At 60.1% G+C, this 57,671-nt stretch carries 54 protein-coding genes (2 of these 54 only partly in view); 19 read left to right on the top strand and 35 right to left on the bottom strand.

The features are described 5' to 3' along the window. The 3 genes in view from QM596_RS20405 to QM596_RS20395 are tightly spaced (at most 2 nt apart) and all read right to left on the bottom strand, a layout consistent with a single transcriptional unit that may run on beyond the window. On the bottom strand, positions 1-800 hold the 5' portion of the coding sequence (locus QM596_RS20405; RefSeq protein WP_283309814.1) for a GIY-YIG nuclease family protein. The gene continues 103 nt to the left of window position 1, outside the view; the window shows 800 of its 903 coding nt (coding positions 1-800); it begins with the start codon at positions 798-800; the stop codon falls past the left edge of the window. Between the two features lie 2 nt (positions 801-802). Further along, positions 803-2,128 (bottom strand): restriction endonuclease subunit S, encoded by a 1,326-nt coding sequence (locus QM596_RS20400; protein ID WP_283309813.1) that lies wholly within the window; start codon positions 2,126-2,128, stop codon positions 803-805. Next, complete coding sequence (locus tag QM596_RS20395) at positions 2,125-4,104, bottom strand: type I restriction-modification system subunit M (RefSeq protein ID WP_283309812.1); 1,980 nt, start codon at positions 4,102-4,104, stop codon at positions 2,125-2,127. The genes QM596_RS20400 and QM596_RS20395 overlap by 4 nt, the downstream gene beginning before the upstream one ends. A 150-nt stretch (positions 4,105-4,254) precedes the next feature. On the opposite strand from QM596_RS20395, the gene QM596_RS20390 reads away from it, so the two are divergent. Further along, positions 4,255-4,734 carry a hypothetical protein gene (locus QM596_RS20390; RefSeq protein WP_283309811.1) on the top strand — a complete coding sequence of 160 codons (480 nt, stop codon included), beginning with the start codon at positions 4,255-4,257 and terminating at the stop codon, positions 4,732-4,734. Between the two features lie 8 nt (positions 4,735-4,742). On the opposite strand, the gene QM596_RS20385 is transcribed toward QM596_RS20390, so the two are convergent. Then, on the bottom strand, positions 4,743-5,141 hold the full coding sequence (locus QM596_RS20385) for a hypothetical protein (RefSeq protein WP_283309810.1): 399 nt from the start codon (positions 5,139-5,141) through the stop codon (positions 4,743-4,745). 376 nt (positions 5,142-5,517) lie between these two features. Here QM596_RS20385 and QM596_RS20380 point away from each other — a divergent pair, with 376 nt between their 5' ends. Then, positions 5,518-6,555, top strand: a complete 1,038-nt coding sequence (locus QM596_RS20380) for an LppP/LprE family lipoprotein (protein ID WP_283309808.1) — start codon at positions 5,518-5,520, stop codon at positions 6,553-6,555. Positions 6,556-6,598: 43 nt separating this feature from the next. Here the strand turns inward: QM596_RS20380 and QM596_RS20375 are convergent, their stop codons facing one another. From QM596_RS20375 to QM596_RS20365, 3 genes are all read right to left on the bottom strand, one after another. Then, positions 6,599-6,784, bottom strand: a complete 186-nt coding sequence (locus QM596_RS20375) for a hypothetical protein (RefSeq protein WP_283309807.1) — start codon at positions 6,782-6,784, stop codon at positions 6,599-6,601. Between the two features lie 659 nt (positions 6,785-7,443). Next, complete coding sequence (locus tag QM596_RS20370; protein WP_283309806.1) at positions 7,444-8,469, bottom strand: sigma-70 family RNA polymerase sigma factor; 1,026 nt, start codon at positions 8,467-8,469, stop codon at positions 7,444-7,446. Next, positions 8,463-9,038: a hypothetical protein gene (locus QM596_RS20365; RefSeq protein WP_283309805.1), complete on the bottom strand. Its 576-nt coding sequence runs from the start codon at positions 9,036-9,038 to the stop codon at positions 8,463-8,465. The genes QM596_RS20370 and QM596_RS20365 overlap by 7 nt, the downstream gene beginning before the upstream one ends. 630 nt (positions 9,039-9,668) lie before the next feature. On the opposite strand from QM596_RS20365, the gene QM596_RS20360 reads away from it, so the two are divergent. Together QM596_RS20360 and QM596_RS20355 are read left to right on the top strand one after the other, a co-directional pair. Continuing rightward, positions 9,669-12,626: a VldE C-terminal domain-containing protein gene (locus QM596_RS20360; RefSeq protein ID WP_283309933.1), complete on the top strand. Its 2,958-nt coding sequence runs from the start codon at positions 9,669-9,671 to the stop codon at positions 12,624-12,626. 39 nt (positions 12,627-12,665) lie between these two features. After that, positions 12,666-13,280 (top strand): hypothetical protein, encoded by a 615-nt coding sequence (locus QM596_RS20355; protein ID WP_283309804.1) that lies wholly within the window; start codon positions 12,666-12,668, stop codon positions 13,278-13,280. Between the two features lie 571 nt (positions 13,281-13,851). Here the strand turns inward: QM596_RS20355 and QM596_RS20350 are convergent. The 6 genes from QM596_RS20350 to QM596_RS20325 form a co-directional block, all read right to left on the bottom strand. Continuing rightward, positions 13,852-14,169 (bottom strand): DUF6924 domain-containing protein, encoded by a 318-nt coding sequence (locus tag QM596_RS20350; protein WP_502943423.1) that lies wholly within the window; start codon positions 14,167-14,169, stop codon positions 13,852-13,854. A gap of 242 nt (positions 14,170-14,411) precedes the next feature. Then, positions 14,412-15,665, bottom strand: a complete 1,254-nt coding sequence (locus QM596_RS20345; protein WP_283309802.1) for a hypothetical protein — start codon at positions 15,663-15,665, stop codon at positions 14,412-14,414. Between the two features lie 674 nt (positions 15,666-16,339). After that, complete coding sequence (locus QM596_RS20340) at positions 16,340-17,560, bottom strand: hypothetical protein (RefSeq protein ID WP_283309801.1); 1,221 nt, start codon at positions 17,558-17,560, stop codon at positions 16,340-16,342. Beyond that, the gene (locus QM596_RS20335) at positions 17,553-18,617 is read right to left on the bottom strand and encodes a site-specific integrase (RefSeq protein ID WP_283309800.1); all 1,065 of its coding nucleotides are present in this window, start codon (positions 18,615-18,617) and stop codon (positions 17,553-17,555) included. The genes QM596_RS20340 and QM596_RS20335 overlap by 8 nt, the downstream gene beginning before the upstream one ends. Beyond that, the gene (locus QM596_RS20330) at positions 18,608-19,351 is read right to left on the bottom strand and encodes a hypothetical protein (protein ID WP_283309799.1); all 744 of its coding nucleotides are present in this window, start codon (positions 19,349-19,351) and stop codon (positions 18,608-18,610) included. The genes QM596_RS20335 and QM596_RS20330 overlap by 10 nt, the downstream gene beginning before the upstream one ends. Continuing rightward, positions 19,348-20,259, bottom strand: a complete 912-nt coding sequence (locus QM596_RS20325; protein WP_283309798.1) for a site-specific integrase — start codon at positions 20,257-20,259, stop codon at positions 19,348-19,350. Before QM596_RS20325 ends, QM596_RS20330 begins: the two co-directional genes overlap by 4 nt. A gap of 480 nt (positions 20,260-20,739) precedes the next feature. Here QM596_RS20325 and QM596_RS20320 point away from each other — a divergent pair, with 480 nt between their 5' ends. From QM596_RS20320 to QM596_RS20310, 3 genes are all read left to right on the top strand, one after another. Next, positions 20,740-21,114, top strand: a complete 375-nt coding sequence (locus QM596_RS20320) for a hypothetical protein (protein ID WP_283309797.1) — start codon at positions 20,740-20,742, stop codon at positions 21,112-21,114. A 112-nt stretch (positions 21,115-21,226) separates the two neighbouring features. Then, positions 21,227-22,423: a tyrosine-type recombinase/integrase gene (locus QM596_RS20315; protein ID WP_283309796.1), complete on the top strand. Its 1,197-nt coding sequence runs from the start codon at positions 21,227-21,229 to the stop codon at positions 22,421-22,423. 336 nt (positions 22,424-22,759) lie between these two features. After that, the gene (locus tag QM596_RS20310; RefSeq protein WP_283309795.1) at positions 22,760-23,221 is read left to right on the top strand and encodes a hypothetical protein; all 462 of its coding nucleotides are present in this window, start codon (positions 22,760-22,762) and stop codon (positions 23,219-23,221) included. Between the two features lie 257 nt (positions 23,222-23,478). Here QM596_RS20310 and QM596_RS20305 read toward each other — a convergent pair whose 3' ends face one another. From QM596_RS20305 to QM596_RS20295, 3 genes are all read right to left on the bottom strand, one after another. Beyond that, entirely contained in the window at positions 23,479-23,769 is a 291-nt protein-coding gene (locus QM596_RS20305) for a hypothetical protein (protein WP_283309794.1), read from the bottom strand. 1 nt (position 23,770) lies between these two features. After that, positions 23,771-24,583 (bottom strand): ParA family protein, encoded by an 813-nt coding sequence (locus QM596_RS20300; protein ID WP_283309793.1) that lies wholly within the window; start codon positions 24,581-24,583, stop codon positions 23,771-23,773. A gap of 554 nt (positions 24,584-25,137) precedes the next feature. Then, positions 25,138-25,995 (bottom strand): hypothetical protein, encoded by an 858-nt coding sequence (locus QM596_RS20295; RefSeq protein WP_283309792.1) that lies wholly within the window; start codon positions 25,993-25,995, stop codon positions 25,138-25,140. 835 nt (positions 25,996-26,830) lie between these two features. Here QM596_RS20295 and QM596_RS20290 point away from each other — a divergent pair. Then, positions 26,831-28,003, top strand: a complete 1,173-nt coding sequence (locus tag QM596_RS20290; RefSeq protein WP_283309791.1) for a tyrosine-type recombinase/integrase — start codon at positions 26,831-26,833, stop codon at positions 28,001-28,003. Positions 28,004-28,042: 39 nt separating this feature from the next. Here the strand turns inward: QM596_RS20290 and glnA are convergent, their stop codons facing one another. Next, positions 28,043-29,479 (bottom strand): type I glutamate--ammonia ligase, encoded by a 1,437-nt coding sequence (gene glnA, locus QM596_RS20285; protein ID WP_283309790.1) that lies wholly within the window; start codon positions 29,477-29,479, stop codon positions 28,043-28,045. Between the two features lie 213 nt (positions 29,480-29,692). Here glnA and QM596_RS20280 point away from each other — a divergent pair, with 213 nt between their 5' ends. Continuing rightward, a complete protein-coding gene (locus QM596_RS20280; protein WP_019748923.1) occupies positions 29,693-30,166 on the top strand; it encodes an RDD family protein in 474 nt (157 codons plus the stop codon). A 72-nt stretch (positions 30,167-30,238) separates the two neighbouring features. Here the strand turns inward: QM596_RS20280 and QM596_RS20275 are convergent, their stop codons facing one another. The 5 genes from QM596_RS20275 to sucB all read right to left on the bottom strand — a co-directional run bounded on the left by QM596_RS20275 (position 30,239) and on the right by sucB (position 35,695). Then, positions 30,239-30,994 carry a DUF4191 domain-containing protein gene (locus QM596_RS20275; RefSeq protein WP_003941625.1) on the bottom strand — a complete coding sequence of 252 codons (756 nt, stop codon included), beginning with the start codon at positions 30,992-30,994 and terminating at the stop codon, positions 30,239-30,241. A gap of 76 nt (positions 30,995-31,070) precedes the next feature. Next, positions 31,071-32,081, bottom strand: a complete 1,011-nt coding sequence (lipA, locus tag QM596_RS20270; RefSeq protein ID WP_283309789.1) for a lipoyl synthase — start codon at positions 32,079-32,081, stop codon at positions 31,071-31,073. 51 nt (positions 32,082-32,132) lie between these two features. Next, complete coding sequence (gene lipB, locus QM596_RS20265; protein ID WP_020969894.1) at positions 32,133-32,894, bottom strand: lipoyl(octanoyl) transferase LipB; 762 nt, start codon at positions 32,892-32,894, stop codon at positions 32,133-32,135. Between the two features lie 29 nt (positions 32,895-32,923). After that, entirely contained in the window at positions 32,924-33,811 is an 888-nt protein-coding gene (locus tag QM596_RS20260) for a TIGR01777 family oxidoreductase (RefSeq protein WP_283309787.1), read from the bottom strand. A gap of 120 nt (positions 33,812-33,931) precedes the next feature. Then, positions 33,932-35,695, bottom strand: a complete 1,764-nt coding sequence (gene sucB, locus QM596_RS20255; protein ID WP_283309785.1) for a 2-oxoglutarate dehydrogenase, E2 component, dihydrolipoamide succinyltransferase — start codon at positions 35,693-35,695, stop codon at positions 33,932-33,934. Positions 35,696-36,059: 364 nt separating this feature from the next. On the opposite strand from sucB, the gene QM596_RS20250 reads away from it, so the two are divergent. Beyond that, positions 36,060-36,410, top strand: coding sequence for a hypothetical protein (locus QM596_RS20250; RefSeq protein ID WP_003941713.1), 351 nt, complete (start codon positions 36,060-36,062; stop codon positions 36,408-36,410). A 55-nt stretch (positions 36,411-36,465) separates the two neighbouring features. Here QM596_RS20250 and QM596_RS20245 read toward each other — a convergent pair whose 3' ends face one another. Then, a complete protein-coding gene (locus tag QM596_RS20245; protein WP_141488820.1) occupies positions 36,466-37,983 on the bottom strand; it encodes a leucyl aminopeptidase in 1,518 nt (505 codons plus the stop codon). 159 nt (positions 37,984-38,142) lie between these two features. Here QM596_RS20245 and gcvT point away from each other — a divergent pair, with 159 nt between their 5' ends. Together gcvT and QM596_RS20235 are read left to right on the top strand one after the other, a co-directional pair. After that, complete coding sequence (gene gcvT / locus QM596_RS20240; protein ID WP_047887993.1) at positions 38,143-39,243, top strand: glycine cleavage system aminomethyltransferase GcvT; 1,101 nt, start codon at positions 38,143-38,145, stop codon at positions 39,241-39,243. Between the two features lie 32 nt (positions 39,244-39,275). Continuing rightward, a complete protein-coding gene (locus QM596_RS20235; RefSeq protein WP_003941766.1) occupies positions 39,276-40,379 on the top strand; it encodes a branched-chain amino acid aminotransferase in 1,104 nt (367 codons plus the stop codon). Here the strand turns inward: QM596_RS20235 and QM596_RS20230 are convergent. From QM596_RS20230 to QM596_RS20205, 6 genes are all read right to left on the bottom strand, one after another. Next, positions 40,373-41,194, bottom strand: coding sequence for a dienelactone hydrolase family protein (locus QM596_RS20230; protein WP_283309778.1), 822 nt, complete (start codon positions 41,192-41,194; stop codon positions 40,373-40,375). The genes QM596_RS20235 and QM596_RS20230 overlap by 7 nt on opposite strands. Before the next feature lie 126 nt (positions 41,195-41,320). After that, positions 41,321-42,295 (bottom strand): GlxA family transcriptional regulator, encoded by a 975-nt coding sequence (locus tag QM596_RS20225; protein WP_283309776.1) that lies wholly within the window; start codon positions 42,293-42,295, stop codon positions 41,321-41,323. 9 nt (positions 42,296-42,304) lie between these two features. Beyond that, positions 42,305-43,072 carry an adenosylcobinamide-GDP ribazoletransferase gene (locus QM596_RS20220; protein ID WP_283309774.1) on the bottom strand — a complete coding sequence of 256 codons (768 nt, stop codon included), beginning with the start codon at positions 43,070-43,072 and terminating at the stop codon, positions 42,305-42,307. Positions 43,073-43,074: 2 nt separating this feature from the next. Then, complete coding sequence (gene cobT, locus QM596_RS20215) at positions 43,075-44,220, bottom strand: nicotinate-nucleotide--dimethylbenzimidazole phosphoribosyltransferase (protein ID WP_283309932.1); 1,146 nt, start codon at positions 44,218-44,220, stop codon at positions 43,075-43,077. A gap of 23 nt (positions 44,221-44,243) precedes the next feature. Further along, positions 44,244-44,831 carry a bifunctional adenosylcobinamide kinase/adenosylcobinamide-phosphate guanylyltransferase gene (cobU, locus tag QM596_RS20210; protein ID WP_020908109.1) on the bottom strand — a complete coding sequence of 196 codons (588 nt, stop codon included), beginning with the start codon at positions 44,829-44,831 and terminating at the stop codon, positions 44,244-44,246. 2 nt (positions 44,832-44,833) lie between these two features. After that, entirely contained in the window at positions 44,834-45,490 is a 657-nt protein-coding gene (locus QM596_RS20205; protein ID WP_007730051.1) for a DUF3043 domain-containing protein, read from the bottom strand. A gap of 134 nt (positions 45,491-45,624) precedes the next feature. On the opposite strand from QM596_RS20205, the gene QM596_RS20200 reads away from it, so the two are divergent. From QM596_RS20200 to QM596_RS20190, 3 genes are all read left to right on the top strand, one after another. Beyond that, positions 45,625-46,692 carry a glycerate kinase family protein gene (locus QM596_RS20200; protein WP_092763410.1) on the top strand — a complete coding sequence of 356 codons (1,068 nt, stop codon included), beginning with the start codon at positions 45,625-45,627 and terminating at the stop codon, positions 46,690-46,692. A 149-nt stretch (positions 46,693-46,841) separates the two neighbouring features. Further along, positions 46,842-47,192, top strand: a complete 351-nt coding sequence (locus QM596_RS20195; protein WP_007730053.1) for a HesB/IscA family protein — start codon at positions 46,842-46,844, stop codon at positions 47,190-47,192. Between the two features lie 196 nt (positions 47,193-47,388). After that, entirely contained in the window at positions 47,389-48,366 is a 978-nt protein-coding gene (locus QM596_RS20190; RefSeq protein WP_283309770.1) for a carbohydrate kinase family protein, read from the top strand. A gap of 63 nt (positions 48,367-48,429) precedes the next feature. Here QM596_RS20190 and asnB read toward each other — a convergent pair whose 3' ends face one another. Then, on the bottom strand, positions 48,430-50,355 hold the full coding sequence (gene asnB, locus QM596_RS20185) for an asparagine synthase (glutamine-hydrolyzing) (RefSeq protein ID WP_019748911.1): 1,926 nt from the start codon (positions 50,353-50,355) through the stop codon (positions 48,430-48,432). Between the two features lie 319 nt (positions 50,356-50,674). On the opposite strand from asnB, the gene ctaC reads away from it, so the two are divergent. Continuing rightward, positions 50,675-51,739, top strand: coding sequence for an aa3-type cytochrome oxidase subunit II (gene ctaC / locus QM596_RS20180; RefSeq protein WP_019748910.1), 1,065 nt, complete (start codon positions 50,675-50,677; stop codon positions 51,737-51,739). 39 nt (positions 51,740-51,778) lie between these two features. Continuing rightward, on the top strand, positions 51,779-52,195 hold the full coding sequence (locus QM596_RS20175) for a cytochrome c oxidase subunit 4 (protein ID WP_003941723.1): 417 nt from the start codon (positions 51,779-51,781) through the stop codon (positions 52,193-52,195). Between the two features lie 107 nt (positions 52,196-52,302). Here the strand turns inward: QM596_RS20175 and QM596_RS20170 are convergent, their stop codons facing one another. Continuing rightward, a complete protein-coding gene (locus QM596_RS20170) occupies positions 52,303-52,692 on the bottom strand; it encodes a DUF3224 domain-containing protein (RefSeq protein ID WP_020908106.1) in 390 nt (129 codons plus the stop codon). Positions 52,693-52,758: 66 nt separating this feature from the next. Here QM596_RS20170 and QM596_RS20165 point away from each other — a divergent pair, with 66 nt between their 5' ends. Further along, positions 52,759-53,055 carry an antibiotic biosynthesis monooxygenase family protein gene (locus tag QM596_RS20165; RefSeq protein ID WP_020908105.1) on the top strand — a complete coding sequence of 99 codons (297 nt, stop codon included), beginning with the start codon at positions 52,759-52,761 and terminating at the stop codon, positions 53,053-53,055. 149 nt (positions 53,056-53,204) lie between these two features. Here QM596_RS20165 and qcrB read toward each other — a convergent pair whose 3' ends face one another. From qcrB to ctaE, 4 genes are all read right to left on the bottom strand, one after another. After that, positions 53,205-54,809 carry a cytochrome bc1 complex cytochrome b subunit gene (gene qcrB, locus QM596_RS20160; RefSeq protein ID WP_044480654.1) on the bottom strand — a complete coding sequence of 535 codons (1,605 nt, stop codon included), beginning with the start codon at positions 54,807-54,809 and terminating at the stop codon, positions 53,205-53,207. Positions 54,810-54,868: 59 nt separating this feature from the next. Further along, positions 54,869-56,011 (bottom strand): cytochrome bc1 complex Rieske iron-sulfur subunit, encoded by a 1,143-nt coding sequence (gene qcrA, locus QM596_RS20155; RefSeq protein ID WP_020908103.1) that lies wholly within the window; start codon positions 56,009-56,011, stop codon positions 54,869-54,871. Then, complete coding sequence (gene qcrC, locus QM596_RS20150) at positions 56,008-56,859, bottom strand: cytochrome bc1 complex diheme cytochrome c subunit (protein ID WP_020908102.1); 852 nt, start codon at positions 56,857-56,859, stop codon at positions 56,008-56,010. The genes qcrA and qcrC overlap by 4 nt, the downstream gene beginning before the upstream one ends. 64 nt (positions 56,860-56,923) lie before the next feature. Further along, the gene (ctaE, locus tag QM596_RS20145) at positions 56,924-57,535 is read right to left on the bottom strand and encodes an aa3-type cytochrome oxidase subunit III (protein WP_020908101.1); all 612 of its coding nucleotides are present in this window, start codon (positions 57,533-57,535) and stop codon (positions 56,924-56,926) included. Between the two features lie 127 nt (positions 57,536-57,662). On the opposite strand from ctaE, the gene QM596_RS20140 reads away from it, so the two are divergent. Beyond that, positions 57,663-57,671, top strand: the beginning of a protein-coding gene (locus QM596_RS20140; RefSeq protein WP_037120408.1) for a hypothetical protein. It continues 480 nt past the right edge of the window; only the first 9 of its 489 coding nucleotides appear in the window; its start codon is at positions 57,663-57,665; its stop codon lies off the right edge, out of view.

The following is a 57,671-nucleotide window of genomic DNA, read 5'->3' as shown; positions in this document are numbered from 1 at the left end:
CCACCGATGAGGACAGTTCCCGCCATGGAAGGACTGTTGAACAGGTAGTCCTTGACGAAGACCAATCCTTCGCTGCCGATGGTGACTACGCCCTCCGCTTGGAGCGCATCACGGCGGCGGCTAATCGACGGGTACGCAGAATCACGCACCTCTGGCCGGCCTCTTGATCCTGCCACCACGAGCAGGCCTTCTGGGGTCTGATACCCCGTGGCGCTGCAACCGCCCTCCTTGAAATACAGCAGTTCGGATGCAGGCTCGCCGATAGTGTTTCCGCCGTCGCCTGCATTCGATGTCTTGAGGACTGGTTCCAGGATCGGAGCGCCGAGGGTCGCCAAGAGGACCGCGATGGTGTCGAGGAATTCACGACAATCGGCTTCGAGCGGGGCCGGTGTGAACGGGTTTGAAGCGGCGTTGCCGTTTTGGAGCTCGAAGCGTCCATACTGTTTCGCACGGTTGATCGACAACCACTCCAGATACGCCACATGGGTCGAAGTCCACTCGTTCGTCAGAGAGACCGCGACCAGGGCTTTGGTCCAGAATTCTTTCTGGCCAGTGTGTTGCTTCAGTCTGTCGCCGACGCTGCCCGATTGGCCGATATAGCACTGGGGGAAGTCCACCGATTCAGAACCGAACAGATAGTAGACACCTACTTGATTGGACTCGGCCATGTCCAGGAAGTCCCTCAGCAGAGAGCGTGGAACCTCGAATACGCGCACCGTTCGCGTTGTCAGGCTCGCGACCCGTATCCCCGAAGGGTCGCCTTTAGGTAGATAGATCTGAATCGTTTGGGCGTTGGCCATTGTCAGGCAACTCCTCGAACATCAATCTTGCCGGTCACCGCGGCGGTGATGAGAGCGGATCGGTATTCATTCAGCGTCTCAATCATCTCCTCGGCCTTGGCAATCAGCGAATCGATCTTCACGCTTATTTGATCCAGGTATAAGGTGATTTGAATTTGCTCATCGATGGATGGAATTCCAAAAACAAACCCACCCAGATCTTCAACTGACATGTTCGGTTGCGCCGAACCTGAACTGAGTATTGACCTTTGGCTTTCTTCGGCGCCGGAGTTAAGGAGCCAAAAGACAAATCGACTGTGAATTGCGGATGGATTTCGATTGCGGAGTGCGACGAGGGAGGACGCGAGAGAGCCTTTCGACAATGAGTCGACCATGGCGTTCTTGCCTAGGGAACCGCGCAGGCAGTATAGAATGTCACCGGTCTTGAGTTTTGCTCCGCCCATCGTCGCATACTTCTCGTCGCTGACATAATTCATGGAGGAGAAATTCACTTTTCCGTCCTGTAGATGTCCAGCATTTATGAAAGGGACGCCTTCATCTAATATTTCGCTTGGCGATGGATAATTCGAACCTCGATCGCCGTTCAGAAAATGGAAATTCCAAGCGAGTTTTTGACGTTTCCAAGAAGGCGGTATGTAACTAAGAGTATTTTCCTCAGGATTCTTCGTCGCAATATGGGGGTTCAAACCCCTAGTCACTGCATTTGTAACCGTTGAAGTTCGGTCCTCGCGCAACATTTCAATGAGTTGCAACTGTTTACGTATCAGGCCATCAATTTTGGAGATCTCGCACTTGAGGAAATCGACAATCGCTCTTTGTTCTGAGTGGCCGGGTATTGGAATACGAATTGATCCGATAGTATCTGTGTTCAAGTTGAGCTGTGTGCCAAATTTTCCGAGTCCTTGATAGCATTGTCCTGCTTCAAAAACGTGAAATAGGAATTCTGCATCAATGTCTAGATTTGGAAAATAAACAAATCCATCGTGGATGCAAGCAGGAATTTCGGTTATGCACGGCTTGCCGACAGTTCCGGCAATGCTGATAAACAAGCTTCCGGGGCTCAATTTTACGCTTAGTGAACTGCCGACTTCTGATAATTTCTGTTGAGTCTCTCGAAGGCGCCCGGAAGATGCAGAAACATCTGCAATACGCACCCAGGACCACTCACCATCGTCATCGAAGTACTTGGGATCGTCGATTGGTCGTGGCGATGCTCCTCGCTTCACCGGGTTTCCCCACTTCAGTTGGCGGATCTTCCAATGGCTCGGTGCATCCCCGATCCACTCGACGCCGGACTTGAAATATTTCGGATAAGAGGGCCAGTTCATGCGCCAACCTCCGCCAGCATTGATTGAATTTCGGTAACGAGGACTCGCAGATCTTTCTGGATTTCGTCCAAAGCGCGAGGTGGCTTGTACTGGTGAAAGTGTCGAGTGATCGGAATTTCATAACCTATCTTTGACTTCGTGGGATCTATCCACGCATTGGGGACATGGGGGAGAACTTCCCTCTCGAAGTATTCTTGAATATCGGCCGTCAATGGCACGTTCTCGCTGTCCCGCAAAGCGGGGTCTGGTTCCGGTTCACCCTTTGCGTTGGTGCAAATTTTGGCTTCGGGATCATGCTCACCTATTGTCGACCAAATTGTTTTAACCAAAGAGGCCCCGGGCTTACCGAGTCCGCTAGACTTCAGTGACTTTTGTAATTCTGGCAGGAACTCTGCGCGGTCATCCCAAACCTGCCCGACTAGCTTTTTGAGCGCACTGCAAATAGCGATCTGTTCGCTTTCCTTCAATTTGCTCACTGATTTCGCGGTGAGAATCTGTTCGATCTTTTGATCTGTGACTTCGAATCGAAGTTGCAGGGGGCGCTCGACGGTGATGGTTGTGTATCCGAATTCGCTGTTCCTGAGGATCTTCGATACAGATGGGGCTCCACCCGTGCCGGGATCGTTGACAAAATCGACGTACATTTGCGCGATCGTCTTATTGTCTTTCTCGCGGAGCTCTTTGCGTTTGGAACCCAACGACTTTCGCATCTTGCCAAACATGTCCGCGCCGTTGATCAGTTGAACCTTGCCTTCTCGTTCAGCAGGCTTGGCGTTGTCCAAGATCCAAATGTAGGTCGAGATTCCGGTGTTGTAAAACATGTCAGTGGGTAGGGCGATGATCGCATCGAGATAGTCCTTCTCAATGACCCACTTCCGAATGTTGGATTCGCCTGAACCTGCGCCGCCGCTGAACAGGGGCGAACCGTTGAGAACGATCGCGAGGCGACTTCCGCGGTCGTTTGGCCCATGTACGGGTCGCATCTTCGAGATCAAGTGCATCAAGAAGAGCAGCGAGCCGTCCGAAACTCGGGGCAATCCGGGACCGAATCGCCCGGCGTGACCGCGCTCCTCGTGTTCGGCGGTGACGGGAGCTTGCTGAGTGTTCCAGGAAACGCCGAAGGGCGGGTTAGAGAGCAAGAAGTCGAAGTGTTTGCCTGAGAAGCCGTCGTCGGTGAGTGTGTCGCCGAGATAGATGTTGTCGACGCCCTGGCCTTTGACGATCATGTCCGACTTGCACATCGCGTAGGAACGCGCGTTGACCTCTTGCCCATATAGCACAGGGTTTGCGTTCGGATTCATCTTGGTGAGATGGTCGTAGGCGACGGACAGCATGCCGCCTGTACCTGCTGCGGGGTCATAGATCTCGCGGATGATGCCCGGCTTGGTGAGCTCGTCGTCCTTGTCCGCAAATAGGATGTCGACCATCAGAGCGATGACTTCGCGTGGAGTGAAGTGGTCACCGGCCTGTGCGTTGTTCGATTCGGCGAACTTCCGGATGAGCTCTTCGAAGATGTAACCCATATCGTGGCCGGACACGACATCAGGATGAAGGTCGACGTTGGCGAATTCCTTCACGATGTCGTAAAGGCGATTCTTCTTTTCCAATTCCAAGATAAGCGTCGGCAAGGCAAAACCTTCGAACACGTCGCGAATGTTAGGGGAGAAGTGCTCGATGTAGTCGATCAGGTTGGCTGCGACTTCCTCGGCGTTACCTGCGAGGCTGGCAAAGGTGTACTTCGACGTGTTGAAGAAGGGCAGGTTGAACTTGTTCTTCAACACGATTCCTGGATCGACGCCAAGTCCTTGGATCTTCTCGTACTCGGCGAGGACCTGGTCCTTGGTAGGAGCGAGGATGGCATCGAGGCGCCGCAAGATTGTGAATGGCAGGATCACGTCGCCGTACTGATTCGGCTGGTAGGGGCCGCGCAGTAGGTTCGCGATGTTCCAGATCAGTGTTGCATTGGTCTTAGCCATGTGCGGTGGGACTCCTCGGTTCGGTGTTCGGGATTAAGTTACCGCAGGTAGCTGACTCAGTTGTGGCGCCACAGTGCTATCGCGAGCCAGTATCCGATCGTCGCTTGTTCACCCAGTCAGGATGACGGGCGAGAGCGGTAGCTTTGCCCCATGGAGAACTGCAACGATGCTCTCGACGCACTGGCCTGGTGGACTGCATGGCTTCCCTTGGACGTCGTACGTGCCGAGGTCAGCCCACGCCGGCCAGGGGTATATGTCGCCCGGTACGCCGATACAGGCCACATCTTCTATGTTGGCGAGGCCCACCAACGAGGCGTGAGGGAGCGGTTGGATGAATACAGACTGGGCAACGATCTGAACGGACTCGGTGCCGTTCTCGCGGATTTGGCTCTTGCGGACGCGGAGTTCGTGCGGGAACGCCTGGCTGACATCGAATCTGGAAACCCTCGAACAGCGGTCCAGTGGATGAAGCTCGCGATGGAACGGCGGAACATCCAGTTTTCGGTTTCCGAGACTGAGGATGGCCCATCGGCGCAATTGCTGGAGAGCCGAGTCCTCGATGCAATACCGAATGAGCATCTTCTGAATAAAGCCGCTGTACGTGCGCGGCGGACCCCAGCCGTGACCTAGGCGCTGGTTCAATTCAGTTTGTTTGGATCAACATTGGGGCAGATCTCGTCTCGGACGAAGTTATAGAACGTGACCACGGCTTCGTCATTTAAGCTGGTGCGTTCCTGAGCATCTGAGATCAATCCGTCCCAACTCTCGATCCGGCGAGTGACATCGCCGCAGTTGGAGGTCACCTGGTAGGTGACGGTGTCGAGAAGAACAGGTTTAGCTCCAACCACACCCATCCGCCCGAAATTGATCTTCACGGAGATCTCGCCGGGCCGTGTGTAGAGCTCATCCGTCGATCCGGTGGCCCAGATTCCAGGCTCCGGGGGATTCGTAGTCGAGGGATAGACGCACTGAACTTCTTCTTCCCCGGTACAACCGATAAGGCCACCCGCCAGGACCAATGCTCCGATTCCGATCACAGACCTCCTGGTGTAGTGCCGAAATCTTGACCTGCCAGCGTCCGACATAATTCCTCCGGCGAGTCAGCGAAACTGGATCCGATCAGGAGGGTGAATTCGAACGCGAAATATCCATGCGATCTGTGGCATATCGAAGTACAACTGCCATACTTCTCGATAGTTGCATTAATCCGATCGTGGATTGTGTACCGAATCAGGGGGCGTAGTGAGAACAAAACTGGCGATTTCTGTTTGCGTGTCAATCACATTGTTGGTGGCTGGGTGTGGGGCCGATTCAGTCGAAGGCGCTGCACAAGCGGGGGACAGTGCAGAGGCTTCGTCACCGACCACGACGACTTCGTCTGCGCCTGATGTCTGTTCAGGGAAACAGGACTGTGTGTCCTTGGCTGTCGTGGGTGTCGACGGCGACGGCAAAGATGATTCGATCGGCCGTGCAGGTGGTCAGATTGTGGTGCTGACAGCATCCGGCATCGAAGCTGCGGTAGCCGGCACGGACTCCCAGCTACTGACCGATCCGAAGGCGCAGGATGCGGCAGGGTTTGTCGGAGCGTGGGACGTTGACGGTGTGCCCGGTGCGGAGGTTGTCGTCGCCACGAAGGAGGTCGGCGGCTCTGCTTCATACAAGGTCTGGTCGTGGGAGGACGCGAAATTGGCCGTCATGTCACCGCCCGTCTCGTTGTACGAAGGCAATCCCATCGAGTGGAAACTGCATCGAGGTGAAGGGGCCGAGACCGCGGTTCGTTGTACAGGCGACCCGTCCAGGCCGATCGAGGTCTGGAATTTCACTGCGCCGTACGGCGGAAGTTCCTCGCAACCGGCGATGAAGGTGACTTCGTACAGCTACGACGCTGCGAACGGTGGTCAGTTCGGTGACGGTTCCATGTTCGGTGACGAGCAGAGTTTCTCCGCGGAACCGCAAAGTCTCGGACAGATGACCGGATGGCCGTGGCTGTGTGGGGCAAACGCTGTCGATCCCGCAACGGTTGCGACAGTCAAGTGCGGAACGACCCCGAAGGTTGCTGCGATATCGGCCGGCCTCGACCAGGTGCCAGCCGCAACGCAGATTCCTGGCATTGAGTGGACTTTCCTGGGGGAGACGAACTTCGATCCGTGTGCCGAGCTGAGCTATGCGATCGCCGAAACCAATGGCGGGACCGGTAGTTCGCCGCAGCATGTGATGTTCTTCCACCGCGGGGAGTATCAAGGGACAGCTACGGCGTGTTCATTCGGCTTCACCTCGGTGATTGATTCCACCAGCGACAGCGTGACGGTTCAGTACAAGTGGCCGCGAGGGATGGACTCGAATGCGAATCCGTCAGGTCTGGCCACCGCGACTTTCGTATGGGACGGCGACGGGGTCGTGATGCAGAATGACCTTCCCGCAGAGTTGCTCAAGGTCAGTGGCTGCAAGTAGCGGTTTGACGAGGATGTCACATCCTGGTGTGAGCCGCGGCCGGCTAACCACGCAGCTGAGCTCGGAAGGCTGAAAGCTCTTGCTCGACTTCGCTCTCGCCGTTGAGAACGCGACGGCAGGCGGTTTCGGTATCTGCGTCGAAACTGCCACCGGAGAGAAGTGCGGCCGCCTTGGCGGTACTGACGGCTTCGTCGTCACTGCGGGTATGCGCGCTATCGGGGTTATCCATCTTCCTCCGACTTCCTGCAAAGTGTCTGTTACTCAGTGCGATTCAGAACGTCTCGGAGAGAATCGAGATACGTCGAGTCGATTAAACCCGGAACGGGCGTCAGAATCGCTTGTGGGGATCAGTGCGAGCCGTTCTGACGTCATCTCGATCTTCCGTGGCGACGTTTTAGGGCTGGAAACAGGCTGTGCCAGGCCTCGGTTACTCGCCGATCCGTCCGCATCGTTCTCGGCCGTCCTCGATCAACTCGAGCTGGGCGTCGGTGACACTGCTAGGGCGGTCGCGTCGATAGAGAATTGAAGTGCGCGCGTGCTCAACCGAGACCCCTTTAGGGTGTGAGACTTCGTGGCCTCTCTCCATGGAAATATTCTACGTGGAATCGATCGGACCCCGCGGCGTTGCGCGCTTCTTTGGCGACAGAGGCAGTCGTGCCGTCAAAGTGTTCATGGACGCGTGAATCCGACTTGTCGTACCGTCCGGATAATCTGGTTTTCTGCGACGAGAGATCGCCGCGCAGTCCCTCAACCGAGGACAGAGTTTCTGGCTCTGGCCTGGTCCAGGTGTCGAGATGTCTGGTCTCTCACCGGATCTGCGCGGCGATCTCTTCTGTTGGCAAACCGCTACCGAGGTAGTCCGTCGAGGCAGTCTGTCGTCAAGGCTCGTCAAGCCGTGGCGGCAATCCGAAGCTGATCCGCCCGAAGCTCATCCTGCTGGATGTGAACCGCGGCATCGGACGGGGCTTGTCCCGCTCCGGTCGGCCGGAGTCGTTCGAGTCTCTTGCCGTTCTCGCTGGCACGGATACCTTCTCGGATGGCTTCCTTCTCCTTGATGATCTCGTATGCCCAGACGCGGTAGCGCGGGTGCGAGATGAAGTTGAACAGGTATTCGTTGACCGCTTCGACCCGTCGTGTCGGAACTCCGAGGATCTGGGCAGCATTGGCTGCTCCGTAGGGCAGATTCTCATCGACTGAGAAGAGGATGCGGGCGTACTTCATGTACTTCTCCGCCAGCATTGACTCCAACACTTCGAGGAGTAACTCCGCACTCTGCTTGTACGCGACGTCATCCGAGATGGACGCGGGATCCGATTCCGGGATCGACACGTACTCGGGGTCGTGAACATCTCCGAACGTAGACCGCGACGGAATAGAGGGAAGCACGTAGGTGCAGGCAAATCCGGTGATGTCTTCCAGCTCTTCGTCTGTCGGACGGCGACCGTGATCCCTCACAAATTCGTCAGTCGCAGCGAGCCAGCGCCAAGTCGCCTGGATCGCTGCAGTGTCAGCGCGATACGGGGTGCTGTTCTTCGCGATCAGCCTGTTCATCGCCTTGCTGATCGCGAGGGATGAATACTTGGCGAACCGAACACCGGGGTGGTTGTCTGTCCCGCGAGCGTTGAACGAGTTGGTCACTCGCAGCGCAGCGATGACGCCCTCATCGAAGAGATCGTTGCGATCCCATCCGACCGAGGACTTATTCTGAATATTTCGGTGATAAATCGAGCTCGCAATCTTGTTGATGTGAGGAAGATACGCCCGGATAAGTTCGGTCGCGGCTCGATCGCCGTCCTCTACTACGTCAAGTTCCGACCCCAAAGGTTCACGCTCTTCCTCCTGGAGCAGATCACGGATCCTTCGCCGGGCGACTATGCGGTCAGAGAGTCGCAACTCCTCCTCGTAGGTCAGCATGACTTGGCCCCTTCGAATGCGAGGAGCTGGTCCACTACGTGTTGTCCCAGTCGTCCAGATTCGAGTGCTTGCAAGGGTGAAAGCCCGTCCAGCATGTTGAGAGGAGTGGCCCACCATCGCGCGGCCCGCCACTGAGCTTCACACTGATTCAGAGCGACGCCAAGCTTGCGATTCGCATACGCCACCAGCGGGATGATCGCGCCGGTCTTCTTGTCGAACTGGAAGTCGGGGTATCGGGTGCTGGAACCGCTCATGCCGCTGGTCGCGATACCTGCGTCTGGATCCGACGCGTCATCCATCTCCACGGAAATCAGGTCTCCCGACTCACTCGGATCCGACAGGTGAAGGATTGTTGATGTGGCCGGATCGATGAACTTCATCGCAGCGAATATCCTGCCGTAGTCGTCAGATTCGATACCTGCGGCCGACCTCTGCTGGGAGACCGCCGAAAAGGTCAATTCCCCCTGAACGATCATCATCTTCTGCGACTCGAACGGAATTGTGAACGCTCGCTGCAGTCTCTCCGCCTTGACGACGGTCAAGGCCGGGTGAAGTCGAGGTATAAGCATCGCGGGTGTGTGAGTGCCAGCAAGGTAGGTGTCTTGTTCCCCGTTACGGCAGAGAGTCATTCGGGTGTATCTGTTCTGTAGGACCTCGATATTGACTGGAGTGCCGAAGTGGGCGCCCCTCAGATCCCAGAAGACGATCACTGAGTCAGTAGACCGGATCAGCTCACGGTCCAGCTGTGCGGCAACTTGGCCCATATCCCTTGCAGTCCAGGGGATCAGAGGAGATGTGCCCTCTGCAATTGCGTCCAAGACGGCGTAGACGGGATCTGTTGTGGATCCGCCCGGAGCTTTCATCGAATCAGGGAGGGTGTCGATGGTGGAGAGTCGGGGGTCGGGCGAATCTGCCATCTTGCAGTGGCGGGCAAATGTAGCTGATGTTTTGGAAACATCTCTGGACACCAGATTGGTGTGAATTCGATTCACTATATTTCTCCTGTGCTCGGATCGCGTTACGGCGCGTTCTCGATCTATTTATCGTATAAGGGCTAGTCGAGAAATGACAGAGTTCCGTTAGGGGGAGGTTAAAAGAGATAGGCTATCCCGTCTGTTCTCTGCTTCGCAAAAGCTATTCTCACCAGCGAAAGAGAAAGGAATATTTTCGGTCTTCAATCTATCCAATGGGCGGTGGCGATGGTAAGTAAAGAGTCCAACAGAGATGAGAGAGAAAGACGACTCGATCAATCTGTAGACGAGATTGCGCAGCTCGTTGACCAAATACGCGAATTCATCGTTCCGGATGTTTCGGCGATCCCGGACGATTCAAGCGATCCTGGGTATCCGAACCTTCCGCCTTCGATGGTGGATGAAATTCTTCGCATCGAGCATCGCGAACTGGCTTCTCTCAGAGGCGAGCCTGTACGGCCCATCGGGGACCCGAAGAAGCTCAAACCAGACGAAAAAGCTCTGGTCGATGCGCATCGCATCAAGGCTCAACCAGTATCTTCCCGGAATCCCGAAGAGGTCAGTTCAGTGCTTCACGATGTGCGCAAAGAGTGGCCGCACATCGGCCATAAGGGGGTCGCAGAAGATGCAACTGATGGAAGCGAGTCGAATCGCCCGGATGCTTCAGGAATTCCCAATTCGGGGAAGGTGTTGAACAAAGCCGGTCGGATAAGACCTCGGGAAGACCTTGCGGTGGGCGCCGATTCATCTGCATCGGCCATTAAGGGCGTCAACGATGGAATTATGGCCGAAGACCGGACCAGCATTTCAAAAGATGCTGTCGGCGGTGCAGCGACGGCGGGCGCCAAAGCCGCAGCCGCAAAAGTTGGAGTCGATACAGACAAGGTTGAGCTTGCGGGCGACGTAGCAGATGCTGCAGTGGTCGTCGGAAGTGTCGCCTCCGGTGCGGTAACTACCGAAACCGTCGTCAGTGCCGCAAGGCTAACCAAGAAGTATTCAAAGAAACTGAAGACCCCACTGATAGTGCTGTCCGCATTCCTGTCCGTCATCGTTCTGGCGGTAATCTCAACTCTGACCAGTACTGCGATAAATACTGCGGTCGGCGCTGCATATGCGACGGCCAATAAGGACTGTCTACCTTCGATGTCCGATACCGAGGTCACGCTCGTCAGCAGCGGGGCCGACAGCTCCCTACAGGTACTGCAATCGTCCGCGAGCGCCGACATCGGAAGCGTTGGGGAGCCCACTATTGGGGACTGGGAAGCCATCGCGGAGTGCGAATCCAGCGGAAATTGGTCCGCCAACACGGGCAATGGATACATGGGTGGACTTCAGTTCGACCAGAGCACATGGGATTCCGTCAACGGAGGGCAATATGCCCCGTCTCCTGATCGAGCTACCAAGGCGCAGCAGATCAATGTGGCCCTCGATATCTGGCGTACCCGTGGTTGGAGCCCCTGGGGCTGTGCAGCAACGCTCGGCTACGTCGGTGGACCAGAGGGATGGACGAATGCAAAGGGTGATCAGTTCGGGCCGACAACGGAGAAAGCCACCCCGTCCGCCGGTCAAGATGCCGACCGGAACTTGCCGGAGACTACTGCCAGCCTGCCAATTGACTACAACAAGATCGACGTGGATAAACAAAACGGTGTCACCGATACTGCTCAACCGAATGCGCCGCCTGCTCCCGCCGACGATGCCAATTACATCGATCGCGACGACGCGCTCACCAGCCTTGCTACCGCCGACATCGTGCTGGACAAGGAACAGATCGGAATTGCGCGAACGATCATCGGCGTTGTCGATGAGTCCGGCCTGGGCGACAAAGCCGCAGTCGTCACTCTCGCCACGGCACTACAAGAATCAACTCTCCGAAACCTGGACTACGGCGACCGTGATTCCCAGGGCCTCTACCAACAACGGCCCAGTATGGGGTGGGGAACGCTGGAGCAGATCAAAGATCCAGTCCTGGCGACCAAAGCCTTTCTCGGGACCAGTGATCACTCCAACAACGCGGGACTCAAGGACGTAGCCGGTTGGGAAAACATGACTCTGACCGACGCTGCACAAGCGGTCCAACGTTCAGGCTTTCCCGAGGCATACGCAAAGTGGGAGAACTCGGCGAAACAGATCGTGGAATCACTCACAGGCAAGTCCGGTGGATCATCTTCATCTATCTCATCGCAGCCATGCTCGGATGCAAGTCATCTGTCCCAGGGCGACTGCATCACCGCAATGACCGCCATCTCGGGAGTCGTCGCCGATTCGACCTTCAGAGGAATGAAGCCCGATACGGCGCTGGTCACCAAGACTGTGACCAAAGAGTTCGGATCCCACACTTACTACGGCTACCGCGACCCCGACGGCTACAACGAGCATTACAGCGGCGTCGCTGTGGACATCATGATCGAACCGGTAGTGGGTAACGACATCCCGAAGTCCCCGGAGGATCCCGAAGGTCTTGAGTATGGCGACAGTTTGGCGCTGTATCTGCAGAACAATGCGAAACAGCTAGGCATCGAATACCTCATCTGGAAGCAGCGCATCTGGATGTCGTCCGCTCCTGTCGAGGGCTGGGACCCGATGGAAGATCGTGGTGGCACAACGGCCAACCACATGGACCACATTCACGTGAACACCTTCGGTAATTCCGCAACGGGCGCAGCAGGAGTTGCAGGTCAGACATGTACGAAGAGCGAAACCGTGGGAGCGGCTTTCGTCGCGAATCTCGAAGGCCTCGCTCCACCTGCGAGGCCAGATGAATACACGTTGTCGGATTTCTTCGGCACCCGGGATGGCGGACATAAGGGTGTCGATGTCGCTTCAAACGGTGCAAAGCCGATCGAACTCTTCACCATGGGCAACGGCACCGTCACCGAGGTGGTTACCGGTTGCGCCCCTATGACACAGGACAACTCGTGCGGTGGGGGATGGGGCAATCACCTTGTCATCGATCTGGGCAATGGAGTCGGACTCCGGTATGCGCACATGAGCGAGATCAGCGTGACACAGAACCAGCAGGTCACGGCGGGACAACCGATCGGGAAGATGGGCAACTCCGGTTGGTCAGAAGGTGTTCACCTTCACTTGGAGCAACTCGACATGAATAACGGTCGCGCACAGGTCAATCCCGCAGAACTAATGAAAAAGGCCGGTGCCTGGGCGAACGGACAACAGGCCCAGTAGCCGGTCCGCCGGGCGAATAGAAGTCGACGAAAGGTATCAATGAACCTGAACAGTAAGCGGTGCATCGCAATTGGGGTCGCCGCGATAGCAGTAATTGTCGGCGGGATCTGGGTTCTCTTCTTTCCCCAAAACGGCGCTGGGGACCCACCAAACAGATCGGTGGGAGTCGTTCCCAGCGCCGGCCAGCGCCACCCGACGGCTACTGACTCGCACGAGCACCTCCCCGAGGGGTGGGTGCCAGATGGCAAGGTGCGGCCGACACCTCCGCCGGAAAACAAGATCTCACAGTGCTCAGATGGCCATTGTGGAGATGACACAGCAAGCGTCAATATGGAACCGGAGATTGTTCGGCAGTGGGAGGATGTGGCTCGAGACTTCGCTAACAACTTTGGCAGAATCGACAATCGCAGCAGGGAAGAGTGGCTCAATTCTCTGCGGCCTCTTGCACTTCCAGCCCTAGTTAAGAAGATGGAATCCATTGAGTACGGCCGAGTGAGGGCTGGCGGCACACCTCAGGTTGTGGTTAGCGATAGTAGCAAGTTTCGGCAGGTGAGCGTCCGCGCTGACTACCCCGAAGGCTGGAGCATCTACATCAAGCTCGAGCTGATGGGTTTCGAGGACTGGAAGGTCACCACATACGACACCCCGAGGTAATCCCTCCGCAGGGCGTATGCCAGATTGTCGGCGAATGCTTGCTCTTGGATCGATCACAGTTGGGACGACACCCGACGCGGGTCGATGATGCCGCTCGCGCTAGCTTGATTCTTGTTCGTTGCGTCTGGTCAGGGTCAGGAGCCCACCTGTGAGGCCGTGGCAGACGTTTTTGATGGCATTCCATGATTCACGAACCATGTTGGCTCCCTTCGTCGATTCCTCTTTGCTGGACAGTGAGCGGGTTACGGAGCCGCATACATATGTCTCCAGCACGGGGAACAGAACTAAGACTACAAAAACGCTGCACGCTGTCACGACCTGTAGCACCGACTCGAACGGCGCACCAGACCCGTACCACACGCAACGAACGGGGAAGCGCAATTCCCTGGGTTCTGAGGTATTGAGTTTTCAAGTTGGTTGCCCCGAGCGTGCAGCTTCGAAGCTCGAATAATTTTTCATATTCACGGACGTTTGTCAAGAACCAGTGAGAGAATGAGATTCTGCCGCGTTCTTGAAAGTGAGTGCGATGGCGATTGCCCATCGGGAAGTGATCTATCCAGCGTTCTGTTCGTTAGAATCCACGAAAGACACCGTCCTCATCAGCAGATGACGCGAAGTCCTCGAAATCCATATTGGCCAGCGATAGGTTGTTTTCGATCGCGGCCATTTCACTGGGCACCACCCGCAAGGTGGGGACGCCATCACGGTCCGGGTCCTCGTTACCGGTATCCACGGCAAGAATGGGGTGCTCTGGGTCCGACAGTGTCCGGCTATCTGCGATGAAGACGTAATATGGCGGCCCAGCACCGACAATTTTCATCAAACCGTCGAGGGTGAGTCCGTCGAAAGCTCTGTCGTCGATCAGCGTCAGGTCGGCGAATGCTTCGATGCCCCGCCCAGATCCCAGGGTTGTCTCGCGGCTTCGACTGTTTCGAGCCAGGCGGCGTCGTCAGCGAAATCCGTTCGGATAAGTAGCGACTGATCATCGGGCAGCGTAAGTGTCATCTTTCGAACATATCCTCGGCCTGTGTCATTTTGAAAAATCGGGACATCGCGATGTTCCTGTGGGGTTGAGGGCCGTGCAGACTGGGAGGTCACTCTAGTGGACGCAGATGCGACGGTGTTCGAGATCTACAGCCCGGCATCGCTAAGAACGTCCTCGAGGTTCGACAGCGAGGCGAGCGCCTCATCACGACTCGCACGGGAAGTGAACCTAGCTCCTGACCGGGAACCTATTAGCTCGTCGTGCGAACGATAGGCGTCGCTGAAGTCGGCGTCCCTGGTTGCCGAACCCTTGGATAGAAGGTAAATCTCCATCGACTGATAGGTGGCCAATGGTTGGTTGCCCTGGCTAAGCATCCCGTAGTTCACAAGGGCAAGCCGCATCCTGCGCCAAGCGATGACATACATGTCGTAGATTTCATCGTTAACCTTGTCAAGCGCTTTTTCATGGCGATGACCCGAAAAGCACGACCGGGCCATTTCCATGATTCGATCACCCCTGCCGCGGGTTGATGCCTGAGACGCTGCGAGGCTTAACTGAGAAACTATTTGCTGGAAATTGGTTGGAACGACATCGCGTCCTCGGAGGACTGGGATGGCAATGCTCGCAGTGATGTGATCAAACGAGGCCAGCATGTTCTGAATCTTCCTATAGACGTTCTCTGCATCGTCCAGAATTGATGCCATATTCGGAGCGTCCTTCGCTAGCTCTGCTCGGTACCTGTCGGAAAGCTCGTACAGTTCCGGTTCGATATGAGTGACCCACGACCCGGCGCTGTCGTTCGCGTCCATCTGAGGGTCGGTCAGTGCGTCGTTGCCACCAAGAATCTGGTGGGCCCGAATCAGCGCGTTAGCCTGCCGGCGGACGAATGACTTGATACTCGAGTCCTCGTAGCGTTCGCACTTCAATCGCGCTTCTTGGAATCGTGCGTCGACCATCTCAAGCCCACCCCGTACGTCATTCTCGTTCAAGAATCTGTATGCGTCTCGGTCCGCGGAGATCTGCGGGTTAGAGCCCATGTGATACCCCTCGACATCCGCTCGAAGGTACCGAAATCCCTTCGAGGACAGAAAATTGACCCAAGCGCCATCCGCCTGCCAGAACCCCATGTGAAGGAGGAGGTAGTACATGCGGATCGACCAGTCGTTATCGGACTCACCTTCTCGATATGCGGAGAGTTCTGTTTCAACCCAGTAGATTGGATGGCCGAGGAACTCGTCCTTGACGTTCTTCGGTGCGAGACGAACGATGGCCGACCTACGCCTCGGCGTCGGCTTCGGTATCGGGGGAAAGCCCCAGAAGTTGATGGCGAACTGATCTCGACTCAACCCGGAATTATCCATCATCTGCAGGATCTGGGTTCCGCTTTCGATCATCGACACCGGTCGGCACTTTGTGTATCGAAACCCGTCTGATCCCTGAGTGCCCTGGTGCGAATTTGGGATGAATTCTGTTGTTATGGTGCAGTGTTTCGATTGATCGGCCATTCGATTGCCCTTTGGCTAGTCGCGCTATTCGCTAGGAAACTAGCCCTTCAACTTGTGTGTCAGGTGGGGTTCTTCCTCAGATGCATCGGCGTCCTCGCACTCGCGGGAGTGTTGGAACAACGCCGAACTTGAGTGACCACGGGTTTAGACACCCGGAAGCTTCGAGATGAACTTTCAACGTGTGTGCTTGCTTCTTCCGTCGTCGATGGTCTCAGACTGATCCGCCGATGGATCGGCGACAACTGGCCGTGCTGGACCGGCGGATACCGCCATTGAACTGAAGTGAGGTACAGCGTCGAGTTGCAATCAGCACCTCTCAACGACGGCGTCACGGAATCGGTCACCATCCCCTCCATTCGTCTCACCGTGACCTTCCAACGAGTGAAAGATTGATTGGTACAGAGCTTTACGCAGATTTTCTAAGGCTGACGTGATTCGTCCGAAAGCGTTCAGTGACTGTGTCAGCTATTCGAGTTCGAGGGTAGTCGAGATTCTTTCGCGCGAGTCTGGTTGGCTGAGAGTTCATTTCGAGTCGATTGAGACGCTATTGAATAGCATCGTCGTCCGTGTCAGAGGTCTACGGTGCGTAGCGGGTCTGCGTACCATGTCGGTGTATGCAATTGGGCGACACAGTTTTCGATGTAGTTCCGTTCCGCTAGCCTCTGATCTCCGAGCTGGATCGGTGCCAACTCGACGTCGGCGGCACGGACGGTGGGCTGCACAACCAGCGCGCGAAACTCACTGCTGACGCACCTGGGGCCGGGAAACCAACGATCTACTTCGGCAGTGAAGACACGATGCTGCCCGCGTTCCCGGATTGATTCCGAGGCAACGTACTTTTTGCTGGCAGCATTGACCCCAATCTCAACCAGCCTCCGCATCTTCCGCCGGTTCTCAGTTTTCGCGATGCTGACAAAGATCACGTTCAAATCGAGGTCACTACGACCGCAAATGGAAGTCCATGCTGCTGCTTTCTTGACCAGTCTGTTTTCGCCGTCCGAACAGGAGGAATTCGAGTTGTTACCGTCGACTTCCAAGACGACGATCTTGCCATCACGGGTGAGGATGGCTCCATCGCCTACATTTGCTCGAGTGTTCTCGTGGTCCAGTGTCGTCGCTTCGTAGAACGAGTTACCAACGCAGAAGCGCTCGCCCCAGAGTCCGATCACGCCGGGGCACATCTCCAGCGCTTTGATCTGAATCTCAGTGGAGACCAAGTCATGTCGTCGTGTCATCGGCGAATTCTGACCCTTGAAAACAACCATCGGGTCGAACCCATAAGAGACGAACATCCATGACTTCGTGTCCAACCGTTCGAACCAGTCTCGGGCTGGTCTCTTGTCCTGTTCGGTGCCGCCGCGCCGCACCCTCCACAACGTCGATTCTCCGGGATTCGACCGGAGTCCGTTGACCATGATCGTCAGGGTCAGGCGCTCTACGATTCCGCCGTTGAACAGGACGAGCATGGTGTTCTCCACCTCCCGTGGGTTGATCGCCAGCAAGGTTGAGAGTTGCCGTGTGGAGAGCTGATGCCACTCGACCAGAGATGCCATCGCCTGCACGGCGATGGCAGTATAGAGGGATCGGGGGTTCTGCGGGATTGGGTCAAAAGCCAGTTCTGTTCCCTGGATCGCTATCTCGCCGTTCGGGTTCGGCCCGGTCGCCTCTCTCAGGACCGAGATGTACTCCCATTCCGGTCTGACAGCGTCTTTGTAGTTCAGCTCAGAGATCGGATCGAATCGTAGGTGCCAGGGGTACAGGGCCCGAGAGGCGACGACGTAGTTAGTCATGAGTTCGACGCGCTCCGTTCTTGTCAGGTTTGCCGGACGGGATGAGGTGCAGCGACTCATGCGCCGTTAGCCTGAGATTGCCTTGTGTGATGGTTTCGCTCGTCAAGGGACCATGACTCAATCGGTCCAATGCAAAGCTATGTTTGAGAGACTTGGAGGAATAGCGAGAAGGATCGAAACCGATGCGGCACAACGTATCGACCAAAATCGCCTCGATTGCTGAAGCGTCCAACCGTGTCATCGTCGCAGTGTCGGTGACGAACAGTGGTCCGGGACTCGTTCCGCGAACAGCGATCCACCTTTTCATCGCACCGACAGGCGACAAATCAGACCAGAGAATTGCCTGCAACTCACGGACGGCATAGTGAATACCGTTTTCCTTGCGCAGGATCAAGCGGAGGTCGTCGCTGTTGGCTACGGACTCCACGTCGCCAAAGTCGAGAGTCGACAGACCTGACTCGTCTATTCCCCCGAAGTACCCTGACAGGAGTACCGCCTGGTCTCGCAGCGCTGTTGGGCTGCACTCAGACAGGGCCTTTGTTGCTCTCCGAATGTGTCTTTCCCGCAGAATGGCACTCCTCTGTGGAAGGACCAGTTCCGCCTTGGACACCTTCCTGGCCGCGGTGAGCACCTGATCCACGAGATCCGATGCTGCCAGCGAGTCTCCTAGATAGGAGATTTGCTGTTCTTGATGTTTCATCTTTATCGCGCACACGCGGAAACGCTCGGTGTGGATCAAATTGGGTTGAACTTTGCCTTCGCTCGGGAACCATTGGGCACGAATGTATCTGAGTATGGTGCTCAGTTCAGCGGGAAGAGGATCGAGGGCGTTGCGGCGGCACCAGGTTGCGAAATCGCCCCAGTACTCCCGGTACAAACTGTCGGAGGAGCTCAGTACCCGCTTCCTGTCCAGTGCGCCGGATAGGGCGGAAATCAACTCGATGTCCGATGGTGAGTGGTCTTCTAGCTGTTCGGAGACTCTATCGAGCAGCTCCAATTCGCGAGTCAGACAGGGCGTCACCACGAAATCTTCGATGCTGTTTCGCTCTACACCCATAGTAGCTTCCCCTGTTCGCCGTAAGGCTTGACCAGGTCGAACAGTCGTCGCGCTGTCGCGACCAATACCGCGGACACCCCTGCGGTGGCGCAGTAGATTGGCCAGATCAACCAGGGGTTCGAATTCCGTGCGAGCATCATCGCCACTGCGAGTGAGCCAACCACGATGGCAAAAGCTGGAATGGTCACCGTAAGTTGTTTCATTGCCCGGATCGGCGAGACCGTCTGGCGCGCCCTCAACCAGGCATTTTGACGTTCAACCCGATCCCATCGATCGTCACGGATGCGTTGTCGAAAAACCCGCAAAGCCACAGTCATTGCCCTCGTCGTGCAGGCGAACAGCGCAAGTGTCTTGGCGCCCAGGTAAAGGTTCGCGTTGTCGATCCCAAACCACCATGCCGCGGTCTTGTACACAATCAGTGTGCAAACAGCGATTATGAGTGCCGAAATCAAACCACGGATCAATGAAGATTTGCCATGCGCAAGAACATCTCTGACCTCGTCCCACGGGCCCTGTACCAGGCCGACTGTCGAGGTGACTACGGTGAGCAAGTAGATGACCGAGTGCAGGACCAGTACCGACACTACAAGCGCACCGGGTCGATCGATCAAGCTGATGATCGCACATATGACTCCGAATGGAATCGATACGTACAGGCCTTTGCAGACCGACTTTGTTGTCCAGAAATAGAATTGGCTGTCTGGAAGCATCGGACGGTTCGGGAGGAAGTTCATTTTCGCACCGCCCAGTCTGGCAGGGGTTCGAGCGGATAGTTGGGACACTCAGACTGCTCGATCCCGGCCATGTCCAGAGCCTCCGCGACAATCCTGTCGATGCACGACGGTTTCATCCTTTGCATTGTGTAGATGTCAGCGGGAAACAGTGGCCCATTGCCTCGGTCTCGTTCCATCGTCCAGTTGCGGATTGCAGAAGCCGGTGACATCAGAAGGTCTGAAAGTCGTGGCATTTGAATCACCTCTGATTCAGTGCCGTCTGAGGTGCGAATGGACAGTTGAATTGGATCACTGATTCTACCGAATGTTAAATCTTCGAAGTTGAGGTTGGCTATTTGCGTGGTTTCCAAGCTGCCGAAGTATTTGATCAGTAGGAGTGTGCGATCCCGTGATGAATCCGGTGCCACCGTTCCGACTGCTCGCCGGAAAACCTCCCACGGCAACCGCGGGTCGCCCATCGAATGGTCCGCTTGGTAAACCGCTTTGACTGCGGACAGTATTGACCGGATGCTTTCTGTTCTGGTCACAGAGTCCTCCAGATACGGAACTCCTTCGCGGTTATGAACGTATCTAATTGCCGCCACACGACCTTCGATAGTTCCGGCAGCGTCAACCTGTGGAAAGCCATTCCGCTGCAGGGGGTTCAAGCCGCCGGTACTGCAGGCGAGGATGTATCGTGCGATCGTCTTTCCGGAGGCCGGCAGCGGATCTACTTGTCGCCTCCGGCAGTATGCTTCGAAATGAGACCACTTAGACATGTAGGTCGTCACGGTGGCAGTAGTCGCTGGTTGACTTACAACATGTGTTGCCGCAGCGGTGTGGAACTCAGCTTCCGAAACATCTGACTCCACTAGTTCGTCGACTCGCGTCAGGTACCTGCGAATCTCCTCAACGCTTTTTTGATTCATCCGAGAGTCCTTGGCATGCCCGTTGTTGCCCTTTCATGGGATGTGTAAATGGAAGAATTCGTAGAAGGTGTTTTCTTCGAGAAAAGTTCTTCTATAAGATTAGATTCTATTAGGGTTGCTACCGTAGGTACAGTGCTTGCGAGTGCTTCCTTACGAAGGAGGCACTTGTCGGTTATGCGCACTGCATTTTAACTATGTACTATCGCCGAAATTTGACGTAATCTCAATACTACGATAAGTAGAGATTATCGTAGTATTCGTCGGATTTTCGAGTGCGATCCTGAATCGCTCATCTCATCCCTCAGTTAGGTGGACTCTATGTCGTCGAGTAATAAATCGGGTGGACGCCGAAACCGATCTCGGTCACCGAAGAAGCGAATCGAGGTTCGCGAACCGAATCGTGGGAGAAGCGCGCCGGATCCCCTCACTCTTGAGTACATCGAGGAGCGAGTCCTGCGTAGAGGCGGTGATATCAGTCGTGTGACAATGCTCGTTCATGTGGATGATTGCCCTGGTTTTGACGGGCTCGTGCCTAGCGAAATCCTCACTGCGATCGAGGCATACAAGCCTCTACTTCCCAGCGACGCGATCTGCGCACATCTGAAGGCGAAGTACCATCCGGACTGCGCAGATTGGACATTGCGCCGCCCAAAGGTGTTTTACAGATCGCCTGAGTGGCTGGACGTCAATTTCCCGCAAGAATGCGACGGGGACCGGAGGGAGTATCGGGTGCTCAATCTGGTCACCGGCCAGGTTTCTGTTCCGCCGACGCTGGTTCGGGCGAATCGGCCGATGTTCATCCAAGAAGAAGTCGACTCCGGCTGCCGTTGCGGCGTCGGATTGTTGTACCGATGATCTCGGTTAGGACCGACGTCAGCGGTCCCCGTCCACGGCAAGATTGTTGTGGCTGGCTTGTCTCGGCCCCTCGGTCCTGTCTTCAGCCCCTCAAGCAGATGGGTGGGGATCAATGGCGGATGGGGTGATTGCGGGGGTGGAGCCTGTTTTTCGTGCGTCTGCTACTCCGGAGCAGTCGGTGGAATCGTTCAATCAAATTGCTGCGATGGAGGATTCGGAGTTCGCGAAACGGTACCGGGCGTTCGTTCACCAGAAGATCCGGGCGCAATCATCGGTTCGCGCCTACGAAACAGGGTGGCGGCACTTTGTGAAGTGGTGCTCTGTCTGGGGGTTCGACCCTCTGCCGGCCAACGAGATTGCGCTCCTGAAATACATGCATTATTGGGGAGATCCAGATTTCATTCGAGCGGAGGGCGAGTCTTATCTGTCCGCCAGCACTCTGTCTGTCTACGTGGTCGGTATCAAGTGGATGCATATTCAGAGCGGAAACCTTTGGCCGACAGTAAAATCTACCAGTGGTGATTCTATATCGGACACCCGCAAACTGATCCAGATTCTCCAACGGGACCGGCGGCGAGCTCCGTTGGGCAAGGCGTTGCTGCGGGACGAGTTGCTGGAAGCTGTCGCACTGATGGAATCCGAATCGAGGTTAGGACGTCGGAACCGGGCATTGTTGTTGACAACCTTTTATGGCGCCTTCAGGCGGAGTGAGGTGGTCGGACTTCGCCTCGGTGATCTCGATCTGTACGCATCGACCTATGACCATGAGTCAAAGAGCATGAAGCATGGCATGACGATTAATCTGCGGTACTCCAAGACCGATCGACGAGGGGCCGGGTCTTTGGTTCAGATCTCCGCGACTAACGCGAGTCCATGTCCGCATCAGGCGATGAAGGATTGGATCGACGTCTGCGATGATGGGCCTGCGGACGGTCCCATCTTCACCCGAATGGGCAATCGTGGACGTCCCAGCCGGAGTCCGTTTCTCAATGCCCGGATCGTAAATGACCTGGTCAAAGGGGCTGTTGTTTTAATCGGCAAGGATCCGACCAGGTACAGTGCGCATTCTCTGCGATCCGGGTTCATCACGTCGGCGTTCGCAGCTGAGGTGCCGGCACCGTCTATCAAGACACAGAGTCGGCACGCCTCATACGAAATGCTGGATCGGTACAACCACAACAGGGCGGACATGGCTGGCAATGCAGTCAGTCAGATGGACCGAAACCGTTGTCAAGCAACGAATGACGACCCTCATATGGAAGCCGAATCACTCGATTGGCCTTCGAAGCGAGGGCGGGGCGTCAGCTAGATGGAGCCGTCGAGGCAGTCGGTGTCCACTGGAGAATGGATCGTGTCGTTGCTGGGCTCCGGCGAACTGACACGGCTGTCGTGTGCAAAGGGTTGAGCTGCCGCGATGTGAGCATGTCCTTTGCATCGATCCGGAGCGACGGCAGCATTATCGTACCGCGCACCGCTCTTATCTCCGTGTGCGTCTTAGGTCCTACTCTTGCCCGTATTACCAAAATGCTAAGTGCAACAGTAAATTTCATCGAAACAATTCCTGGAAGCCGTATAGCTTTGTTACTACCCGTGCGCGAGTAGTCCCTCGGTCGCGCCTGAAACCGAAAGGCTAGGAGTTGTCTCGATGAATATCACGGATCAGGACAAGCGTCAGATCAACAATCGGATGCGGACTACCCGAAATGGACTGAGTGACAGTCTCAGCAGGATTGCTCTCGATATCAGTGGAGAGGAGGACAACGATGATTTCCTTGCTATCTACGATTCGCTTCGTCGGCTGAGGCCCGAGGACGTGGATAGGTTGATGATTGCACGCGTCGGGCGATTCCTGTTGATAAAGATGATGCTGGCGTACAGTCAGGGTTTGATCGGTATCGAGCGGGACTGCGGTGAACTGGCCAGAACTTGGCATGTGACCAGTGCGGGAATCGATGATGCTTACTCACTGGCAGGTGCTGAAGTTGGGGACGCGATCGTCATCTACTTGGACCGCTTGGGACCGTCGAAGGCGAAGCCACGCAGGAAGGCCAATTCTGAGAGTGCCTTCGCTGAGGTGTTGAAAAGGCATGGCTTTCAGCAGGAATGAGCAATGGCTGAACTCGGAGCGTGTGCGGATGCCCCGGATAGTCTCTCTCGTAGCGAGTCTATTGGTACAGGCTCGTCGGACGGCGTGGCGACTCCGTCGGTGCTCCTTGCTCGGAGCCGGCGACATGGGATGGCCCCGTCCGCCCCAGGCTTTACGCGGGTCTGGGGCACCAGCTGCTTTACTCCGCAGCACTTTTCGTGGGCCTGTGCGACCTTTTCGACAAGGAAAGCTTGTTTGGCCAAGTAGGTGTGGACTTACTATCTTGCGAGCACTTCATCGATGCACTTGTTGAACTCGGCGTCCATCGTGGTTCCCAGTTGCGCGAGCTTCGCCTTGAACGCGGCACGTCGAGCCTTGGTCACTCGGGCTGAGACTTGGGCGGTCCGTCCTGTCAGCTCGTCCTGAAGTTCACTCTCTGCTGTAGTTTCTACTGCCGCGCTGGCCGAATCATGGAGATTCGCGGTATCCCGTTGGTCGACCGGAATCGCGGGGTGCCCACTGTGGCGACGAGTGCTCAGGTTGGTCGTGCGCGGTTGCGGTTTCGTCATCTCATCTCCCGCCTTCGTAGATTGAGTTCAGGATTGTGGTCAGGTGCTGGACGTAGGTCTGATGAAGGACGGAAGCCTTTGTAGACCCCCACTGGTCCAGTCCTTGTCCAGCTTCTTGGGCCTCCGCAATGAAAGTTGCTCGCTGAACCGGGGGATCGAGGACGGGGACTGGCGTGGGAAGTTGTGCGAGGGCGCTGCCGAGTTCGCTTCGCCAGTGAGTCATCCGCTTTGTGTTCTGCACCCCGTTGACGATGGCGGCCGCAATGGTGAGCTTGGGATTCGTGTACTCCTGGATTATCTCGACGGTGTCGAGGAGGCGATCCAAGCCGTCGAGGGCGAACTGGCCGAGTTCTGCGACGACCACTATGGCGTCTGCTGCAGTGAATGCGTTGATAGGCAACTGGTCCAGGCTCGGAGGGCAATCGATCAGAATGAGATCGTACCGATCGGAGATGTCCGCGATTGCCTTCTTGAGTCGGCTCTCTCTGCCAGCCTTCATGGTGACCAAGCTCTGAGCCACATCGGCAAGATCGTCACTGCCGGCTGGGACGACATCCAGGTTTGTCCACTCGGAAACCCGTATCGTGTCGGACATCGGTGTGCTCTTAGTCTTGTCCAGGACTGTGGCGAGCGAACAATCGAGGGGACCTTGATGTTTGGGTGCCAGGACCTTGGTTGCGTTGCCCTGCGGGTCAGCATCGACCACGAGAACCTTGAGTCCGTGATCGGTGATAGCGGCGCGTGCGATGTTCACGGTTGTGGTTGTCTTCCCGACTCCGCCTTTCTGATTGGCGAACGCAATAGTCTTGGTCATCTGACTCCACTAATTTGATGGAAAACCAGCTTCTACCTGCGGTTTCTCTAGCTAAGACTATCGAATTCTTAACTTGCCATGTAGTGACGACGCTGGCTTGTGAACATGCTGGGGAGTTAACAATTCAATAAGAGGTCATACCGGTCGATGCGATGCGAAGACACGGTGATTGCGGCCTGATCCGGGTGAGTCAGCGCATGAGAAATCCCGGCTGTTCGCAAGTCGACTTGTTAACAACCGGGATTTCGCGTGGCCGAACTTGTCGAAGCCGACGTTCACTCTCCACGTGCCGTCTGTTCGATACGGGGTCGCCTTGAGGATCATTTGAGGCTTGTCGGTGAGGTTTATTGAGCACCGTGCGACATCTCCGTCACCGTACTGACGAGACTTTGGATAGGAACTGTGCAAGTGAGCGCCTGGGGGTTGTTCGCCCTCTGCCCAAGTCGTTCTCGAAGAACCTCGCGCAGCTCGGGACCCGCCAAAGTCGGTGCGCGAGTCGAAACTTCCAGTCGCACATGGTGAATCCAAGCGTTGCGGCAGCAACTATCGCTGCTCTAATCTTTTCGAACCTCAATGGGAACGGCCTCGGGCTCAGCTCGATCCAGCCCCAGAAGCTTCCCTAGCTCGGCCAACAGGTCGCCGCTCAGCATGGACGGGTTCGCTTCCACAGCCTCGATGATCCCTATGACCTGTTGTGGCGGAAGCTCCACGAGCGTGCGCTGCAACTCAGCGAGGCCTTCCCCGTCAACGATGTTGGCGTTGGAGACGAACTTCATCTGCTCATCACTGAATGCCCGGGCCGCGAGCGCAGCAAGGTAACGTGCCTGAGCTTCCGCGTTACTCATGTCTGTGCGGTACACCTCTTCGGCCACAGCCAACTCCAGGCCATCGTCCACGACCGTTACTTCAACCACGACGGGCTGCTTGGTTGCTGCCTTACGAGCCTTGTGTGCTGCCCTCTTTGCGCGTTGTGCCTCAATGACGGGTCGGGCCTTCTCGTGCCACAACCGCTTGGCGTGGGGAGTTGCCACTGCGATTAAGAGTCGTACGACATTGGCAATCTGCTCGGCATTCTCTTGCCGCTCACTGGCTTGTCGCTCATTTTCTTCCCGCTCATGGGCTTGTCGTCGCTCGTATTCCTCTTCGCTCACATAGATCGTCTCGTTCACGTAGACCGTCTCGTGCTCGTAAACCGTCTCGTAGATCACTGTGGGGTCTGACTTTTCCCCTGCTCTTTGTTGGGTCTGACTTTTTCTCCTGCCCTTCCTCTTCGCCGGATCTGGCTTGTCATCCTGCTCTGCGTCCGGGATGAATCTGGCATGCCCTTTGAGTTTGCCGTCCCTGTCGAAGAGGTTGTGATGAAGCCCGCCCTCCTTTTTCTTACCAGGAGTCAGGTCATCGTCGTCGTACACGTAGCGACCGTTGATGCTAGGAGTCACGCGACACCTCGGGTACAAGGACGCGCGGTGTCGTCCGCGCTGCGATCAGGTCGTCAGGAGTCATCCTTGTGATTCTACTGCCGGTCACCGGCCGCAATTAGGGCTGACGGTTCTGCCAACCTCAAAGGGAGGAGCCATGGCTCGGTTTCACGCCAACAGAGACGGACACAAAGGACTTTGTAAGGCCACGGGATCGGACGATGTCGATAGTGTCCCGTGCGGTGGTGGCGGTTCCGGACGACCTCGACGACCTCCGCCCGGCGTATTTCCACCACACTCAGGCACTCTGACTGTGATTGCTGATCGGGATGCCAGCCTGGTGGTGGCTTGGGCTGTCCAACTAGGGCCGCGGGCGCTCATGGATGCTAAATGTCCAGTTCGGAGTTCGCGAGGTTCGAGCTTGTCCACAAGTTCACAATTGGTGTTGTTGACAAGTGACCGTGAATTGCCGTTAGGCGTTCGGATTGGCTGAACCGATCTGGTAATCCAGCAGGACGAGGTCAGCGTTCCTCTCAATTGTCCATACGAACGTCCCATAGCTTTTAGGTGAGACGGACTGATTGGTGCATCCATAAACGACCCCGAACGTTGGACAGCGAAGCCCGACCGCGGCGCCTAATTAGGATGTTCCAATGTCACGCTCAAACTGGTCGTTCACGATCGAGTGCCCCCGTCGGGTCAGTGGTACAGGCGGCTTGGCTGTCGACAGCCGTGAAATGAGTCCGTATGAGATCGGTCGCCCGGATTGGTGGCCAAGTATCGATGCGGCTTGTCGGAAGTCGGACGTTCGACCCTCGGGCAGGTGCTCGTGACGACGAAGCGGAACCGTCGGTCCGGCGTAGAGGACCGCTGGAGGAAGACGATCAGAGTCGGTGATGTCGAGCAGAAGGTTCCGTCGGCGAATGATGGCAAAGGCAAGCGCTGGCGTGCCCGGTACGTTGACGACCTCGGCACCGAGCATGCAAAGGGCTTCGACCGGAAAGCCGATGCTCAGAACTGGCTGAACACAGCTACGACGGCACTTGGCACGGGAACTCATGTCGCGCCCCGCAATGCTCAGATCACTGTTCAGCAATGGTGCGATCAGTGGATCCTGGGATACGGAGTCCATCGTGACTCGACGGTCAGGCAAGCGCGCACGCACATTGCGCAGATAACCGCGGAGTTCGGCAAGGTGCGTCTATCTGCTGTCCGACCGTCGGCGGTCAAAACCTGGACGTCGAAGCTGAAGGTGGATGGGTTCGCGGAATCGTACATCTACGCGTTGCATTCACGTCTGGCGCAGATCATGGGCGATGCGGTTCATGACGGACTGCTTGGTCGTAATCCGTGCTCGCGTCGGACATCGCCGCCGATGGGTCGCGCCAAGGTCTACGTGATCACGACCGAGCAACTGTGGGCAGTGCACGACGCAATGCCGGCGCACTATCGAGTGGCGATCCTTCTTGGCGCGTTCGCAGGCCTTCGGATCTCCGAAGCGGCCGCGACGCTTGTCGACGATGTCGACTTCACCAGGGGAGTAGTTCACCCGAAGCGGCAGTGGCCGGACAAGCCGTTGAAGACGCAGGGGAGTGACGCGCCGATTCCAGTGCCGCAGTCTCTCGCGCTCCTGTTGTCGGCGTCGGTACAGCAGTGGCCCCATGAGCATATGGTCACGAACGGCGAGGGGAAGGCTGCGGGACCGTGGTTGATCGAACGTGCGTTGCGAGCGGTGAAGGATTCGGGGGACGTCGACCTTCCCGACGAGTTCACATTCCACGACTTGCGCCACTATCTCGCCTCACTGCTGATTGCGTCGGGCGCAGATATCAAGACAGTCCAGGCTCGGCTGCGGCATGCGAGCGCGAAGACGACGCTCGACACCTACGGGCACATGTGGCCGGACGCAGACGAGTCCACCCGCTCTGCGATCGATGCTGTGATCACTAAGCGGGTGGACTCGTGTGAAGATGCTGCGGACGCTGTGCGGACGGAAGGCTAGGTCAGCCGGGTTCCAGTCCAGTTCAGCGACCGATGCGGATCACACGTCGTAGTAGAGCTCGAACTCGTACGGGTGCGGACGCAGGTTGACCGGAGCGATTTCCTGCTCGCGCTTGAGCGAGATCCAGGTCTCGATCAGGTCGGTGGTGAAGACGCCACCCTCGGTCAGGTACTCGTGATCGGCTTCGAGGCGGTTGATGACCGTCTCGAGGCTGGTCGGAGCCTGCGGGATGTTGCGAGCCTCCTCCGGGGGAAGCTCGTAGAGGTCCTTGTCGACCGGAGCCATCGGCTCGATCTTGTTCTTGATGCCGTCCAGGCCGGCCATCATCTGTGCAGCGAAGTTGAGGTACGGGTTACCCGAGGAGTCGGGTGCGCGGAACTCGAGACGCTTTGCCTTCGGGTTGTTGCCCGTGATCGGGATACGGACAGCTGCCGAGCGGTTGCGCTGGCTGTACACGAGGTTGATGGGGGCTTCGTAGCCCGGCACCAGACGGTGGTACGAGTTGATCGTCGGGTTGGTGAAGGCCAACAGCGACGGAGCGTGGTGCAGGATGCCGCCGATGTAGTGGCGAGCCATGTCCGAGAGGCCTGCGTAGCCGGACTCGTCGTGGAAGAGGGGCTTGCCGTCCTTCCACAGGGACTGGTGGACGTGCATGCCCGAGCCGTTGTCACCGAAGAGCGGCTTCGGCATGAAGGTCGCGGACTTGCCGTGCTGCCAGCAGGTGTTCTTGACGATGTACTTGAACAGCTGCAGGTCGTCAGCAGCTGCGAGCAGCGTGTTGAACTTGTAGTTGATCTCCTGCTGTCCGCCGGTGCCGACCTCGTGGTGGCCGCGCTCGAGCTCGAAGCCCGCGTTGGTCAGGTTGGTGGAGATTTCGTCGCGCAGGTCCACGTAGTGGTCGTACGGAGCGACGGGGAAGTAGCCACCCTTGGCGCGAACCTTGTAGCCGAGGTTCGGGGAGCCGTCGGCGTTGGTCTCTGCGCCGGTGTTCCAGGAACCGGAGATGGAATCCAGCTCGTAGAACGCGGAGTTCATGCCGGAGTCGTAGCGAACCGAGTCGAAGATGTAGAACTCGGCCTCGGCGCCGAAGAATGCGGTGTCCGCGATGCCGGTGCTGACCAAGTACTCCTCGGCCTTGCGGGCAACGTTGCGCGGGTCGCGGCTGTAGGACTCACGGGTGAACGGGTCGTGCACGAAGAAGTTGATGTTGAGGGTCTTCGCCTTGCGGAAGGGGTCGATCTGCGCCGTGGTGACGTCGGGAAGCAACATCATGTCGGACTCGTGGATCGACTGGAATCCGCGGACCGAAGATCCGTCGAATGCGAGGCCGTCCTCGAACACGTCGTGGTTGAAAGCAGACGCCGGGATCGAGAAGTGCTGCTGGACGCCGGGCAGGTCGCTGAACCGAATGTCGACGTACTCGATGTTCTCGTCCGCGATGTACTTGATGACCTCTTCGGCCGTGGTGAACGCCACGCTTGTGCTCCTTAAGTCGCTTCAGCCAAGTGATGTCGGTTGAATCCGTCGAGGCAGACGGTAGGGAGCTGGTGTTGCCCGCTCGTCAACCCTTTGTTTCGGCAGTGTTACGCGTCGCAGCATCCTGGGGATTTCCGAAGTCCATGTGACCGGCCACACAGTTAAAACCCGGCAAATCTGGACTACGGTGCTGCGACGCCTATCCTGGACAGCATGGCACGTATCACCGGAACTTGGCTCTCTGGGCCGCAAGCAGCTTTGCCGAAGAGCACGGACGGCCGTGAGCAGTCGTACCGTGGCGAGTTCCTCGGTTTCCCTCAGGAGGGGCCGGGTTCGCTGGTCGGTTCGGGTCGTCGTATCGCCGCACTGTTGGTGGATTGGGTCATGGCCGTGGGAGTGGCCTCGCTCATCACCGGAGACTTCTTCGACGGTATGACCTCGACGGTCACACTGATGGTGTGGTTCGCCGTCGGTGTCGTCACCGTGGCGCTGTTCAACTTCACCCCGGGGCAGTTCGTCCTCGGACTTCAGGTTGCGCGAATCGAAGGCCCGATCCGTGTGGGCTTCGTGCGCGCGTTGGGGCGTCAGGCGCTGTTGGTGTTCGTCATTCCCGCGACCATCACCGACATCGACGGTCGCGGTATGCAGGACCGCGCGACCGGCACTTTGCTCGTGAAGTCGCGCTGACACAAACTTCTCGAACGAAGAAAGACCCGGGTCCGTATGGGCCCGGGTCTTTCGTTTTGCTGTGGGGGAGTGTCAGCGACGACGAATGGTTCGCTGCATTCCCTTCATCTTCGCGCCTCCGGGCATCGGGCCCTTGGGAAGCGCTGCTCCGCCGCCGCGTGCGCTGAGCGCAGCGAGGCGCCCTTCGATGTTGTCCATGCGCTTGGTGTCGATGTTGCGGGGCAACTTGTTCAAGTAGCGCTGGAGCTGCGAGAGCGGAACCTGGCCCTCGTCGTTGCCGATGATGATGTCGTAGATCGGGGTGTCGCCGATGAGGCGGGCAGTCTTCTTCTTCTCCTGCGCGAGGAGGCCCTTGACGCGTTGCGGCGAACCCTCGGCGACGAGGATGACACCCGGCCGTCCGACGACGCGGTGAACGGCATCGAGCTGGGTGGTGCCGGCGACGGCATTCGTGACGCGCCACGCGCCCTGCATGTTGTCGAGTGCCCACGCAGCGGCACCGGCCTGGCCTTCAGCCTTCTTGTACACCGATTTCTGGACGCGGCGACCGAAGATGATGAACGCGCCGAGGAGACCGAGAACGATGCCGATCGGCAGCAGGAACCACTGAAGGCCCCAGATGAGACCGACCAGGAAGAAGACCAGAGCAGCACCGACGAGGGTGCCGATCATCAGCGGAAGGAGGAGCTTGTCGTCCTTGCGCTGCATCTGGAATGCCTGCCAGAGCTGAGTTCTACGTTCCTTGGAAGCCTGCTTGCGGGCAGCCTTCGCTGCAGCCTTTGCCTCTTTGGTGGGTTTGCCCTTACCGGATTTGCTGCCGTTCGCCATGTACCCAGGATACGTCCATTGCTGTGCGCCTTTACTAACCGCCCGCGGTTAATAAAGGCGCACAGCAAAAAGTGGATCAGCGATTCAGGCGCGCCATGAGTGAGCTGGCTTCCTGGGAAGCGTCTCCGCCCTCGGTCAGATGACGCTGCGCCTCGGGCAGTTCACGGCCGTGATGTGCCATGGCCTGCGCATACAGGCGTCCGGCGCGGTACGACGAGCGAACCAACGGACCGGCCATGACGCCGGCGAAGCCCATCTCTTCTGCAGCCTTGGAGTGTGCGACGAACTCCTCGGGCTTGACCCACCGCTCGACGGGGTGGTGCCGGGGCGAGGGTCGCAGGTACTGGGTGATGGTGAGGATGTCGCAACCGGCGGCGTGGAGATCTGCCATCGCCTCGGTGACCTCTTCAGGGGTTTCGCCCATACCGAGGATCAGGTTGGACTTGGTGACCAGTCCGTAGTCGCGTGCTGCGGTGATGACGTCGAGGCTGCGCTGGTACCGGAATGCCGGACGGATCCGCTTGAAGATGCGGGGGACGGTCTCGAGGTTGTGTGCGAGTACCTCGGGGCGTGAGGCGAAGACCTCGTCGAGCAGTTCGGGTTTGCCGTTGAAGTCCGGAACCAGGTTCTCGACGCCGGTGCCCGGGTTGAGTTCGTGGATCTTGCGGACGGTCTCGGCGTAGAGCCAGGCGCCGCCGTCGGGGAGGTCGTCGCGGGCGACGCCGGTGATCGTGGAGTACCGAAGCCCCATGGCCTGAACGCTTTCCGCGACGCGACGGGGCTCGTCGCGGTCGAGGGCGTCGGGCTTGCCGGTGTCGATCTGGCAGAAGTCGCAGCGGCGTGTGCACTGCTCGCCGCCGATCAGGAACGTGGCTTCGCGGTCTTCCCAGCACTCGTAGATGTTGGGGCAGCCTGCTTCCTCGCAGACGGTGTGCAAACCTTCACGCTTGACCAGGCCCTTGAGCTCCGTGTACTCGGGGCCCATCTTTGCGCGGGTCTTGATCCAGTTGGGTTTGCGTTCGATGGGCGTCTCCGCGTTTCGGATCTCGAGACGGAGCAGCTTACGTCCTTCTGGGGCGATAGTCACGACAGTGATCCTACGCCCGGTGATTACTGCAACGGGGTTCGGGCGAGCCCGTCAGCTGTACTGAACAGTAGTAAAAGTCGGAGTAGGCGAGGCGCTTTCGAAGGTGACGCGCTCGACGTTCCGTTCGGTGACGGGCATGGTTCCGTCGAGAGCAGCGATCACTGCCTCGGTCACAGCGGGAGTGACTTCGTCCACGGTGACGTCGCGACCGAGTTCATCCGACAGCGTCGTCACCCCGGCGTCACGGATGCCGCAGGGGATGATGTTGTCGAATCCGGTCAGGACCGAATTGCAGTTCAGGGAGAAGCCGTGCAGTGCCACGCCCCGTTGGACGCGCACGCCGATGGCGGAAACCTTGCGCTCGGGCTTCCATTGCCCGTTTGCGAGTTCGGCGGGCAGCCAGACGCCGGAGCGGCCGTCGATGCGCCCGCAGTTCAGGCCAAGGTCCGTGCACACCGTGATCAGTGCTTCCTCGATACGTCGGACATATCGCACCACGTCGATGGGCTCGGCCAGTTTCACGATCGGATATCCGACCAGCTGGCCGGGGCCGTGCCAGGTGATCTTCCCGCCGCGGTCGACGTCGATGACAGGTGTGCCGTCGACGGGACGGTCTTCGGGTTCCGTGCGTCGTCCTGCCGTGTACACCGGCGGGTGTTCGAGGAGCAGTAGCGTGTCCGGTCCGATGTCGTCTGCCCGCGCTGCCGCGAGCTCACGCTGGCGGTCCCACGCGGCGTTGTAGTCGATCAAACCGAGTTGCTCGACGGCGATCGGCAGTTTCGAGAACCGGGCGGAAACGTCAGCGCTGCTCATGGACGTAGAGATTACGCCCGACTTCGGAATCATCCGAGTGCGGCCGCCAGCGCTTCGCCGATCGTGTTGTGGCGGAAGGAGAATCCCGCCTTTTCCAAAGCCGCGGGAATGGCGCGCTGGCCACCGAGGATACCGCTCTTGGCGAATTCTCCGATCAAGGCTTCGAGTGCGAACCCGGGAACGATCCAGGGAGCCGGTCGGTGGACCGCACGGGACATCGCGTCGTTGAACTGGGCGTTGGTGACAGGGGCCGGACCGGTCAGGTTGACGGGACCGGAGAGTTCGGAATTCGTGAGCGCGAACTTGATCGCGTCGCACTCGTCCTCGAGTGAGATCCACGGAAAGTACTGGCGACCGTTGCCCAGTCGCCCGCCGAGACCGAACGAATAAATGCGCCGAAGCCGACCGAGCATGCCGCCGTGGGGTGAAATCACGACGCCCGAGCGCAGATTGACCACGCGGGCTCCCGCCTTGCGTGCGGGCTCGGTGGCAATTTCCCAATCGCGACACGTCGTGGCGAGAAAGTCGGTGCCTGCCGGCGAATCCTCGTCGACGATCTTGTCGCCGGTGTCACCGTAGTAGCCGACGGCGCTCGCGTTGGCGAGTACGGGAACCTTCTGACTCGCGACAGCTTCGGCCAGGACATCGGTCGCGACGATGCGGCTGTCACGGATCGCCTGCTTGTAGGAACCCGACCACCGTTTGTCGCCGATGCCGACGCCGCAGAGGTTCACGACGGCGTCAGCGCCCTGTAGGACGGAGAGGTCCAGACGGTCGTGGTCCGGGTCCCAACGCGATTCGTCGGGTCCAGCGGTCGAGCGTCGCACGAGACGTACGACGTCGTGGTTGTCGGAGCGCAACGATGACACCAAGGCCGTTCCGATCAAACCGGACGAGCCGGCGATGACTACTCGCATTCGGAAAGCCTCCTTCGATTCAGCCTGCTTCGATATCCGACCGTGTATATCCGACCGTACTGAAAAAGCCGGGGCGCCACCTCCTGATGGAGATGACGCCCCGGCCGGCCGAGCAGTTGCTTACAGGCCCAGATCAGCTTCGAACGAGGCTTCTTCCAACCGCTGCTTCACAGTGGTGAGGAATCGGCCGGCGTCGGCGCCGTCGACCAGACGGTGATCGTAGGTCAGCGGCAAGTAGATCATCGAGCGAACGCCGATGGACTCGTTGCCGTTCTCGTCGGTGACCACCATCGGGCGCTTGACGATCGCGCCGGTTCCGAGCATGGCCGCCTGCGGCGGTACCAGGATCGGGGTGTCGAACAGCGCGCCCTGGCTGCCGATGTTGGTGATGGTGAAGGTTCCACCCGAGAGCTCGTCCGGCTTCAGGCCACCCGAGCGTGCACGCTTCGCGATGTCGGCGATGGCGCGAGCCAAACCGGCAAGGCCGAGATCGCCGGCGTTGTGGATGACGGGGGAGAGCAAGCCCTGATCGGTGTCCACTGCGATGCCGAGGTGCTCAGCGTCGTAGTAGGTGATCTGCTTGGCAGCCTCGTCGTAGCTGGCGTTGATGTTCGGGTGCGACTTCAGCGCCTCGACGACTGCCTTGGCGAAGAACGGAAGGAACGTCAGGTTGACGCCTTCGCGCTCGATGAAGCCGGCCTTGGCGCGGGCCCGCAGGGCGACGATCTTGGTGACATCCACCTCGAAGGTCTGCGTGAGCTGAGCGGTGTTCTGCAGCGACTCACGCGTCTTGGTGGCCGTGATCTGCCGAATACGGTTGGCCTTCTGCGTGGTTCCGCGCAGGTGTGCCAGTTCCGGTCGGACGCCTGCGGCTGCGGTGGCGGCCGGTGCGGCCGCGGGTGCTGCAGCAGGAGCAGCGGCGGCGGGAGCCTTCTTGGCCTCCGCAGCGGCGAGCACATCCTGCTTGCGGATGCGGCCGCCGACGCCGGTGCCGGTGACGGTCGCGAGGTCGACGCCGTTGTCCGTGGCGAGCTTGCGCACGAGCGGGGTGACGTACGGGCTGCTGTCGCCGGAAGCTGCGGGTGCGGCCGCCGGTGCGGGAGCTGCAGCAGGCTTCGGAGCGGGTGCGGCTGGTGCGGCAGCAGGCTTGGGTGCCTCGGCCTTGGGTGCTTCGGCCTTCGGTGCTTCAGCCTTGGGTGCTTCAGCCTTGGGTGCCGGCGGAGCGGCCGGTGCTGCGGGAGCGGCCTTGGGTGCCGGAGCCGCGGCGGGTGCGCCGGATCCGACGACGGCCAGCTGGCCACCGATCTCGACGGTGTCGTCTTCCTGCGCATTGATCTCGAGCAGGATTCCGGCGACGGGGGACGGGATTTCGGTGTCGACCTTGTCGGTCGAGACTTCGAGCAGCGCCTCGTCGACGGCAACCTCGTCGCCGACGGCCTTGAGCCAGCGGGTGACGGTGCCTTCGGTGACGGACTCGCCGAGGGCGGGCATCGTCACGGCGGTGCCTTCAGCGGAACCGCCGGAAGCAGCGGGTGCCTCGGCAGCGGGAGTTTCTTCGGCGGGTTCCTCGGCAGCCGGGGCTTCCTCGGCGGGAGCTTCCTCTGCGGCGGGGGCGGGTGCCTCTGCCTCGGGTGCTGCGGCTTCGCCGGCTTCACCGATCTGGGCGAGCTCGCCACCGATTTCCACGGTGTCGTCTTCCTGCGCGACGATCTTGGTCAGGACGCCGGCGACGGGAGACGGAATCTCGGTGTCGACCTTGTCCGTGGAGACTTCGAGCAAGGGTTCGTCGACTTCGACCGTGTCTCCTTCCTGCTTGAGCCACCGTGTGACAGTTCCCTCGGTGACGCTCTCACCTAGGGCTGGCATCTGGACGGAGAAGGCCATGTCTTTTGACTCCTCGACAGTTGTGTTCGGGTTGTTGAATTTTGTCGACTTGTGGTCGTAATGCATTGTGCTCGAGTGGCGCGCGACGTGCGGCTACTTGTAGCTATTTTGCCGATGTCGACGCGCGGGCGCGGCGTCACCGTCGTTCATCTTTCCATTGATACGCCGGGCGTGTCCGATGAGGGGGATGCCGTCCGTTTCGGGTGTGTCGGCTACTGGCGAGTAGGTATGCGTTGGGGGTCCGGCTGTAACGTCGTAAGCGGACCAAACGGTATGTCGTGCGCAGGCACAACGGACATCGCCTGGCAAACTTGACATATCGCCGGGGTGCATCCGCGGCGTCGGTACCGAGGAGGGTACGACCGTGGGACTGTTCGATCGTTTCAAGCGTCCGCCGAGTGCGGCTCAGGCCGCAGCGCAGAGTGATGCGGATCATCTGGCGAATTGGGCGCACTCGCACGAAGGCGTCGAGGCATATGTGGAACCGCAGACAACGGTGACCGAGGTGACCGTTGTCCTCGTCGCGAAGGACGGGGAGTGGACTCGTCGTCGTGTCGGCGGCGAACGTGGTGCCCGCAAATTGGGACAAGACCTGAAGATTCCGGTCTACGACGTCAGAAAAACGGGATATCCGCAGCGTATGCGCGATCACGACGAGCGTAAGCGAATCGAACGCAAGCGGGCCCGAGAGCAGGAATTGCGCGACGGCGCCTGAACTGCTGTGCGCCTTTATTAACCTCCCGCGGTTAATAAAGGCGCACAGCAAGTGGTCAGCCGTTGACCGCGATGTCCTCCAGGACCGAGATCATCGTGCGAACCGGAACGCCGGTGCCGCCCTTGCCGGTGTAACCCCACGGCCCTGACGTGTTGTACGCAGGACCTGCGACGTCGATGTGCGCCCACTGGACACCCTCGGGAACGAATTCCTTGAGGTAGTGAGCGGCGACCAGCATGCCGCCCCAGCGGTGCGGGGTGACATTGGCCATGTCGGCGACCTTGGAGTCGAGATCTCCGCGCAGTTCCTCGGGCAGCGGCATGGCCCAACCGTTCTCGCCGACGCTCTGCGAGATGGAGGCGACGCGGTCACGGAACTCGTCCGTGCCCATGACGCCGGGGGTGCGGTTGCCGAGCGCCACCATCTGCGCACCGGTGAGGGTTGCGGTGTCGATCATGTAGTCGGGGTTGTCCTCACCCGCGCGAACCATCGCGTCGGCCAGGATCAAACGGCCCTCGGCGTCGGTGTTGACGACCTCGATGGTGATTCCGCCGTACTGGGTCAGCACGTCGCCGGGACGTTGGGCGGTCGCGGACGGCATGTTTTCGGCCATCGGGACGTATGCGACGACGTTGACGGGCAGACCGAGCTTGGCGGCAAGCACGACGGTGGAGATGACCGCTGCGGCGCCGCCCATGTCCGAGGTCATGTTCTCCATCCCGGCGGCGGGCTTGATGGAGATTCCGCCGGTGTCGAAGGTGATGCCCTTGCCCACCAGTGCGACCTTGCGGGCTCCACGCTTCTTCGACGCGTATTCGAGGCGGACGAGACGCGGCTGGCGTGACGAGCCCTTGCCGACGCCGATGATTCCGCCGTAGCCACCCTTCTCGAGTGCCTTCTCGTCGAGCACCTGGACGGTGAGCCCGGCCTCGACGCCCAGTGCCTTGGCGCGCGCGGCGAACTCGGCGGGGTAGAGGTGGCTCGGGGGAGTGTTGACGAACTCGCGTGCGGTGGCGACGGCCTCGGCGATCGCTGCCGACCGTGCCAGCGTTGCCTTGGTCTCCTTGGTGCGCGGCGAGGGCACCAGAAGTTCGACGCGGGCCAGTGGCTGCGAATCAGGACCGGGAGCCGTCATGGACGACTTGAATTCGGTGAAGCTGTACGCGCCCAACGCAAATCCCTCGGCGGCTGCGCCGAGATCGAGGATCGAGAGCGTGGTTGCGACGGTGTCGATGCCAGACAGTGAGCGCGCTGCAGCGCCCGCGGACTTGCGGATCTGCTCACTGTCGAGCTTGTCGGCGGAGCCGAGTCCGACGGCGAGGACGCTGGTGACCGACAGCGCGCTCGGTGCCGGGACGCGGGTGAGCTGCTCGGCCTTGCCGGTGGCGCCGACGGCGATGAGGCTGTCGAGGATCTCGGCGAGCACGTCTTCGGCGACGATGCCTTCGCTTAGTGCGATCTCGGGGCCGTCCGGACCCGACGTCAGACCGACGACCAATATCTCTGCGCGCTTGGCGACTGTGCCGGCGAGAACGAGGTCGGGTCCCAACGATCGGGCTGTGCGAGTGCTCAAGGTGTCTCCTGTGAGGTGAGTGTGCGATGCGTCCGGTTCTGGCGGATGCCTGAGTCGATGTTAGGCCCTTTGCCGTTTGCGGACGGGGCGATCGTCGCGGCCGGGTGAGCTCTCGCTGCGGACATGTTTCGATCGGCGAAGTCCGATAGGTTGTGGGCCATGACCGACGAACAACTGTTGCAGGGCCCGATCCACCCCGTCCACGTCGAACTCGGCGCGACGTTCGCGCCGTTCGGGGGATGGCAGATGCCGGTTTCGTACGCCGGCGTCGTGGCCGAACACACCTCTGTGCGTGAGAGTGTCGGACTCTTCGACGTCAGTCACCTCGGCAAGGCCGTCGTGCGTGGCGCGGGCGCCGCGGAATTCGTGAACTCCGCACTGACCAACGATCTGAACAAGATCGGGCCGGGTAAGGCTCAGTACACGTTGTGCTGCAACGAGTCCGGTGGTGTCATCGACGACCTCATCGCGTACTACGTCAGCGACGACGAGATCTTCCTCGTCCCGAACGCGGCCAATACCGCGGACGTCGTTGCGGCTCTGGTCGCCCTCGCACCGGACGGAATCACCGTCGAGGATCAGCATCGTGCCTACGGTGTGCTGGCTGTGCAGGGTCCGAAATCGGTGGCGGTTCTGACGGCGCTGGGACTTCCCACCGAGATCGAGTACATGGCGTACGAAGATGCGGAATGGAACGGCGTGCCTGTTCGTGTGTGCCGCAGCGGTTACACCGGTGAGGTCGGCTACGAACTCCTGCCGCGGTGGGAGGACAGCGAGCCGTTGTTCCGTGCGCTTCTCGAGGCAGTGCGCGCCGAGGGTGGGCAGGCCGCCGGACTCGGCGCCCGTGACACTCTTCGTACCGAGATGGGTTATCCGCTGCACGGGCATGAGCTTTCGCTCGAGATTTCTCCGCTCGAAGCGCGCTGCGGATGGGCGATCGGTTGGAAGAAGCCGACATTCTGGGGCAAAGAGACCTTGACCGACGAGAAGGCTGCCGGCCCGGCTCGCAAACTCTGGGGGATCAAGGCTCTCGATCGCGGCGTGCTTCGTGCCGGCCTCGGTGTTCTGCGTGACGGCGAGGCAATCGGCGAGACCACCTCGGGGACGTTTTCGCCTTCGCTCAAAGTGGGAATTGCGTTGGCGCTCCTCGATTCCGGTGCCAATGTCTCGGCCGGCGACGAGATCGAAGTCGACGTCCGTGGTCGTGCTCTTCGGTGCGTCGTGGTGTCTCCTCCGTTCGTGGAGACCAACACCAAGTAGAGAGCTTTTTCACGTTCGATAGGATTGCGCCCATGACAGGTGCCGCCGATTTCGTTCGTGTTCAGAGCTCGTCCCCGAAGTCCGACGCCGAGCGCCGTGACATTTTGGCGGCGCCCGGCTTCGGGCGGCACTTCACCGACCACATGGTCTCGATCGACTACACCGCGGGCAAGGGCTGGCACGACGCCCAGGTGTTGCCGTACGGAAACATCGAGCTCGATCCGGCCGCAATGGTTTTGCACTACGGACAGGCCATATTCGAGGGCCTCAAGGCATACCGTCAGCCGGGTGGCGAGATCAGCTCGTTCCGCGTCGAGGCCAACGCCGAGCGTTTCGCAGCATCTGCGCGCCGTCTGGCCATGCCGGAGCTCCCGTCGCAGATGTTCATCGATTCCATCACCGAACTGATCGACGTCGATCTCGACTGGGTTCCCGCAGCCGGTGGCGAGGACGCGCTCTACCTCCGTCCGTTCATGTTCTCCACCGAAGCCGGACTCGGTGTCCGTCCCGCCGACGAGTACCGCTACCTGCTGATCGCCTCACCCGCCGGTGCGTACTTCCCGCGCGGCGTCAAGCCGGTCAGTGTGTGGCTGTCCACCGAATACGTTCGCGCGGCCCCTGGCGGTACCGGCGCGGCCAAGTTCGCCGGCAACTACGCCGCTTCGCTCCTCGCCCAGGCGCAAGCTGCCGACGAGGGTTGCGACCAGGTGGTCTGGCTCGACGCCATCGAGCGCACGTACGTCGAGGAAATGGGTGGAATGAACCTGTTCTTCGTCTTCGGCTCCGGCCCCGACGCTCGCCTCGTGACGCCGTCGCTGTCCGGTTCGTTGCTGCCGGGCATCACGCGCAACTCGTTGCTCGCCCTTGCCGCCGATTCCGGTTTCGCCGTCGAGGAGCGCAAGATCAGCACCGACGAATGGCGCACCAAGTGCAAGAGCGGTGAAATCACCGAGGTCTTCGCTTGCGGCACAGCAGCAGTCATCACCCCCGTCGGACGCGTCAAGTCCGCCGAGGGCGAGTTCACCATCGCCGACGGCGAGCCGGGTGAAGTGACGATGGCACTGCGCGACACCCTCACGGGCATTCAGCGCGGCACCTTCGCCGACACCCACGGTTGGATGACCAAGCTTCACTGATCGCTGGTTCGTTCCGCGAGCAACCGCTCGCGGAAGAACTGCAGAATCTCGTCTCGAGCGACGGTGGTGGGCGATCCCGCCTCGTCGACGAGATGAGCCGTCACCACGCTGTGTGGATTGGCAATGACGTGTTCGAAGAACGGTGACGTTGTCGCGTTGGCCGCTTCGTCGGGCAGCACCTTTCCGACGAAGCGCTCGCCCATGGCCTTCGAGTAGGCCGCGAATCGCTGTGCGCGGCAGAACGGGTCACCTTGAAACCGGTATGCAAGCACCGTGAGGTCTTCGGCCTCGAGTCTCGAGCGCACGGCTTCGAGTTCTTCGGGCCCGCTGTCGGTTTCGTCCGGTCGGTCGAGCGGTAACGACGGTTGGGCGAGAACCGGCGCGATGACCGAGGGTTCGAGCATCATCGACAACGCGAAGTTGCCGGTGAAGCACATCCCGATCACGCCAACGCCAGGACCGCCGCACTCCTCATGCGCCGAAGTGGCGAGTGCACGCAGCCAACGGACCGCCGGACTCGGTTCGTCGACAGCGAGGGCGCGGAACTCCGCACTGACGCAGGCTCTCTTGAACACCGTCAGCCCCTCGTCCACTGTGGGGACCGCTCCGGCGCGCCCGAACAGTGACGGAACGAAGACAGTGAAACCGGCGTCGCGCACCCAGCGGGCGAATCGCGCTACATGCGGGCTGATGCCCGGCATCTCCGGCATGACGATAACTGCGGGACCGGCGCCGGCCACGTACACGGACTTCGCCACTGCGTCGATGGTGATCGTTCGACGGTCGAAGTCTTCGAGCGGATCGTCTTCGGTCATGCTCCGGTTCGGCACGGTGAGCCCTCTCAGTAGTCGAAACAATTCCTCCGCACAGTCTTTCGGCGCGGGATCAACTACAGAAGAGGGCGGTTCGCCACGTTTTCGGGCGGGCTCGCCACGCACGGCCTATCCGGCGCCGCCTTTGCGGAATCGCTTTCGATAGTCGGCCGGGCTGATGCCGACGCGGTCGGTGAACAGGCGACGGAAGGTTCCAGGATCCTGATAGCCGATGTGCCCCAGGATCTTTCCGAGAGACCAGTCGGTCGATTCCAACAACCGTTTCGCTTTTCGGATCCGTGCACGCTGCAGATAACTGCGCGGCGATTCCCCGGTCTCGTCCTTGAACTTCCGAAGCATGGTTCGGGTGCTGAGGTGAAAAGCATCCGACAGCAGATTCAAGTCGTAAGGCTCCGCCATCCGTTCGACCAACCAACTTCCGACGTCGTCGGCGAACTGTGTGTGATTGACGGGCAGCATCGAGTCGACGATGTACGGAGATTGACTGGTTCGATTTTCCGGCGCCAGAGTAATTCTCGCAGTCGTTCGCGCAATCTTGTCGCCGAGGTGCTCGCGCACGAGTGCTGTTGCGAGGTCGAGCGCGGCAGTGAACGCCGCAGTGGTGGTGACGCCGGCGTCCTGGACGATCAACGAGTCGGTTCGAACCGTCGCACCGGGGTAACGACTCGCGAGGTCCGCACCGTACAGCCACGACGTCGTACATCGGCGTCCGTCGAGCAGTCCCGCCTCGCCCAGCAGATACGCGCCGACGCAGACCGACGACACCCGAACGCCGCGCGCCTCGCACGCACGGATGAACTCGATTTCTCTGTCCCACAGCGACAAACGCGTCGTAGGGTCTTCGGACGGCACGAGGTCGAACCCCGGCACAACCAGGTGATCGATGTCGTGATGCCCCTCCTGTACCCCGAGCGAAAATCCACCTGCCGCAACTACGGGCGTGCCCGACGCTGCGATGACCGATACCTCGAAGGGGTCAGCGGACGCTCCATCAGCGACCCGATTCGCGATCAGGAGAAGGTCGGTGAAAACGAAGATTTCGGCCGCCAGGCAACCTTCGTACGCAAGGACACCTACTCGCACGACGTCGGATCACAGTCCGAGAGTGAGGCCGACGGCCGTAAGCGTCACAGTGAGTTCGAGCGCGAATCCGAGAACGTCTCCGTTGAGTCCACCGAATCTACGGACGCAGTGACGCACGCACAGCACACTGATCAGTAGCGCCGACGCGGTCACGAGAGGGCCGAGCCACCACCGGTCGGTGGCAAAGGCGGAAGTGGCGATCAGCGGAACCGACCATACGATTGCGGCCCAGAGCGGTTGTGAATCGGCGACGAGCGCACCGAATCCGTTCGGGCCAGACGCGAGAATGCCTCGGCGGCAGGCAAAAACGACGGCCACACGACCCGCAGCGACAGATACGAGAACGGCGATCCACTGCGTGGGGGAGTCGGCAACAGCGAGGACGCCGAAGGAGACCGATTGCAGCCCAAGGAAGATGAACAGTGCCGCGACCCCGAACGGTCCGGCACCGCCGCTGTGCATGACCTCGCGGGCGCGCTCCGGTGGACCGTAACAACCCAGTCCGTCGAGGGAGTCTGCCAGTCCGTCCACGTGCATCCCGCGTGTCCCGAGAGCGAGCGCACCGACCGTCAGCAAGCCTGCGAGATAGGGATTCAGGCCGATACTGGTTGTGCCCCAAAGCAGAAACGTCGCGGCAATGCCGAGTGCGATCCCGGTGAGCGGAGCTGCCGCGATGGCGCGACGACCGGCAGTTCGGTCGATGTCGGAGGGACCACGAACCGGAAGGACCGTCAGCCACGAGAAGGCCAGAGGCACTCCGGACAGCGGGCCCGCCATGCTCACTCCGCCGTATCGGTCTTGGTCAGGTCGATCGACTCCGGTTCGTCGGCAGGTGCGCTGCCCTGAGTGCTGACACCGGCTTCGGAGAATGTCGCCATCTTGCCCAGGATTGCCACTGCGCCCTGAAGAATCGGGAGCGCTGTGACTGCACCTGAACCTTCACCGAGACGCATGTCGAACTCGACGATCGGGTCGAGACCCATTCGGGTCAATGCGATGGTGTGGGCGGGTTCGGTGGAGCGGTGTCCGGCGACCCACCATTCACGTGCGCCGAAAGCCAGTTCGTCGGCAACCATGGCGGCTGCGGTGACCACTACGCCGTCGAGGATCACCGGCGTACGACGCGAAGCTGCCTGGGCCAGAAAGCCGGCCATCGCGGCGAGGTCGGCACCCGAAGACGTGCGTAGCAGCGCGACTGTGTCGCGAACGTGCGGACGGGCGCGACGGAGAGCGTCGCGAATCGCTGCGGTCTTGCGGATCCACCCGGCGTCGTCGATACCGGTACCTCGACCCACGACCGCGACGGGTTCACTGTCCGTCAGGGCTGCGATGAGAACAGTTGCGGGTGTCGTGTTGCCGATGCCCATGTCACCGGCGATGAGAAGATCTGCGCCCCCGTCGATTTCTTCGTCCGCGATCGCTCGGCCGGCGGCGATGGCCTGAAGGGTTTCCTCGTTCGACATGGCGTCTTCGCGGTCGATGGACCCGGAAGACCTGCGCACCTTGTAGTTCGCGACGGACGGATCGGTATCGCCGTCCACTGCGATGTCGACGACGCGTACCGTGGCGCCGGCAACCTCGGCGAGGACGTTGACTGCCGCGCCGCCCCCGAGGAAGTTGGCGACCATCTGTGCGGTCACTTCCGGCGGATAGGCGGAGACGCCGTTGCGGGCGATTCCGTGATCACCCGCGAAGACGACGACGCGAGGCCGAGCGAAAGCGTGTGGGGGACAAACTCCTTGGCAGGCTGATGCCCAGCCGGCGAGAGCCTCCAGCCGGCCCAGCGAACCGGCCGGCTTGGTCAGATCACGCTGACGCGCGTCGGCCTGTGCCCGCACCTCGCTGTCGGGCGGGGTGACGGGTTCGAAGTCGGCGCTACTGACTGGCGCGACGTCAGGGTTGGCATCTGGATTCGCCCCTGAAATGGGCCCTGGATTGGCCTCGGTACTCACATCGTGCCTTCCGGTTGTGCAGCAGTATCTTTCAAGATGAGCGGTAACCCTGCAACCACTAGTACGACACGATCGCACACCGCGGCGATACGAGCGTTGAGAGTGCCGATCTCGTCGCGGAACAATCGTCCCGACCGTGTCTCGGGGATGACGGCCAAACCCACTTCGGGGCTGACCAGCACCAGGTGTCCGCGGTAGTTCTCGACACTGGCGACCAGGCTGTCCGCAGCGGGAGTGATGGTGCCGCGCGGAGCGTCCCAGGCGCCTTGCCGATCGAGTTCAGTGGTCAGCCACGTTCCCAGATCGTCGACCAACGTCGCTGTGTGTGAATCGCTTTCGAGCTGCGCCGCGAGGTCACCGGCAGCTGCGGTTTCGACAGTCGACCAATGAGAAGGCCGTCTGTTGCGGTGCTGGTCGATCCGGCTTTCCCAGTCTGCGTCGGTGACATCACGTCTGGCTGTCGCCAGGTACCGGATCGGTGCCGAACTTTCGGGTAAGTGGCCTGCACAAACCAAATCCTCGGCGTGCGCGGACTTACCAGACCGCGCGCCGCCGAGGACCAAAGTTCTATACGTGTTCGTCACGCTCAGATTGCGTCGCCCGGCCCCACACGAGGCTTCGGTGCGCGCAGCTTACGGATCTGCGACGCGCGAACGAACGCGTACCAGCCGAGCTTGAACCCGCCGTCGGTGCTGTCGGGGAAGCGCTCGGCGACGCGGTTGTTGATCATGCGACCGAGCCAGATGCCTTCGCCGACCATGAAGAGCATCATCACGAGCATTGCCAGCGTGACGATCTGCTGGAGTGCGGGCGTGACGAACATCGTCATGATGAGGATCAATGCGAGCGGCATGAACAGCCCGACGAGGTTGCGGCGAGCGTCGATGAAATCACGGACGTAGGCGCGAACCGGTCCCTTGTCGCGGGGGAGCAGGTACTTGTCCTCGCCGGCGAGCATGCGGGCGCGGCGGTCTGCCGACGATGCGCGACGCTCGGCGGCTTCGGCCTTGCGGTCCTCCTTGGAGCCGCGGGTCGCCTTACGGCGGGCGCGGGCTTCCTTCGCGGTCAGCGGGGCAGGGGCAACGGGGCCACGCCTCTTCGCCTCGGCGTCACGACGCTTGGGTGTGGGGCGGCCCTTGCCCACCTGCTCGATGGGCGCCTCTTCGGAGGCCGAGGATGCCTCAGTGCCCTCGACGTCACGTTTGTCGGAGTTGTCTGAGTCACCGCGGCGTAGCAATTTCACACCTCCAGGCTATTGGATAAGTGCACGGTCTGGGAAACCGACCTCGGTCTTTCTGAAAAACTCGATCGCCCGAGGCACTGAAACGCGCGAGATCGTGAAACATCGGGGTCATTCGGGACTCTTAGACTTCCGCTATGCGGGTAATAGTTGCTCCAGATTCGTTTGGTGAGACGTTGACTGCCGTCGAGGCGGCTGAGTCCATTTCTGCCGGTTGGCGACGTGGCCGACCCGAAGACGACGTCGTCACCGCGCCACAATCCGACGGTGGGCCGGGTTTCGTCGACGTCTTGGCCACGGCTGGGGGCGACCTCCGGACCGCACGGGTTCCTGGGCCACTGACCGCGGGCGTCGACGCCGCGTGGCTGTTGGATTCGGACACGGCGTACATCGAGTCCGCCGAGGCTGTCGGGCTCGGTCTGCTCGGAGGTCCGCCGACACGAGACAGCGCACTCGCCGCGCACAGTCGCGGTGTCGGAGAACTGATCGCTGTCGCGCTCGAGGCAGGCGTGAAGACGATTGTCGTCGGACTCGGTGGGAGTTGCTGCACCGACGGGGGACGTGGACTGGTGGAGGCGCTGGGCGGTCTGGAGGCCGCAACGGCGGCTACGGCGGGCATTGCGTTCGTCGCGGCCACCGACGTCGAACACGTACTTCTCGGCGAGCACGGTGCGGCAGCGGTGTTCGGCCCGCAAAAGGGCGCCGACGCCGATGCCGTCTCTGTCCTCGAAGCGAGAAACGTGAGATGGGCCGAACAGTTGGAGTCCGCCACCGGAAAACGAGTCTCGGATTTTCCGGGTGCCGGCGCCGCGGGTGGTATCGGTGCTGCGCTGTTCGCCCTCGGTGCACAGCGGCGATCGGGGGCCGACGTCGTTGCCGATCGCACCGGCCAGGCGGCGCTATTGGCTTCCGCTGACCTGGTGATCACGGGTGAAGGCAAGTTCGACCACCAATCTCTGCGCGGCAAACTCGTCACGACGCTTGCTTCGGCCGGGGCGGCGCACGGAGTTCCGACGCTCGTCTTTGCCGGTCAGGTCACGCTCGACGCGGCGGACTTTGCGTCGACCTCGATAGTCGCGACGAAATCGGTGACGGAGTTCGCCGGGTCGGTGGAACGTGCGATGGAGGAAGCGTCGGCGTGTCTCGAGGGACTCGCCGAACACACGGCACGGGAGTGGAACATCTGGCGCGGCGCCCGGAGCTGAGGATCCACAAGCGTCGACGCGCCGTTGCCGTGTCGGGAAGACCGGATAGGATGAAGACGAATCGCACCCGGTAAGGACTGGCGGGAATAAGTCGGCAGCGGCGTACCGTTGAAGCGTTCACGGGTTGGTACGAACATTAGGGAGAGCCCATGACTGTGCAGAACGAGACCGCCACCCACGGCGTCAAGATGACCGAGGCCGCATCCGCCAAGGCGAAGGCACTCTTCGATCAGGAGGGTCGCGACGACCTCGCGCTGCGTATCGCAGTGCAGCCCGGCGGCTGTGCCGGACTGAAGTACCAGCTGTTCTTCGACGACCGCACGCTCGACGGTGACCTCACCGTCGACTTCAACGGCGTCAACCTGGTTGTCGACCGGATGAGCGCACCCTACGTCGAAGGTGCGTCCATCGACTTCCTCGACACCATCGAGCAGCAGGGCTTCTCGATCGACAACCCCAATGCAACAGGCTCCTGCGCCTGCGGTGACTCGTTCAACTGAGTCTGTCGATCACAACTCAATTCACAAACAACTGACGCGGAACCGACATTCGGTTTCGCGTCAGTTGTTTGTGGTGACTCGCCTGCAGACCGTTCCGATCTCACGGCTCGGGCGCCGATACCGGCGCTACGGGCGGTAACGTGAACTTTTGCTCCACTTTCATTCTTGTACTCACTTCGCTGAAAGGCCACGATCCGTGACTATTGCGGTAACCGGTTCCATCGCCACCGACCACTTGATGCGCTTCCCCGGCCGCTTCGCCGATCAGCTCCTCGCCGATCAGCTCGCCCACGTTTCGCTGAGTTTCCTGGTGGACGATCTCGTGATTCGCCGCGGTGGTGTCGGCGGCAACATCGCTTACGCCATGGGCGTGCTCGGTGGGTCCCCGCTACTCGTCGGCGCAGTCGGTGCCGACTTCGCCGAGTACCGCACGTGGCTCGAGGACAACGGCGTCGACTGCAGCGCGGTCCGTATCTCGGACAAGGCACATACGGCGCGTTTCGTGTGCACCACCGACGAGGACATGGCGCAGATCGCGTCGTTCTACCCCGGTGCGATGAGCGAGGCCCGCGAGATCGAACTCGCGGCAGTGGCCAAGACTGCGGGCGCAGTCGAGCTGGTGCTGATCGGCGCCAACGACCCCGAGGCCATGGTTCGCCATACCGACGAATGCCGTCTGCTCGGAATCCCGTTCGCAGCGGATCCGTCGCAGCAGCTTGCTCGCCTGTCCGGTGACGAGGCCAAGGCGCTCATCCACGGTGCTAAGTACTTGTTCACCAACGAGTACGAGTGGGGTCTGCTTCAGCAGAAGACTGGTCTGAGCGAGGAAGAGATCCGCGCGCAGGTCGGCATCCGTGTCACCACCCTCGGCTCCAAGGGTGTGGAAATTGTTGACGCCGAGGGTAATTGGGTGCGCGTCGACGTAGTGCCCGAGACCGGCAAGGTGGATCCGACGGGCGTTGGCGACGGCTTCCGTGCCGGGTTCCTGCTCGCACACGGCGCTGGCCTGAGCTTCGAGCGCGCCGCACAGCTGGGATCTTTGGTCGCTGTGCTGATCCTCGAGACCGTGGGAACGCAGGAGTGGGTGTTCAATCGCGACGAGGCCCTCAAGCGCCTTACCGGCGCATACGGCAGTGCGGCTGCGGACGAGATCGCGACGATCCTGCCGAAGTAGGGCTCCGCCCCGTGAGTGGTTGAGGAGTCCGGAGACTCCCTGACCACTCACGGGGCCGAAGGCCTAGATGTTGACCGGGTACACCGGTTCCTGGATCTGCGGCACGATGCGCTTCTCCACGAAGATCCCGTGCCAGACCATGAACGTCAGCACGGTCCACAGGCGTCGGCTGTGGTCGGACACGCCCTCGCGGTGATCGTTGAGCATCTTCACGACGGCCTGCTTGTCGAAGATGTGGTCGGTACCCGACTCCTCGATCTGCAGATGTGCCCAGTCGAAGAGTTCGGTGCCGCGCAGCCAATGGCGCAGGGGAACCGGGAACCCGAGCTTCGCACGGTGCAGAACATGGTGCGGCACAATGCCTTCCAAGGCCTGACGCAGTGCGTACTTGGTTGTGTCCTTCGTGATCTTCTGATCGAGCGGCACGCGTGACGCTACGTCGAAGACCTCGGGATCGAGGAACGGCACACGCAGTTCCAGCGAGTTGGCCATCGTCATCTTGTCGGCCTTGACGAGGATGTCGCCGCGCAGCCAGGTGAACAGGTCGAGATGCTGCATCCGGGCAACCGGATCCCAGTCCCGTGACTGCGCGTAGATCGGCGCGGTGACGTCCTGGTGAGTCCACTCGGGGCGGAAATCGCGAAGGACGGCGCGGAGCTGAGCGTCGTTGAAGCTACGAGCATTGCCGTAGTAGCGCTCCTCGAGGGTCAACGAACCGCGATTGAGCAGACTCTTGCCGCGAGTACCGTCCGGGATGCGTTCGGACAACTTGCCCGCAGCCCGACGTAATCCCTTGGGGAGGTACTCGAAAGGCTTGAGCGACAACGGCTCACGGTAAATCGTGTAACCGCCGAACAGCTCGTCGGCACCCTCGCCGGACAGCACGACCTTGACGTGCTTGCGGGCTTCCTTGGCGATGAACCACAGCGGAATCAATGCCGGATCGGCTACCGGGTCGTCGAGGTACCAGACGATCTCGGGAATGGCAGCGGCGAACTCGGCGGGGGAGACCACCTTGACGACGTGCTTCGCGCCGATCGCCGCGGCAGATTCTGCAGCGACGTCGACCTCGGAATAGCCCTCACGTTCGAAACCGGTCGTGAAGGTGATCAGGTTGGGGTTGTGGCGCATCGCCAGTGCCGCGATCGCCGTGGAGTCGATACCGCCGGACAAGAACGAACCGACGGTGACGTCGGCGCGCATGTGCTTGGCGACCGAATCCTCGAGTGCCTCGGCGATTTCCTGGTAGCGCGCCTTCTCGGTGCCAGGTGCAAAAGGCTTGGCCGGGAACTTCGGCGTGAAGTACCTCGTGAACGTGGGTTCCTCGCCCGGACGCACCCGGGCGAAGCTGCCCGACTCCAGGCGTCGGATCTCCTTGTGCAGTGTTTCCGGCTCCGGTACGTACTGCAGAACGGTGTAGTGCTCGATGGCGCGCGGATCCAGCTCGGTACCGATGCCGATCAGATCGGTGAGTTCGAGCAGGCTCTTCTTCTCACTGCCGAACGCGGTGCCGCCGGCGCCGGTAGCAATGAACAGCGGCTTGATCCCGAACGGATCGCGCGCGATGAACAGCTCGCGTGTGTCGGTGTCCCAGATCGCAAACGCGAACATTCCGCGTAGGCGCCGGACCGCATCCTCACCCCAGTAGTGGAATGCAGCGACGATGGCCTCGGAGTCGCCCTCGGTGAAGAACTTGGCGTCGTGGTCCTTGACCAGTTCGGCGCGGATCTCCAGGTAGTTGTAGATCTCGCCGTTGAACGTGAGCGCATAACGCTCCGGGTTCTCCGGCGGGCCCCAACGCAGCGGCTGGTGGGAATGAGCGATGTCGATGATCGCCAGGCGGTTGAACCCGAAGACGAGGTGGTCGTCGTTCCACGTCCCGTGTTCGTCCGGCCCGCGGTGACGAAGGCAATGCATCGCCTGGTCGACCCGCGAGACGGCGTCCTCGCTGGTTCCGCCAGATGTCAGTAGCCCGAGCAGTCCACACACAGCGTCCGGTTCCTCGATTCAGAATTTTTGTAGAGAAGGCTCCCGGACACGAGTGTCGGGGAGAGGTCAACGAACTCTTGTCGAAAGTATGCCGCAGATCGACGTCCCTGCCGATCGCGGCGGAACGAATCGACGTGATGTGCGTCGCCGAAACGACCTGAGCCGTTCCTGAGCAGCACCTGAGAGAGCTGTGTGACGTCCGCCGCGACACGGGCGAGGACCCGAGGATGGATAGCGCCCGGCTTTGGTCTACGCTGCGTAGTAATTGGGCCTTCCCTCCGGGCATGCCCTAGTTGAATTTTGTGGCGATCAGGAAGGCGTGAACGTGGCGCAAGGTCGGATCCTTCGGCGAGCGGGGCTGGCAGTATCTCTGGGCATTGCTGCCTTGCTGCTGTCGGGTTGCTCCATCGACAACGAAGTGCTTCGTTTCGGGTGGCCTTCGGGCATCACCCCGGAGGCGACGCGCATGCGTGAGCTGTGGACGTGGTCGGTTGTAGCCGCCCTCGTCATGGGTGTGCTGGTGTGGGGACTGGTCTTCTGGGCCGTCATCTTCCACCGCAAGAAGAAGGACTCGCCGGAATTCCCGCGTCAGACGGCATACAACGTGCCTCTCGAACTCGGTTACACGGCAGTTCCCTTCGTCATCATCGCGGTTCTCTTCTACTTCACCGTCATCGTCCAGAACCATGTTCTGGACAAGACGGACAACCCTGACGTCGTCGTAGACGTCACGGCATTCCAGTGGAACTGGAAGTTCGGCTACCGCTCCATCGAGTTCGGTGACGGCAGTGCCAAGTACAACGGCATCGACGTCGAAGCCGAAGAGGCTGCCAAGGCCGAGGGCTCCACTGTCAACGATCACGGCGAAGAAGTTCCCGGCCCGATCCACGGCAACAGCACCGAGGACCTGAGCTACCTGCACTACGACAAGATCGAGACTGTCGGCTCCAGCCAGGAGATCCCGATCCTCGTTCTGCCCACCGGCAAGCGGATCCAGTTCGAACTCGCTTCCTCGGACGTCATCCACGCTTTCTGGGTGCCTGAGTTCCTGTTCAAGCGCGACGTTCTCCCGAACCCCAAGGAGAACCACTCGGACAACATCTTCCAGATCAGTGAGATCGAGAAGGAAGGCGCGTTCGTCGGGCGTTGTGCAGAAATGTGTGGCACGTTCCACGCGATGATGAACTTCGAGGTTCGTGCGGTTTCGCCCGAGGACTTCGCCAAGTACATCGAACTGCGCAAGGGTGACGCGGAGGGCAAGGGTGGTCTGACGACCGCCGAGGCCCTGCAGGCAATCGGTCAGTCGCCGGTGGCTACGTCGACCACGCCGTTCAACACCGACCGCGAGTACCGTCAGGCAACCGTCGCCACTGCAGGCAACTGAGCCGGCCAGCCTCTTCACTGAACAAGGACAAGTGCTGATATGAAGATCGAAGCCAAGCTCTTCGAGATCCTGACGATGTTCTTCATTCTCGTCGCGATCATCTACGGAGTGTTCACCGCTCTGTCACGCACAGGTATCGAGTGGGCCGGACTGACGGCCATCGTCCTGTCTGCAGGTCTGACGCTCATCGTGGGTACCTACTTCCGCTTCGTTGCCCGTCGTCTGGACACCCGTCCCGAGGACTACGACGACGCAGAAATCTCGGATGGTGCAGGAGAACTGGGCTTCTTCAGCCCGGGTAGCTTCTGGCCGATCCTGCTTGCCGCCGCAGCTGCACTCGCGGCAGTGTCGCTGGCGTACTTCCAGCCGTGGCTCATCGCAGTCGCAGTTGTCTGTGTGCTCGCCGCAGCCGCAGGCCTGGTGTTCGAGTACTACACCGGACCTGAGAAGCACTAGTTTCACCCGCACTCGAACAGAGGCGCCGCACCCACCCGGGTACGGCGCCTCTGTTGTCGTATCTGCGAGTTGCGGTACGAGGGTGCCGATTACCCAACCGCTCTTTGTCAGTCGTGGAGCGAGTATTCGAGGTCGTAGCGGTGCAGACCGTCGACGATCTCGAGCTCGAGAGTGCCTGAGATGCCCTTCAGCTCACCGGTTCCGGACCCCGGCACGATCTCGTACAGAAGCTTCTGCGTTCCGTTGATCATCTGACCGAACTGCTGCAGTGCGAACGATCCCACAGCTTCGTCGACCTGCCCGGTGACAAACTCCAAAGCGACGTAGCCCGCTTCACCGGTTGTCGGATCGCCCGCGGACAGCATGAGTCCGGTCGATGTGCCTTCGACGCCGCCGATGAACGTCTTGTCGAACTCGAAGCGCCCGACGCGTCCGGAGAGCTCAGGATCGGCGGGGCGGAGATCGATCTCGAAGGTGCCGCGTGCATGGGATGTCATGGTCCGAGTATCTCACCAGGCGGCAACGCCTCGAGGGGACTCCCGAGAACGTGCAACACTCCGTAGATGATCCTTGAACATGCCGTCCTGCAGGTCGATCCGTCGCAGTCAGCGCGATTCGAGGCCGCGTTCGATGTAGCCCGAACCATCATCTCCGAGGTCCCCGGATTCATCAGGTTGCGGCTCTCGCACTGCCTGGAATCGCCGGAGCGATATCTCCTGCTCGTCGAGTGGGAAGACGTGGAGTCACACACCATCGGGTTCCGTCAGTCCACGGGATACGAGAAGTGGCGAGAACTTCTCCACCACTTCTACGAGCCGTTCCCGACGGTGGAGCACTATTCAACTGTGCTCGAGGTCTAGCAAAGGCGTAGTGCCCGCTGTTGTCGGCGCTCAGACGTCGAACCGGGGGAGTGGTGACCCACTGAAGGTTGTCATGCTGAATCGCTCAGAGAACGAGTGAGGCCCCGAACCGGAATGCGGTTCGGGGCCTCACTGGTCAACTGTCGTCCTTAGTGGAGTTCTCCACTGGAACCATCGGACTTGCCGTTGGTTCGGTTCTGGTAGTCCAGAAGGATCTGAAGCTGCTCGTGCTCAGCTTCGTGATGAGCGGCTTCGAGAGCCTCGCTCTCCTCGACTGGGTCAGCGGTGATCAGGCTACCGCTACCGGGCTTGCCGGCGAGGCCGAGCTTGTTCATCTTCTTCGGGACAGCAGCACCCTGGTACTCGAGCGGGATCGGGTGTCCGTGCTCGTCGACGGGGCCGAGCGGCTGGTGGATCTCGATGTACTGACCGTTCGGCATCCGCTTGATGATGCCGGTCTCGATGCCGTGTTCGAGGACTGCACGGTCACTGCGCTGCAGGCCGATGCAGAACCGGTACGTCACGAAGTACGCGATGGGCGGAAGGATGACCATGCCGATACGGCCGATCCACGTCATTGCGTTCAGCGAGATGTGAAGGTGGTACGCGATGATGTCGTTGATGCAGGAGATCGTGAGCACCAGGTAGAACGCGATGGACATCGCACCGATAGCGGTACGGACCGGCACGTCGCGCGGGCGCTGCAGGATGTTGTGGTGAGCGTCGTCTCCGGTGAGACGCTTTTCGATCCACGGGTACGCGATCAACAGTGCGAAGACGAGGCCCATGATCAGGGCGACGGCGAACACAGCGGGGATCGTGTAGCGGCCGAACAGGTAGATCTCCCACGCCGGCCACAGTCGAGCAAGGCCGTCCGTCCACATCATGTAGATATCGGGCTGGGAACCTGCCGAGACCTGTGACGGGTTGTACGGACCGATGTTCCACACGGGGTTGATCTGGAACAGACCACCGAGCAGTGCGAGCACGCCGAAGGTCATGGCGAAGAACGCGCCACCCTTCATTGCGAAGACCGGGAGGATGCGGACGCCGACTACGTTCTGTTCCGTACGGCCGGGGCCGGGGAACTGCGTGTGCTTCTGGTACCAGACCAACGCGAGGTGGCCGGCGATCAGAGCCAGGATGATGCCCGGGAACAGCAGCACGTGAGCGACGTAGAGACGCGGGATGATGAGGTCGCCGGGGAAGTCGCCGTCGAAGATCAGCCAGTGCATCCAGGTACCGACGATCGGGATACTCATCGTGATACCACCGAAGGCGGCGCGGAGGCCGGTGCCCGAGAGCAGGTCGTCGGGGATGGTGTAACCGAAGAAGCCTTCGAACATCGCCAGGATGAGCAGCAGGCAGCCGATGACCCAGTTCGCTTCACGCGGACGACGGAATGCGCCGGTGAAGAAGATGCGAGCGAGGTGAACGATGATCGACGCCGCGAACATCAGTGCAGCCCAGTGGTGAATCTGGCGAACGAAGAGACCGCCGCGCACCTCGAAGGAGATGTTCAGGGTCGTCTCGTAGGCGCGAGACATCGTGACACCGCGAAGCGGCTGGTACGCGCCCTGGTAGACGACGTGTGCCATCGACGGATCGAAGAACAGTGTCAGGAATACACCGGAGATCAGCAGGATCACGAAGCTGTAGAGCGCGATCTCGCCGAGCATGAAGGACCAGTGCGTCGGGAAGACCTTGTTGATCTGCCGGCGCATGCCTGCGGCGAGGTGGTAGCGGGAGTCCATAGCCTCCGCTTGTCCAGCCGCTGCCGCGCTGATCTTGGACGGTTTGGTTGTTGTTGTGGTCACGGTCGACGCTCCCAAAATGCCGGGCCGAGTGCTTCGATGAAGTCACCGTCGGCGACCAGGAAGCCCTCTTCGTTCACTGTAATAGGCAACTGCGGAAGTGCGCGAGCAGCGGGACCGAAGATCGGCTTGCCGTAGGTCAGTGCGTCGAACTGCGACTGGTGGCAGGGGCACAGAATACGGTTGCTCTGCTGTTCGTAGAGCGAGGTGGGGCAACCCAGGTGGGTGCAGATCTTCGAGTACGCGAAGTAATCGCCGTAGTTGAAGCTCTCCTGGCCCTTGCGCTTGGTGACACGCGCGGTGTCTTCCGTGCGGAGGCGGATGAGCATCACCGAGTTACGAATGCCGCGCAGTGCTGCGAGCAGAGCGTGCTCGTCGCCACGGTCGGACTCGCGGAACGGGAAGACCGTTTCCATCGAACCGGCATCGAGATCTTCCGGGCGAACGAGGACGATGTCCTCGGGACGGCCGGTGTCACGACGCAGGTAGATGGTCTCGCCCGGGTAGTTCGGGGTCCAGCCGGACACCCACAGGGGTGAGTCGTCGCCCTTGGCCCACGGGTTCTTGATGAGTCCACCGAGAGGCATGACCATCATGACGCCGAGAGCGCCACCGCCGAACATCAAGCTGCGCTTGATGGCCTTGCGGCGGGGGAGGGTGGACGTATCGAGGGTGTCGCCGAGCTCGGCGACGATCGTGCGACGATCGACCTCGGTGGATCCACCGTCGTGGCGGTCCTGGATCGAGACCTCTTCGGGGATGAACTTCTTGGTGAACTGAACGGCACCGATGCCGACGCCGAGGATCGCCAGACCCATGGTCAAGCCGATCAGCGGGGTGTACAGGCTGTACTTGCCGTAGTTCTCGTCACCGGCACCTGCATACTCCCAGGGCCAGAACAGGTAGATCGCGATGAATGCGATCGCCGAAACGCCGGCGAGGCCGAACCAGAAGGCGACGTTGCGCTCGGCGCGCTTTTCCGCCCTGGTGCCCTTTACCGACCAACGATCACGGCGGTAGACGACATCGACGCCATCGAGATTGGTACCCAGCTTGACCAGGTCGTCGCGTGACATCGCGTCGAGCTCTTCATCTGTGTACTTCTTAGGCGTATCGCCGCCATGCTGGCCAGCGTCGCTCATGACCTTGCTCCGATCCACAATGCTGCACCGACGACAGCGATGATTCCGACGGCCCACATGGCGAGACCCTCAGAGGCCGGACCGAGGCCACCGAGCCCGTACCCACCGGGGTCCTTCGACTCGCCCGACGACTTGACGTAGGCGATGATGTCCTTCTTCTCCTCGATCGTCAGCTGACGATCCGAGAACTTCGGCATGTTCTGGGGGCCGGTAACCATGGCAGCGTAGATCTGCTGCTCGCTGGCCGGATCCAGGACCGGGGCGTACTTGCCCGAGGACAGTGCGCCACCGCGGCCGGTGAAGTTGTGGCACGACGCGCAGTTGAGCCGGAAGAGCTCACTGCCGCGTCCGATGTCGCCACCGCGCAGCGAGGACTGGGCGATTTCGCCGTTCTCGTCGCGGATGAGCGTCGGGCCGCCGCCGTTGGCCTGGATGAAAGCGCCGAGGGCGTCGGTCTGCGCAGCATCGAACTTGGGGTCCTTGCGTGCAGCCTGGGCCTCGTTGCGAGCTGCGGGCATACGACCAGAGGAGACCTGGAAGTACACGGCTGCTTCGCCGACGCCGATGAGGCTGGGACCGCGGTCCTGCACGCCCTGCAAGTTCGCGCCGTGGCACGTGATGCATGACGTGTCGTAGAGCTGCTTGCCTTCACGAATCAGGGCTGCTGAATCGTCGCTGGCGGTCGCAACCTGCGGAGCTGGTGTCAACGCCGAAGCGAGGAAACCTGCGCTGATCAATCCCATCATCAATACGAGCGCGCCGGTAACGCGCCGGCGGATTTTCCGCTGGCGACGCGACTTCGCGGCATTCGCTGAGTTATCGGATGCGGGAGGGGGGGATGAACTCATCTGTATCCCTTTGGTATGTCGGGACGGAACTGGACGTCAGGGGCTGCCTGGGGCGTACAGCTGATTAACGGATGAAATAAATCGTGGCAAACAGCGCGATCCACACGATGTCGACAAAGTGCCAGTAGTACGAAACAACGATCGCGGCGGTGGCCTGGGCGGGCGTGAACTTGCTGACCCGGGTACGTGCGATCAAGAAGACGAAGGCGATGAGACCGCCGATGACGTGCAGACCGTGGAAGCCGGTGGTCATGTAGAACACCGAGCCGTACACGCTGCTCGAAATCGTGGTGCCCTCGTGCACAAGGTGGTAGTACTCGTAACCCTGGCCGGAGACGAAGAACGCCCCCATGATCAAGGTGATGGTGTACCAGCGACGAAGTCCGAAGACGTCGCCACGCTCAGCCGCGAAGACACCCATCTGGCAGGTGAACGAAGATGCGATAAGCACCAAGGTCACCGGCACGGCCAGATACAGGTTCAATTCGGTTGGCTCCGGCGGCCAATTTCCGTTCGCCTGAGCTCGTGCCACGAAGTACATGGCAAAGAGCCCTGCGAAGAACATGAGCTCACTTGACAACCACACGATGGTGCCAACGCTGACCATATTCGGCCGGTTCAGCGAGTGCACGCGTTGGGTGATTGCCGATCCTGAAGTCCCTACTGCGCTCGTCACAGACAGAAGTATGACGCTTCGTCGTAAGAGACGACCACTCGGGTCCACCATCGGCGCGTCGCTCGGCTCGAGTTCGCGGGATCGGGCGGCGAACGCGCTGGTGGCGTGGTCGGAATATGCTGGCGCGATGGCAGCT

This window comes from Rhodococcus sp. IEGM 1406 (assembly GCF_030056745.1).
GTDB lineage: Bacteria > Actinomycetota > Actinomycetes > Mycobacteriales > Mycobacteriaceae > Rhodococcus_F > Rhodococcus_F erythropolis.
This window is presented reverse-complemented; position numbering and strand designations above follow the sequence as displayed.

What these genes read in the sequence shown, in the direction of transcription:
- QM596_RS20310 (WP_283309795.1), top strand. Translation starts at nt 22,760, where the DNA reads ATGAATATCACGGATCAGGACAAGCGTCAGATCAACAATCGGATGCGG.
- QM596_RS20395 (WP_283309812.1), bottom strand. Translation starts at nt 4,104, where the DNA reads ATGGCTAAGACCAATGCAACACTGATCTGGAACATCGCGAACCTACTG.
- qcrB (WP_044480654.1), bottom strand. Translation starts at nt 54,809, where the DNA reads ATGGACTCCCGCTACCACCTCGCCGCAGGCATGCGCCGGCAGATCAAC.
- QM596_RS20300 (WP_283309793.1), bottom strand. Translation starts at nt 24,583, where the DNA reads ATGACCAAGACTATTGCGTTCGCCAATCAGAAAGGCGGAGTCGGGAAG.
- QM596_RS20175 (WP_003941723.1), top strand. Translation starts at nt 51,779, where the DNA reads ATGAAGATCGAAGCCAAGCTCTTCGAGATCCTGACGATGTTCTTCATT.
- QM596_RS20275 (WP_003941625.1), bottom strand. Translation starts at nt 30,994, where the DNA reads ATGGCGAACGGCAGCAAATCCGGTAAGGGCAAACCCACCAAAGAGGCA.
- QM596_RS20340 (WP_283309801.1), bottom strand. Translation starts at nt 17,560, where the DNA reads ATGACTAACTACGTCGTCGCCTCTCGGGCCCTGTACCCCTGGCACCTA.
- QM596_RS20325 (WP_283309798.1), bottom strand. Translation starts at nt 20,259, where the DNA reads ATGAATCAAAAAAGCGTTGAGGAGATTCGCAGGTACCTGACGCGAGTC.
- sucB (WP_283309785.1), bottom strand. Translation starts at nt 35,695, where the DNA reads ATGGCCTTCTCCGTCCAGATGCCAGCCCTAGGTGAGAGCGTCACCGAG.
- qcrC (WP_020908102.1), bottom strand. Translation starts at nt 56,859, where the DNA reads ATGAGTTCATCCCCCCCTCCCGCATCCGATAACTCAGCGAATGCCGCG.
- QM596_RS20400 (WP_283309813.1), bottom strand. Translation starts at nt 2,128, where the DNA reads ATGAACTGGCCCTCTTATCCGAAATATTTCAAGTCCGGCGTCGAGTGG.
- QM596_RS20170 (WP_020908106.1), bottom strand. Translation starts at nt 52,692, where the DNA reads ATGACATCCCATGCACGCGGCACCTTCGAGATCGATCTCCGCCCCGCC.
- qcrA (WP_020908103.1), bottom strand. Translation starts at nt 56,011, where the DNA reads ATGAGCGACGCTGGCCAGCATGGCGGCGATACGCCTAAGAAGTACACA.
- QM596_RS20220 (WP_283309774.1), bottom strand. Translation starts at nt 43,072, where the DNA reads ATGGCGGGCCCGCTGTCCGGAGTGCCTCTGGCCTTCTCGTGGCTGACG.
- QM596_RS20355 (WP_283309804.1), top strand. Translation starts at nt 12,666, where the DNA reads ATGAACCTGAACAGTAAGCGGTGCATCGCAATTGGGGTCGCCGCGATA.
- QM596_RS20305 (WP_283309794.1), bottom strand. Translation starts at nt 23,769, where the DNA reads ATGACGAAACCGCAACCGCGCACGACCAACCTGAGCACTCGTCGCCAC.
- QM596_RS20375 (WP_283309807.1), bottom strand. Translation starts at nt 6,784, where the DNA reads ATGGATAACCCCGATAGCGCGCATACCCGCAGTGACGACGAAGCCGTC.
- QM596_RS20360 (WP_283309933.1), top strand. Translation starts at nt 9,669, where the DNA reads ATGGTAAGTAAAGAGTCCAACAGAGATGAGAGAGAAAGACGACTCGAT.
- QM596_RS20315 (WP_283309796.1), top strand. Translation starts at nt 21,227, where the DNA reads ATGGCGGATGGGGTGATTGCGGGGGTGGAGCCTGTTTTTCGTGCGTCT.
- QM596_RS20235 (WP_003941766.1), top strand. Translation starts at nt 39,276, where the DNA reads ATGACAGGTGCCGCCGATTTCGTTCGTGTTCAGAGCTCGTCCCCGAAG.
- QM596_RS20335 (WP_283309800.1), bottom strand. Translation starts at nt 18,617, where the DNA reads ATGGGTGTAGAGCGAAACAGCATCGAAGATTTCGTGGTGACGCCCTGT.
- QM596_RS20390 (WP_283309811.1), top strand. Translation starts at nt 4,255, where the DNA reads ATGGAGAACTGCAACGATGCTCTCGACGCACTGGCCTGGTGGACTGCA.
- QM596_RS20365 (WP_283309805.1), bottom strand. Translation starts at nt 9,038, where the DNA reads ATGCTTATACCTCGACTTCACCCGGCCTTGACCGTCGTCAAGGCGGAG.
- QM596_RS20370 (WP_283309806.1), bottom strand. Translation starts at nt 8,469, where the DNA reads ATGCTGACCTACGAGGAGGAGTTGCGACTCTCTGACCGCATAGTCGCC.
- QM596_RS20280 (WP_019748923.1), top strand. Translation starts at nt 29,693, where the DNA reads ATGGCACGTATCACCGGAACTTGGCTCTCTGGGCCGCAAGCAGCTTTG.
- gcvT (WP_047887993.1), top strand. Translation starts at nt 38,143, where the DNA reads ATGACCGACGAACAACTGTTGCAGGGCCCGATCCACCCCGTCCACGTC.
- QM596_RS20330 (WP_283309799.1), bottom strand. Translation starts at nt 19,351, where the DNA reads ATGAACTTCCTCCCGAACCGTCCGATGCTTCCAGACAGCCAATTCTAT.
- QM596_RS20260 (WP_283309787.1), bottom strand. Translation starts at nt 33,811, where the DNA reads ATGCGAGTAGTCATCGCCGGCTCGTCCGGTTTGATCGGAACGGCCTTG.
- lipB (WP_020969894.1), bottom strand. Translation starts at nt 32,894, where the DNA reads ATGAGCAGCGCTGACGTTTCCGCCCGGTTCTCGAAACTGCCGATCGCC.
- QM596_RS20230 (WP_283309778.1), bottom strand. Translation starts at nt 41,194, where the DNA reads ATGACCGAAGACGATCCGCTCGAAGACTTCGACCGTCGAACGATCACC.
- QM596_RS20195 (WP_007730053.1), top strand. Translation starts at nt 46,842, where the DNA reads ATGACTGTGCAGAACGAGACCGCCACCCACGGCGTCAAGATGACCGAG.
- QM596_RS20200 (WP_092763410.1), top strand. Translation starts at nt 45,625, where the DNA reads ATGCGGGTAATAGTTGCTCCAGATTCGTTTGGTGAGACGTTGACTGCC.
- QM596_RS20165 (WP_020908105.1), top strand. Translation starts at nt 52,759, where the DNA reads ATGATCCTTGAACATGCCGTCCTGCAGGTCGATCCGTCGCAGTCAGCG.